Raw genomic sequence first — 57,136 nt, 5'->3', positions numbered from 1 at the left:
AGCTTAAATTTTTTCATAACAGAGTGTGGACGTCCACAACGTTCGCATCTTGTATATTCACGAACTTGGTACTTCTGAGGACGAATCTGTTTGATTTTCATTGATGTTTTAGCCATTCGTTAAGTGTCCTCCTTATTTAGCAAATGGCATACCTAATTCAGTTAATAAAGCTCTACTTTCTTCATCAGTATTAGCAGTAGTAACGAATACGATATCCATTCCTCTAATCTTACCTACCTTATCAAAATCAATTTCAGGGAAGATTAACTGTTCTTTAACACCTAAAGTATAATTTCCTCTTCCATCAAATGAATCCTTAGATACACCTCTAAAGTCTCTTACACGTGGTAATGAAATACTTATAAGTTTGTCTAAGAAATCATACATTCTCTCACCACGAAGAGTCACTTTACAGCCAATTGACTGTCCTTCTCTTACTTTAAAACCGGCAATTGATTTTTTAGCCTTTGTAATGACCGGCTTCTGACCAGAGATTAATGTTAACTCCTCAACAGCTTCATCTAATAATTTAGTATTGCTGACAGCATCACCAACACCAATATTAATAACAATCTTTTCCATTTTAGGAAGCTGCATAACTGAAGAGTAATTGAATTCTTTCATCAGATTCTTACTGATTTCGTTTTTATAACGTTCATGTAATCTATTCATATGTGCCTCCTATTATTTTCTTTTAGTTTCTTTTAGGACTTTACCAGTTAATTTATTAAATCTGACTTTTTTGCCATCTTCAAACTTATATCCTAATTTAACTGCTTTCTTTGCTTTTTCATCGTAGTAAGCTACGTTTGAAACGTGGATAGCCGCTTCCTTAGAAACAATGCCACCATCAGGATCTGACTGAGAAGGCTTAACATGTTTAGTAACTTTATTAACACCTTCCACAATAACTCTTTCCTTCTTATGATCAATAGAAAGAATTTCCCCAGTTTTTCCTTTTTCACTACCAGCGATGACGATAACTGTATCACCTACACGTAATTTCATCTACTGTCTCCTCCTATAATACTTCAGGAGCTAATGATACGATTTTCATAAAATCAGCATCTCTTAACTCTCTTGCAACAGGGCCAAAGATACGAGTTCCTCGTGGTGAATTATCATCACGAATAATTACGCATGCATTGTCATCAAATCTGATATAAGAGCCATTTGGTCTATTTAAACCGTATCTAGATCTTACAATTACAGCTTTAACAACTTCACCCTTTTTTACGCTACCACCAGGTATTGCCTGTTTAACTGTAGCGACTACAACATCACCGATGTTACTAGATTTTCTATTTGAACCACCAAGGTTTCTGATAACAAGAACTTCTTTAGCTCCAGAGTTATCAGCCACTTTTAATCTACTTTCGTTCTGGATCATTGTATGGCCTCCTTTCGAAATTATTTAATAACTTCTGCTTTCTTTACAACTTCTACTAAACGGAAACGTTTTGTCTTAGACAATGGTCTAGTTCCCATAATCTTAACAGTATCACCAGTTCTTGCTACATTTTCTTCATCATGAGCTTTAAACTTCTTAGATGATTTCATACGTTTTCCATATAATTTATGTTTTACATGAGTTTCAACAAGAACAGTTATCGTTTTATCCATTTTTGTAGAGACAACTGTTCCGGTATAAACTTTACGATTATTTCTTTCCATTACTGTCTCTCCTATTTATCTAATTCTCTTTCTCTAATAACTGTCTTAATCTTTGCGATTGATTTTCTGACTTCTTTAATGCGAGCAGTGTTTTCTAATGTTCCAGTTGCTTGCTGAAATCTTAATCCAAATAACTCTTTTTTGAACTCTTCAACTTTCTTGTTAAGTTCAACAGTTTCAATATCTCTAATATCTTGTACTTTCATGAGTTACTCACCTCTCTTAATGATTTTACATCTGATAGGTAACTTATGAGATGCCAGTCTCAATGCTTCTCTTGCAGTGTCTTCAGGAACACCGGCAACTTCAAACATTACTCGTCCCTGTTTAACTACTGCTACCCATTCTTCAGGAGCACCTTTACCAGAACCCATACGTACTTCTAATGGCTTCTTAGTCTTTGCTAAATGTGGGAAAATTCTGATCCAGACTTTACCCATACGGTTTAAGTGTCTATTAATAGCAACACGGCTTGCCTCAATCTGACGTGAAGTGATCCATGCACCTTCCAGCGCAACTAGACCATATTCACCAAAAGCAACAGTTCTGCCGCCTTTTGCTTTTCCTTCATATTTTACTCTATGAGGTCTTCTATATTTAGTTCTCTTAGGCATTAACATGGTTATTCAGCCTCCTTCTTTTTATCAGGAAGAATTTCTCCCTTACAAATCCAGACTTTGACACCAAGTTTACCATAAGTAGTTAATGCTTCTTCTTGAGCATAATCGATATCAGCTCTTAAAGTATGTAAAGGTACCACACCTTCAGAATAGCCCTCAGATCTGGCAATATCAGCACCGCCAAGTCTTCCGGAAACTTTTGTCTTAATACCTTTTGCACCAGCTCTCATGGCTGATTGAATAGCTCTCTTCTGCACTGTTCTAAATGAAGCACGATTTTCAAGCTGTTCAGCAATTCTTCTAGCAACTAATGTTGCATTTGTATCTGCATTTTTAATTTCAACTACATTAATGTAAACCTGCTTGTCGTTTACTAATTTCACTACATCTTTTCTTAAAGCATCAATAGCTTCGCCGCTTTTCCCAATAACAACACCAGGTCTTGATGTGTGTACGAAGATATTGATTCTCTTTTTAGATCTTTCGATATCAATCTTTGCAACAAATGCATTTGCAAGTTTTTTATTTAAGAACTTACGGATTTTAATATCTTCATGAAGCAAAGCAGCGTAATCTTTTTTACCGGCGTACCAGCGTGAGCTCCAGTCACGATTAACGCCTACTCGTAATCCAATTGGACTTACTTTCTGACCCATTTTTGCTCCTCCTATCTGTCTTCAACCACACAAGTAATGTGGCAAGTTCTTTTTAAAATCTGTGTGCCCTGACCTTTAGCCTTAGCACGAAATCTCTTTAAAGTAGGACCTTCGTCTACATAAATCTTTTTAATATATAAGTCTTTCTGTTCTGCACCTTCATTATGAACGGCATTAGCAGCAGCAGACTTAATCACCTTAATAATAGCAGGTGTTGCCTTCTTGTTGACAAACTGTAACATAACAAGTGCTTCATCAACACTTTTACCTCTTACTAAATCAACAACTAATCTAGCCTTCTGAGCGGCAACACGAATATTTTTAGCTTCTGCTCTTGCTTCCATGTTTTCCCTCCTCCTTAGGCTTTCTTATCGTCACCGCTGTGACCTTTGAATGTTCTTGTAGGAGCAAATTCTCCTAATTTATGGCCAACCATGTCTTCAGTAACGAAAACCGGAATATGTTCTCTACCATTATATACTGCGAAAGTATGCTCAATAAACTGAGGGAAAATAGTAGAACGTCTAGACCAAGTCTTAATAACTTCTTTTTTACCCGCCTTATCTAATGCATCTACTTTCTTAAGCAGATATTCATCAACAAAAGGCCCTTTTTTTAAACTTCTTGACATTTATTTAGTCCTCCTATTTACCATTACGATGACGTACGATTAATTTATTAGATGCTTTCTTAGAATTTCTAGTCTTAACCCCAAGAGCTTTTTTACCCCAAGGAGTTAATGGAGCCTTACGTCCGATTGAAGTTCTACCTTCACCACCACCATGAGGGTGATCGTTAGGGTTCATAACAGAACCACGAACAGTAGGTCTAACACCTTTCCATCTCATACGTCCTGCCTTACCATAATTAACTAAAGCATGGTCTTCATTACCAACTTCACCAACTGTAGCACGGCAGACTTTTAAAAGTTTTCTTACTTCCCCAGAACTTAATCTTACTAAAACATATTTGTTTTCATAACCTAAGATCTGAGCTGAAACACCGGCAGAACGAACAAGTTGCCCGCCTTTCCCCGGATGCATTTCAATATTGTGGATTAATGTACCTTCCGGCATATTACCCATAGGTAAAGCATTACCGGTAACAATATCAGCATTCTCTCCAGAGATGATCATTGATCCGACTTTTAGTCCCTTAGGAGCTAAAATATATCTCTTTTCACCATCCACATAGTTAATTAATGCAATATTTGCTGATCTGTTTGGATCATATTCAATAGTAGCAACTTTACCCGGAATATTATCCTTGTTTCTCTTAAAATCAATAATTCTGTATTTGCGTTTATGTCCTCCGCCATGATGACGTACTGTAATACGACCGGTATTGTTACGACCGCCCTTTTTAACGAATACAGAAGTTAATGACTTTTCAGGCTTTGTTGCAGTAAGCTCATCTTTAGTCAGAGCTGTCATATTACGACGACCATTAGTCGTAGGCTTATATTTTTTAATAGCCATTTTTCTTCCTCCTATAATTGTCCGGAATAGTCCGATAATCTGAAATTATTATTCTTCTTCACCGAATAAGTTAATTTCATTTCCTTCAGCTAAACTAACTATAGCTTTTTTCTTTCTAGTAGTTTTACCTTCATGACGTCCAACTCTTTTAATTTTAGGTTTAACGTTCATTGTATTTACTGAAACAACCTTTACACCAAACATCGCTTCAACAGCCTGCTTGATTTCAGTCTTGTTAGATTTAACATCTACGAAGAAAGTATACTTATTTTCTTCCTGCATTAACTTCATAGATTTTTCAGTAAGAACAGGTTTTCTTAATACATCAGTAATGTGTGCCATTATGCTAGAGCCTCCTCTACTGCTTTGACAGCTTTTTCAGTCATCATTAAATTAGTGCAGTCTAATATATCATATACATTGATTCCATTTGCTTCAATAAGCTTAAGATTAGGAATATTTCTACAAGATAATAATACGTTTTCATCAAATTCATCAACAACTAATAATACTTTTCTGGGAGAATTAAAAGCCTTTAATACTTCTACCATATTTTTAGTTTTAATTGTTTCAAATGATAATGCATCAAGAGCAGTAAATTCTTTATCAATGATTTTCTGACTTAATGCTGACTTTAATGCTAATCTAGCAACCTTTCTATTTAACTTAAAGCCATACTTTCTTTGAGTAGGACCAAATACAACGCCTCCACCAACAAACTGTGGAGCTCTTATAGTACCCTGTCTTGCTCTACCAGTACCTTTCTGTCTGTAAGGCTTTCTTCCTCCACCTCTAACAGCAGATCTATTCTTGACTTTATGAGTTCCCTGTCTTAATGAAGCTCTTTGCAGTAAGACCATATCAAAGATTGCCTGATTGTTAGGTTCAATACCAAATACAAGTTCATTTAAATCAAGATCATTGATTTTTTCACCTTTTTGGTTAAATAATGCAACTTTTAACATTGTTTTTCCTCCTTTTCGCTTCATTATTTAGCATCTTCAGCTTCAACAGTGTTATTTACTAAGCTGACTGCTTCATTTACTTTACCATTGGCTTTAATTGCCGACTTAACAATAACTAAGCCTTTCTTTGGTCCCGGAACAGAACCGGAAATTAAGATTACATTCTTTTCCGGATAAACGGCAATGACTTCCAAATTCTGTACAGTTCTTGTCGCATGTCCCATATGTCCTGGCAGTTTCTTACCCGGAGCAATTCTGTTTGGAGCGATTGGCCCCATTGAACCAGCATGTCTATGGTTAGGACCTCCACCATGAGACATTGGTGTTCTGTGGTAATTATAACGCTTAATTGTACCAGCGTATCCTTTACCTTTACTTGTACCAGTAACATCTACAACTTCACCTGCTGTGAAAGTGTCAACTGAGATCTCCTGGCCTACTTCATAACTCATCATTTCGTCATAACGAAATTCTCTGATGAAGCGCTTAGGAGCTGTGTTAGCTTTAGCAACAACGCCCATTTCCGGCTTGTTGGCTAATTTTTCTCTCTTGTCTTCAAAACCGACCTGAACCGCATTATATCCATCAGTATCCACTGTTTTCTTCTGTAAAACAACATTTGGAGTCGCTTCTACAACAGTAACCGGGATTAATTTACCTTCAGTGCTGAAAACCTGAGTCATACCGATCTTACGACCTAAGATTCCTTTCATGAGTTACACCTTTACCTTTCTTATAATTTAATTTCAATATCCACACCACTTGGCAACGCCAGTCTTGTTAATACATCAACTGTTTCCGGTGTTGGATTCACAATGTCAATAAGACGCTTGTGAGTTCTAATTTCGAACTGTTCACGAGAATCCTTATACTTATGAACTGCTCTTAAGATTGTATAGATTTCTTTTTCAGTTGGCAGTGGTACCGGTCCAACGACTTGAGCACCGCTATTCTTTGCCGCCTCTACAATCTTTGCTGCTGAATCATCTAAAATCTTATGATCAAAAGATTTTAATCTGATTCTAATCTTGTTGTTTGCCATGATTTTTCCTCCTTTGTCTATTCGTTTAGACAACACTCCGTGTGAATTCCCTGAAGCACCCTTCCGTTCATGACAACGGCTATCAGCGTTTCAGCAACCTCGCACATCTATGTGTTTTCACAACATAGCTATGATACATGAATCTACTATTAAATGCAAGTTTTATTTTATTTTTTTCCTTTATTTATAAGTAAAAAGCAGACCTTTATAAAGATCTGCTCAATACTGCTTTGTATGATCATAAATAAATTTAAGAGCATAAGAAAATACTAAAAATAGAACTGTTAAGATTCCCGTCCATTTAATAACACCTATATATCCTATTTTACTAACATCCAGAAAAAAATAAGGATATTTTACAACATATGACGGTATTGGATTATAGATAAAATCTATAATCCTGACTCTGATTATAATAAAAGTAATATAAAGATAAGGAAATACGACAGCTGATAGTGGCAGCCATTTTGATATTTCCCTTCTGGCTGAGAATAAAAGAAAATCTAATACAAATAAAATAGGTACAATCAAATGAAGTAAAGGATTATGAAGATTTTTTGTCCAATATAACGGGGTCAGCGGATTACCTAATAATATATTATAGACCAGACAGGTAATTGTAATCCATATACAAGCTAAAAACTGTATTCTGACGAACTTCTCGCTATCTCCATAATACTGATGCCTTCTTAAAGAAGAAATCGTATCTGAGAGTTGAAAAACAATAATAATAAAACAAATAATATTTGACTGGAAAGTATAATAGGCATATGTTTGAAAACCATTAAATAATGAAGTAATAAGATTACTTGCTAAACCTATTAAAAGAAGCAAAAATAAAATGAAACGATAAATTAGCTGTACTTTTCTTGAACTCATTGAGCGGCAGCCTCATCTATTTTCTTAATTTTCTCAGCGAATCTTCTAATTTCATCATTATTAAAGTTTTCAAATATTTTTTCATTATGCTCCTTAGGTATAACCGGCATCCTTGTATTCATTAATGTTAGTATCATTCTCTCATGAAGAGAAAGTTCAGGATAATAAAGTGCCCCACCCAGTCCAGCCATTGTTTTTACATTTTTAAGTATATAATAATCGAATGTCTCAGAAAGATATTTCATAAATTCACGATGTGCCAGTGCTACAACATAAATAGAATAATGCTTACTGATAAGCAGATCCTGATGATTCCTAACAAAATAAACCATCTCTTCATCTAATTTACCATAATAAACAGGAATCCCTAAAACAATAGAATCTGATTTTTCTAGAGATTCTATATTTACATCATTAAGATCCATCAGCTGACACCGGTGCTCTAAATACGTATCCAGTACTTTCCCGATTTTCCTAGTACTGCCATGCTTTGTCTTATAAAGAATAGTAATCATAAAAACACCACCTTTAATCTATTCTAACAATTCCCGACATTAAAAAAAAGGGATTTCTCCCTTCTTTTTTAAAATCAATTATTTTAAAGCATCTTTTAAAGGTTTAGCAACTTTAAATGATGGAACTTTTGCAGCAGCAATTTTGATAGTTTCTCCGGTATGTGGATTTCTACCAGTTCTTGCAGCTCTTTCTTTTACCTGAAATTTTCCTAATCCGGGTAATGCAACTTCATCATTTGCCTTTAATGCTTCTGCAACAACATTTGTTAGAGAAGCTAATACTTTATTAACATCACTTTTTGAAAGATCAGTGTTCTCTGCAATCTTAGTTACTAATTCATCTTTTTTCATAATTTTTCTCCGTTTCTAAAGTTTATGCAATCATTATACCAAAAATATATCTTATATACAACATTTACCATTATTTTTTACCATATAACAGCCCATATCTAACATAAATGACATTAAACAAAGAAACTAAGTCAACCGAACCCATCATTGAAGACTGTGTATAGTCACTCTCCATCCCTGCCAAGTAATAGAATTCATCAACATCATCATTAGTATAATTTCTATTCATTGTTACCATCAAAATCTTTGGCTGTCTTTCTTTTAACTTTTTAATCAAAGGATCCATCAGATCTCTTCTTGCTCCTACACTTACAATAATCACAAGTGCTCCCGGCACAATAGTTTCCAACTTTTGAATCTCATCACCTTTATTAATAAAAGCATAAATAAATTTCTGAAGCTTAAGCATCTTTAACTGAAAATCCGTACAGACAATCTTGGAAAACTGATAACCAACCATATGAACATCCTTTGCCTCATATATCATTTTACAGATCTTATCAATATCAGCTATATCAATATCGTTCATGCCAATATCCAAAGAATTCTTAGTATCTCGATAAATCTTAGTTACCAGTTTTTGAGGGTTTTCTTCAATCATTTTAGCATCACCGGCTGGTAAATGTATTTCATCCGAGGCTATTTCTAACCCTTCTGCAATCTCTTTTTTAAAAGATGCAAAATTAGAACAATTCATATCTTTACAGAATCTGGAAACTGTTGCCGGTGAAGTGAAACATAAATCAGCTAATTCATTAATAGACATATAAGGAACCTGATCAAGATGTGTTAAAACCTGATGAGCAATTGTATAATGCATATCCTGAGTACTGGCAACATTTATATAAGACATCAATGTATATAAAATGTCCACTTCATTATAATCTTTAACTTGCGTTTTCATTCGCATAATAAATACTCCTTCCGTCCATTAATATAGAGATCATTACCTAATGTATCTATAACTACTGTTAAAGGCATATCCTCAACCAACAGTCTTCTTACTGCTTCTGTTCCTAAATCACTATAGGCAATAATTTCAGATTTCTTTACACAAGAAGCCATTAAAGCACCTGCTCCGCCAATAGCTCCAAAATAAATACCATGATATTTCTTAATAGCTTCTTTCACTTCCTCACTGCATCTGCCCTTACCAATCATTCCTCTTAATCCATGCTTTAACATTAGAGGTGAATAGGCATCCATTCGATAAGATGTTGTAGGTCCGCAGCTGCCAATAACCCGTCCCGGCTTAGCAGGTGCAGGACCGGTAAAATAAATAATCTGATTTTGTAAATCAAAAGGCAGAGCCTGATGATTTACAAAAGCATCTTTAAATCTTTTATGAGCTGCATCTCTTCCGGTATAAATCATACCGCTTAATAATACTTGATCCCCTGCCTTTAATAAATCAGCAGCTTCTTGAGTAAGCGGTGTTCTAAGCTTAATCATAAGATAACCTCCTGATGTCTGGCAGCATGACAACAAATAGCAACCGCAACAGGCATACCGGCAATATGAGTAGGATATGTTTCAATATGCAGACTTAATGCTGTTGTACGACCGCCAAATCCTGCAGGTCCTATTCCTAATGCATTGATTTTTTCTAGCATTTCTTTTTCAATAAGAGCGTATTCTTTGTCCGGATGATATTCATCTGTTCTTTTGAGCATTGCCTTTTTAGCCAGATAGCCTACTGAATCAAAAGTTCCTCCTATTCCTACGCCAATTACCATCGGCGGACAGGGATTAGGTCCTGCTTTCTCAACAGTATCAAGAATAAAAGATTTAATGCCTTCAATACCATCACTTGGCTTCATCATCGCAATACGGCACATATTCTCACTTCCAAACCCTTTAGGAGCAACAGTAATCTTTAGCTTATCTCCTGAAACAATCTCATAATGAATAATTGCCGGTGTATTATCATCTGTATTCACTCGATGAAGTACGGGATCAGCTACAACGCTTTTTCTTAAGTAACCTTCCTGATATCCTTTTCTAACCCCTTCATTAATTGCTTCATTCAGATTACCTGAAACATGAACCTCCTGTCCTATTTCAACATAAATACAGGTCATACCGGTATCCTGGCAAATAGGTAAGTCATTATTTTTTGCCAGATCAGCATTATTCTTTAATATATTTAAAACCTCTTTTGCATTATTAAAGTTTTCTAGTTTAATAGCATCTATCAGGGATTTAAAAATATCATTGGGTAAACTATAATTTGTTTCCATGCACATTCTAGCCACTTCTTCAATAATCAATGTACTTTCAACTTCTCTCATACTTCCCTCACTACAGTATGTGTCCCTGTAATTCATCAAGGCTTGGATAATATAATGTATAATATCTTAAGCTCATTAATTCAATGACTGACAATAAGGCATGTTTTCCTGTTTTACCATCTCTAGGATACCCCAGCTTAATTCTATAATCAACCGGTATTCCTAAAGTATTCTTATCACCGGCTGATAATAAGACTATCTTACAGCCGGATTTCTTTAAATATTGTAAAGCCTTAAATCCCGAATTACGATAATTTCCCTGTACACTAATGACAATAGCTAAAGAATCTTTTGTCATTCTTTTTGCACAGTCAAGTTGTCTTTCAGAATCCATATAGGCAGTTGTATATTTTTCCAACATCAGTAAATCTGTCTGAAAATGTAAAGCAGCACTGTTAGAAAATTGAGTACCAAAAAATACAACATCTTTGGTATCATGAATCAGTCTTAATACCTGATCTATAAGATCCCAATCGAGAGTATCAGGTAAAGTATTCAGTGTTTCTTTCACCTGAGATACAAAGTCTCTAGTCGCTCCAACAGGATCATTTTTCATCTGTCCTACAGGGATGTTGATAAGATTATTAAATTTCTTATTATTAGAATGAAAACTATAGCATTCCTGTTTCAAATGAGCAAAATTCTCATAGCCTAAAGATTTACAAAAACGAGAAATAGTTGCCGGTGAAACATAACAGACGCTTGCCAATTCATTAATCCTCATAGAATATATACGATAAAAATTATTAGCCATAAATAAGGCAATATTATAATTTGTATCAGTCTCGCTCGCCGTATCAAGATAGATAATCAATCGATAGAATAAATTCTTCATTTGCTCCTCCTGTAATTACCTCTTATTTTTTCTGCATCTTTCATTTTGCCAATAATTTTTACATCAATATCCTGACTCAAATCAAAGATAATCTGTACACCTTCTTCTTCCAAATCGCAAACCAGCTGATTCTTTTTCTTTAATACATAATCCTCATAAATCATTTTTTTATCTTTAAAAATAAAATAATATGCATCTTTAGGATCATCAACCTTCTTTATAATCAGCTGAACTTTATCTTTTTCATAGCTTCCCTGAAATTGTGTATTTGTTTTCTGTAACTGAGATCTGCATCCTACAGTAAGAAACAACATCAGTATTAATAGAATTTTTCTCATAAACTTATTATATATGAAAAATAGATATTTTTAAAGTTTTTCTCTCAATTGATATAAGTCCTTCATAATGAAGGACTTATTCAAACGGAAACTTATAATTTAAATGATACATATCTCTTACAGCAATAAATTCCTTTTGAACAGATTCACCCATCGGAACACCTTTATCCTTTCTTTCATTCCAGATTATCCATTCTTTTTCACCTGCTGTATAGATTCTTTCCTGATCGGGTGCCTTTTTTGAATTTCTTAATTCTCTCAGTATTTCTCCGGTAGTATGACGGAATGATTCTTCGCCCATAAAAAAATCAGGATTAATACAAATCAAGAAATGTCCTAAATGATAAGGTTTCTTATGACCGGAAGCATCAATGTTAGTAAGAGCTTTTAAGAATGGACTAACAGAAAGTGCTGATGATAGTATTTCAACAACTGTTGCATAGCCATATCCTTTATAGCCGGCTAATGTTTCTCCAATACCTCCTAATGGAGCTAAAGCCGCTTCCCCATCAACAAGATCTTTTAATATTTGAATAGAATCTGTTTTAGCTGTTCCATCTTTTCCTACGACCATACCTTTCGGTGTTGGCTCTCCATTCCTTGCATAAAGTTCAATCTTCCCTCTTTGAACAATTGATGTAGCACAATCTAAAATAAAATCAAAAGGTTCATCTGTTGGAAAAGAAAAGGTAAGAGGATTAGTCCCAAGCATATTCTCTACTCCAAAAGTCGGTGCAATAGACGGTCTTGCATTAGTTCCGGAGATTCCAATCAATCCCTGATGGGAAGCCATAGTTGTATAGTATCCCGCAATTCCAAAATGAGAAGAATTCCTAATGACAGCCATTGCTATACCACACTTTTTAGCTTTTTCAATAATAGTATTCATCGCTTTATAACCGGCTACCATTCCCATTCCGTCATGAGCATCTACAACTAATGTTGCCGGTGTATCTTTAATCACTTCATATCTGGTAACAGGATTTAAAATACCTTCATTAATGCGATCAATATAAATGGGCTTGAACCTGTTAGATCCATGACTTTCAATTCCTCTTCGATCACTTTCCAGTAATATATCAGTACATATTTCTGCATCCTCTTGTGGTAGCCCGGCTGCCATAAAAGCATCAGTCATAAAATTCTGCATGAGTTCCCAACTCACATAGGGTCTTGTTTCTTTTGTCATATTTTTTGCTCCTCTTTTTAAAAAGACATCTTATGATGTCTTAACCTAACTGACTCATTGGCAGCATAGCAGCACCAATAGCACCACAATCTTCTAACTTCTTAAGCAGTAAAGGAATATGATTCTGCATTCCAACATGAATCTTATTATTAAATTGTTTATTGAGTTCTTCCCAAAAATAATCCTTAGATTTCATGACTCCGCCACCAATCACAAAGCAATGAGGATCAACAGTATGAGCAATATCAGCAAACAATGTAGAAAGACAGTCAATCGCATCATCAGCAATTTCTTTTGCCTGAGGATCACCATTAGCAGCTAAAGCAAATACATTACCCGCATGCTTAATTATATCTTTACCAAAGGCTTCTTGCCCTTTACGAGTAATTGCTGTCCCTGAACATTCTCCCTCAGCTGATCCCGGATTTAAAGCACCTTGCTTATAACCATTACTTCTAACAATAATATTACCTATTTCACCGGCATGTCCTCTTCCACCTGAAATAAGCTTGCCATCAACAATAAAAGCACCACCGATTCCGGTTGAAACAGTTACAAAATAACAGCTTGGATAATCTTTTCCGGCTCCTAATAAAGCTTCTGCTAGACCGGCAACATTTGCATCATTATCAAGAAATACCGGTTTTTTAAATTGGTCTTTTAATTTCTGTACAATTGGATAATTTTCAAAGCCAGGCAGATTACTTGCCATAATCATAACACCATTCACTGTGTCTACAGGTCCCGGAACACCAATTCCAATACCTCTTACATTTTCAAATCCATCACAGTCGGTGTAATCCAATGTTTGAATCATTCTGATAATCTTTAAGCATACATAATCAGGTCCATTTTCTTTTTCCGTACTTTCTTTAACTTCACTGTAAGTCTGTCCTGATTCATCAACAAGTAATGCTCTTACATTTGTTCCACCTAAATCAATACCTATATAAAATTCCATAAAATGTCCTCCTGTCATTATTATAGCTTATATATCGTTTGTTTCAAATAATGCTTTGATAATTTTCAATAATTTTTCAGGCGGTCTACAAGTGAATGTACGCCCTTTCAGATAACTGATAGATCCAAAAGGCTTAGTAAACGTAAGTGAGTAAGCATGAAGAAACTGATAATTCAATTTAAATCTTTCTTTAATCTCTTTATTCCAATTGAAATCACCATACTTACGATCCCCCATTAAAGGATGACCCGACGAAGAAAGATGAATGCGAATCTGATGTGTTCGTCCGGTAATAAGCTGAACCTCTATTAAAGAATACTCTTTTAGTGACTTTAAGCTATGAACTTCCGTTTGCATTCGCAAAGCACCTTTACTATCAGAACTGACCATATACATTTTGCCTTCTTCTTCATTCTTTTTGACATAGCCTTCTAAACTTTCATCATTCATAAAACCCTTAACAATCGTAATATACTTCTTATCAATACAATATCTTTTTTTCATCATTTCATTAAGATCCTGAAGAGCTTTCATAGTCTTTCCAAAAATAACAAGACCGCTCGTATTACGATCTAAACGATGAACAGGTGCAGGAGTAAAAGCCAGCTGACTGTGAGGATTATACTCCTTTTTCTGATATAGATAAGCTAAAACCTGTTTATCTAAAGTATTCGTATTTTCTTTAGAATCTCCCTGTACTAATAAACCCGCAGGCTTATTAACAATTAATATCTGTTCATCTTCATACACAACCTCAAACTGAATATCTAAATAATAAATTGTTTGAGCTTGATGATAATCATTAAAACGATCTTCAAAAAGATATAAAGATACTTCATCTCCTCTTTTTAAAATATAATTCTCTTTAACTTTAATTCCATTAATTCTAACATCTTTTTTACGAAGCATTTTATAAACAAATCCGGATGGTGCATTTGGTAATAGTTTTTTTAAATATTTATCAATACGTTGATTTTCATGATACTTATCTATAATGAATACTTTCATATCTCTCTCCCGCCATAATTATAGCATACATCTTTCAATTTACTATATTTAAAAAAGAAAGCCTTTACATTTTAAATAGGTATGTTATAATATTCTTGTAAGTGAGGAAACTTACACCCCCTATAAGCAAGTTTAAAAGAAGTGTGCTCCCCCGCATACTTCTTTTATGTTATAATACATATGAGGTGAAATAAATGGAAAAACAGCTAACAAGTGAAACAATTTATGATGGCAAGATTATTCATGTCGTTAAAGATAAAGTAGAAGCCTACAACGGTAATCCGGCAACCAGAGAAGTCGTTTATCATCATGGCGGTGTATGTATTCTTGCGATTGAAGAAGGATGTATTCTATTAGTTAAGCAGTATCGTTATCCCTTTAGAGAAGATACGATTGAAATACCTGCAGGTAAATTGGAAAAAGATGAAAATCCAAGTGAAGCCGCTTATCGTGAATTTGAGGAAGAAACAAACCGTCGTGCTGAAAATATGAAATTCTTATTTGATTGTTACCCTACTCCGGGCTATTGCAGTGAAGTTCTTCATATTTATCAGGCGATCAATTTTAAAGAAGTGAATGATTCTTTAGAAGCTGATCTTGATGAAGATTTACATCTTATTAAGATGCCTATTGATCAGGCCTATCAGGCAATATTTAAGGGTCAAATTAAAGATGCAAAAACTATTATTGCGATCATGTATATTTATGCAAATAAGGAGAAGCTCTTATAGAGGCTTCTCCTTATTAAATAGAAAGTAATCAATCAATCCAATGATAACCGTATTAAACAAATAAACCGGTATCAGCATACAAAACTGAGAAGAAACAATGCCATTATTTAAAAAGTCATTATATTTAGGAAATACTTTAATAACCATATGAATTGTATTGAAAATAAATGCAAAGATAAAGTTCAATACATTACTATAGATAAGATAGATGACTCTTATAAAATCTAGTACTCCTCCTTCAAAAAAATCAATAAAAGCAGTATAAACTATAATACCTATAAAAATAATCATAAATGATAAAATCAAAGCATAAACAAATGATAAAAGAAAAGAGTACTGTTTCTTTTTTTCTTCTTTCACTTCTATTACTTCTTCCTTAACTTCTTTCGGCTCCTTCATAACCTGTGATACCAACATTGATAACCGGTCTGATTCTTCCGGTTTTAAGGAGACTGTTTTTTCTTCATCAGTATCAGATATATCAGGCTCATCTAATGGTTCGCTTACAACAACAGTCTTTTCCTGAGGCATTTCGTTCTCAATAATAGGCTCTTGTTCATCAGCAAAAATAAAGCGAGGATGTTCTTTATTCATCTCATCTATCCTGCCGGCATAAGTTTTATTAACAATATCAAGTATTTCCTGATCATCCGAATAAACATCATTAAGATGCTCTTTAATATTTTTCAACTCTTTAAATGATAAATCATCCGTCAATCCAAGAACTTCTTCAAACATCTTATAGTTATTATAAGAATTAAAAAGTAACTCATTAAGAATTTCAAAAAAACTATGAACACAGCAGTAAGAAAGCTCTTTTTGGAAAAAGGATGGCTCTATCAAATCAGAAAAATAAATAGAATTCATGTTCAGCTGATAGCTGGCACTTAATAAAGCATCAACAGAAGTAATCGTGAGTGTATTTTCAGGCTTAACCTGATATCTTTCCATTAAGAATTCCAAAGCTTCTCTAGAAGGCAACGGTGAAAGTTTAGTATCACTGCCAATCACATAATCAGCTTTATCAAATAGTCCGGCAAGTTTTAAATAGTCGATTGCACGTGATGTCTTATGAGTAGAAAAAATAGCTACACGAATATTTTTTTGTCTGAAATATTCAAATAATTCTAATGTTCCATCTCTGAATGTGACACCTTTTATTTTAAGATAATTAAAAAGATCTTTTTCTACACGATTATTTAATGATGCAGAACTGATAACACGGTTTAAAGGCAATTTGTCATACATTGTATACATATTGCCTAATGATTTATAAAATTCTTCTTTTGTGATTGTGCTATGGCGCTGTTTGCATAAATTCTTATAAAAATTATAACGCAGTTTATTCAACGGTAATAAACATCCGTCAAGATCGCAAATCACTAACTTTATATCAGTAACAGACTGTTTCATAATTTCACCCTTTGTATTATTATAACAAAATTTTAATAAATGAAAAGAAGCAGATAGAGAAATACATCACTGCATAATAAAAGATCATTCTAAGTAAATCTACTTAAAATGATCCTATCTTTTATTTTCTTTTTCTCTTAACTTCTTTCAGTCTTGCTTTAGCATTTCCTTCAAAGACTGCTAAATCTCTATTCCAGGAAGCATAGTCAGGATTCTTTCTAACATCCTTGAGATGATAATTTTTAGCAATGTATTTGCCAACATAGTCTGACATCTTTTGAGCACCCCAGTAATTCATATGACTGCCATAATCCTTAAAATCAGAAGGTTGTCCATCAAGACCGGAAGTTAATCCCGCTTCTTTGATAAGCTTTTCATCATTGAAATCAAGATAATTAACACCATATTTTTTAGCAATTTTAGCTGATTCAATACTTCTCTTTTTACTCCAGTCGGCCGGTGCCCAGGCTGTCATAAAGAGTACCTGAATGCCCTTCTCTTTACATATTTTCATAATTTTATCAAGATAGTAAGCATCAATCGGATCCATTGTATCAATCGTTGCTTCATCACAATAAGATGCCGGATTAAATTTTACACGCCTTGTATGAAATTTAAACCCTTTATAGACTGTTGGTCTATTCTTTAATTTCTTTAAAGTAAAATCCTGCTTATTCAATGATTTCCATCTTGTATGATATTGAGTCATTGGCAGATATTCATTAATTTTACTTTTGATAAGTTCATTAAATTCAAATGTTCCCGGTCTTAAAAAGAATTCATTGGTCTCAATAACTACCAGCTTTGGTGATTGGGTTTTAAGAAAATCAGTAAAAAGTTTATGAGCCTTGACTGTCGTCTGTAATTCTTCACTAGCCATAAATGATGTAAAGCCTTGATCACGATACATCCATAATGGATTTAAAGCATAGAATAAATCACTATTGCCAAGTCCTAAAACCTGAATAGTATTTTTTTTCTCACCATAAAATCCTCTTGCTCTGGCAATATGCATACCGGCTTTACGAGTATTATTTTTAGGGCTGAATAGTAAGCCTCCTGAAATAATCACACAAAGAACTATAATAATAAATACGATAAGATAAACTGCACGTTTAAGTGTCATTTTATTTTCCATAAAACCTCCTAATAAGCTCCATAGAGGAAAGCAACTGAATCATATCCGCTACCATAGGCACCAAAAATAAAGATTGTAAAGAATATAACAAAATAACAAATATATCTTACATAAATTGGCTTAGTATTAAATATCTTTCTTAATTCATATCCCTTTTCATGTAATACATCCACAATAACAACAACAAGAATACCAATTAATAAAACAATCCATTCTTTACCGCCTAATTCTAATTCTATTGAGAATACACGTGGATCAAAGAGATTAAATCCATCAAAGATACCAATAGTAAAATCATAGAACTTCCTCATTGAAGAAACTCTAAATAAAAGCATACCAAAGTTAATAAGAATAAATGTACGAATTACCTGAAAAACATGATATGGTTTAGATTTAACATTAATATGAAGAACATCTATACATTTATCAAATAATGGCTTACATAATAATCCTAATGCCATAATAATATAATAATACAGTCCATAAATAATAAACTTAATACCAACGCCATGCCATATTCCCATAATAAACCATACAAAGAATGATGAAAATACAACCGGTAATGTTCTTCCAAAATAAGCATTACAGTGATCCTTAAACCATTTACTGATATTTTTAAATGGTTTAGACAAAGTAACACTAAATAAAACATATTCTTTTAACCATGCTCCTAAAGTAATATGCCATCTTCTCCAGAATTCATTAACACTGGCAGAAAAGAAAGGCTGTTTAAAGTTTTCCGGTAAAGTAATGCCAAGCATCAATGCAGAACCTCTAACAATATCCATACATCCTGAGAAATCAGTATAAAGTTGGATTGTATAAAGAATAATACCTACCAGATTGACAATACCATGATAATGAGTAAGTGTTCTAAACACTTCATGAACATATAGATTTGCTCTATCAGCAACAATAAGCTTTTTAAATAGCCCCCACATAATAAGCTGAACACCATTTTGGAAATTTGCATAATTGAATGGATGACCGGTATGAATCTGATCAGCTACTTCATCAAATTTAGCAATTGGTCCTTCAGTAATTGTGCCAAAGAAGATTAGATAATTAAAAACTTTGCCAAAATGATGATCGGCTTTATATTTACCTCTTGATATATCAACAACATAGCTAATTGCCTGTAATGTATAATATGAGATTCCTAAAGGAACAAAGAAACGCATTCCCGGAATATGTACTTTAAATATTCCTAATACTCCATTTAGAATTATAGTAAGAAAAATACTGTATTTCAATACTGCTATAAAAGCAATATTAAATAAAATCAGAAATATTTGAATTCTTTTTTTCTTCTTATCCAGTGTTTCTTTTAAAGCTTTACGATCTTGTTTTTCAAGACCTTTCTTTTTCTCTTTATACGCTTCATTAATAGAATCCAGCTTCAGCCCTCCAAAATAAACACTCAAAGCACTGATTAAAACAAAGACAATTAATTTAGGATGACTGCTTGTCAAATAAAAAATAATACTTGATACAAGAATAACTATCCATCTTTTCTTCAATGGTACTAAATAATATGTAATAAAAGTCAATATAAGGAAAATAAACAGATATGTATATGATACGTAATTCATAATTCCTCCAAAATCAGCATCGCTATGCCAAATATTTCCTATTCCCATTGGCTAAATAATATAAGCCAAGACAATTTATTTTCTTGTCTCAATTAAGATACACTGAATAGCAGGAATATGCAATATATTATTTTCTTTTTTTATCTATTAGTACTATTAACATTTTTTATTCCGGTAAATAAACCTACTATCTCTATTTAAAACATTTATTTTTCGCTATTATTAATTTTATTTCATATTCCTTAACATATTTTAATGCTTTATTCTTAAATTCTTCTTTTGAACAGTTGTTTTTTAAAAAGAGAATCTTTGATTCTACTTCTGAATCTATCTGTAAATCAAAATCATGCTCCTTATGATAAGCTTCAATAATTAAATCTGCGGTTTCATTCGTACTGATGCCAAAGAAAATAGAAATATCCTCAATAGATTTACCGAGCTTATAGCTTAATAGTACTGCCTGTCTGATAGTATCCATATTTATCCTTTCTTTTGATCCTGTTCTTTCAATCAAATATCTTTCCACTTTCCTTAAAACCTGTAGCGTCTGAAGACAGTCATATGATGCACGATGCCGCTGAGATTCTTCAATTCCAAATAATCTAATCAGATCTTTAAGCTTATAGCTTGGTGTTTTAATATATCGTTTAATAAGTTCTATTGAATCAATCATATCATTAAATAGATATTTTATTTCCTGAGTATTCATATGATATCTTTGCGCTGTTGCAAGCATTATTCTATAATCATACTGAATATTATGACCAAGAATTCTTCTTGTACCAATAACATTTTTAATAGTTTCCCATTCATCTTTAAAATAAGGCTGATTCTTTAAATATGCATTATCCATGCCTGTTATTCTGATAGCCTCTCTAGCCATCTTTTTCTGGGGATGAAACAGAGAATGATAAAGTTCATGTCCCAGCTCATCTAAAACAGATAATTCAATAACTTCATCATTCCTATAAAGTCCGGTTGTTTCAGTATCCAGTACTACAAAATGATCTATTCCTAATATCGTATAAGTCATAGGTATCATCAAAGGAGCTTTATATTCATCTATAGATGTATATTTATTTCTTAAAGCAATATGCTTAATTGCCGATAAATGCGAGCTGATAAGCTTTTCCAAGCTCTCCGGACATTCTAAGAGGTCAATATTCTCTGATTCTTTTATGTAGTTTTGCTCAAGAAGAAACTGTGTCAGTTGATCTTTAGATAAATGATATTCTTCTCTAATAGTCTTTATTGTTTTCATAATGCTATTATAAAGCAAAAAACAGGTCTTGAAAAGAAGACCTGTTTTTCTCTTATAAAAAGAGAAAATCATTAAAAGGGGAAGTTTATGAAATTTGTAGTAATTCTTACTACAGGTATTACTATAAATTATCATTATGGTTAATTAATAGGAATATAACAGAAAATTATGTGATAAAAAAGAGATCAAACGATCTCCGATTTTTCTATGGTCTCCCCTCACGGGCTCGAACCGTGGACCCTCTGATTAAGAGTCAGATGCTCTGCCAACTGAGCTAAGGAGAGATTGCATAAATTACTTTACACGTATCCTTGATAAAAGTCAACAAAAATATAAACAATTATCATGATTAATGAAAATACACGGACAATATAATGTCCGTGTATTTTAAAGAGTTAAAATTATTTTTTTAACTGGTAAAATGATTTAAGTCCTTTGAATTTAGCCTGTGCACCCAATTCATCCTCAATTCTTAACAACTGATTGTATTTAGCAATTCTGTCAGTTCTTGAAGCAGAACCAGTCTTAATCTGACCGGCATTAGTAGCTACAGCAATATCAGCAATAGTTGTATCTTCAGTTTCACCTGATCTGTGAGATACAACAGCAGTATAACCTGCTTCTTTAGCCATTTCAATAGCTTCTAAAGTTTCAGTTAAAGTACCAATCTGATTTACTTTAATTAAGATAGAGTTAGCAGCACCTCTTTCAATACCCATAGCTAATCGCTTAGTATTTGTTACGAAGAAATCATCACCAACTAATTGAACTTTCTTTCCTAATTTCTTAGTTAAGTAATCCCATCCTTCCCAGTCATCCTGATCTAAGCCATCTTCAATTGAGATAATAGGATATTTATCTACTAATGTTTCTAAGAAATCAACAAATTCAGTATTAGTGAATGATTTTCCTCCTTCACCGGCTAATGTATAAACTTTCTTTTCATTATCATAGAACTCACTTGAAGCGATATCCATAGCAATCATAACGTCAACACCTGGTTTATAGCCGGCTTTTTCAATTGCTGTTACAATAGTCTTTAAAGCTTCTTCATTAGAAGTTAAGTTTGGAGCAAATCCCCCTTCATCACCAACAGCAGTATTCAATCCCATACCATGTAATACAGCTTTTAAATTATGGAATACTTCACATCCCATACGGATAGCTTCTTTAAAAGTATCAGCACCGACAGGCATAATCATGAATTCCTGGAAATCAACATTATTATCAGCATGTTCTCCGCCATTAACGATATTCATCATTGGAGTAGGAATAACATAAGAATTAGCACCGCCAATATATTTATATAAAGGTAAGCCTACACTGTCAGCAGCAGCTCTTGCAGCTGCAAGTGAAACACCTAAAATAGCATTTGCACCGAGTCTTCCTTTATTTTCTGTACCATCTAATTCAATCATCTTAGCATCTAATGCTCTCTGATCAAATACATCCATACCAATAACAGCTGGAGCAATTTCATTATTAACATTAGCAACAGCTTTGCTGACACCTTTTCCTAAATAACGAGACTTGTCACCATCTCTTAATTCAACTGCTTCATGTACACCAGTTGATGCACCGCTTGGTACGATTGCTCTGCCGAATGCACCAAATTCAGTAGTAACTTCTGCTTCTACAGTTGGATTACCACGTGAATCAAGTACTTCTCTTGCATAAACTTTTACAATTTTATCCATTTTATTTCCTCCTATGTGTATAAAATAATCATAAACTATTAAGTAAATAATTCAAGTTTTTTTTATCTATTTCAAAAAAATATAGCTTTTTTATGCTCTCTTCTCCTATTCAAGAACTTAGCCATCCAAAAGCCTAATTTTCTATTGCATTCAGTATAAAGATATGCTAATATTAATAGGCAATCTTATGGAGGTATACTCAAGAGGCTGAAGAGGCTCCCCTGCTAAGGGAGTAGGTCGGGTTAACCGGCGCGAGAGTTCAAATCTCTCTGCCTCCGCCATTTAAAGAATCGGATTGGATTCTATCCAATCTTTTTTTCTTGAAAACATAATCCCGATAATTTAGGAATAAAGATTTCTTTTTGTTTTCCGGCAGAAATCTTTTTTTCTTTATAACTATTCTCTGATGAGATAAGAAGCTCTAAATCATGCTCACCGGTATACTGATAATAACTATCATTTAAAGAAAAGTTAAAGAAGCAGACAAGAGTTTCTTTCTCACATATTCTTTTATAAATATACAAACATCTATCCTCCTGATGGCAGTCTATCCAGCGAAAACCTTTATAATCATAATCTTCTTGAAATAAAGAAAAATGAGTTAAATACAGATGACATAATGACTTCATATAAGATGAAAACTCTTGATGAATAGGATAATCCAAAAGAATCCAATCCTGCTGCCTGTTCTCATCCCACTCTCTAAACTGTCCTAATTCATTTCCCATAAAATTTAATTTCTTTCCGGGATGTGTATACATATAAAGATAAAGAGCTTTTAATTGACTAAATTTTTGCTTGTAACTGCCATATATCTTATCAATAATAGTTTTTTTGCCATGAACGGTCTCATCATGAGAAAATGGTAAAAGGTACTGTTCATTATAAAAATAATACATAGAGAAAGTCAGCTGATGATAATGGGATGGTCTTTCTTCAAATGATTTTTTAAAGTAATCTAAAGTATCATTCATCCATCCTAAATCCCACTTATAATCAAATCCCAAACCGCCGGCAGAAACTGACTTAGTGATCCCTTGATAAGAAGAAGAATCTTCAGCTATTAATAAAACATCTTCTCTTCTTTGCTTCAAGCCCTGATTCAATGACTTAAGAAAAGAGATACCTTCAATATTTAACCCTCTTTTTTTATCTCCCTGATAATATATCAGACATAAAACAGCATCATATCTTAATCCGTCAATATGATACTCTTCTATCCAAAAGTAAGCCACACTATTTAAAAAAGAACATACATCACCTTTTGAATGCATAAAATTACAACTTCCCCACTTACTATTTCTTTCAGGATACTCATAAAGAGATGTACCATCATAGTTTCTTAATCCATAACCATCTATCGCAAAATGAACAGGTATATAATCAAGAATAACACCTATTTCATACTGATGACAATAATCAATAAATGATTTCAACTGATCAGGTGTTCCATAGCGTGAAGTTGGAGAAAAGAATCCTATTGCCTGATACCCCCATGATTTCTCATTAGGATATTCAAAAATAGGCATCAGTTCTACATAATTATATCCATTCTCTAATAAGTAAGGTACTAATAATTCACCTAACTGATCATAATTTTTTACTTCTTTTTTCCATGTTCCTAAATGTATCTCATAAATATTTATTGGCTTATGCTTATCCATTACTCTATGATTCATCCATTCCTCATCATGGAACTGATAATCAGATAAATAAAGACATGATGCACTGCCCGGTGATGTTTCACTATAATAACCATAAGGATCACAATGATCAGTATAATCGTATTCATTATAATATATACGATATTTATACATCTGGAAAGGTTTGACATGGTCATGAAGAAAATAAAAAAACTGACCATTTTCAATACGCTCCATTCTATCTTCCTGCCAATTATTAAAGTCTCCTATTAAACAGACATGATGAGCACTGGGAGCATAAGTAATGAATTCGGCTTTATGTTCATTAATAAAATGTACTCCTAAATATTTATAGGCATCAAAGCAGTTTCCATTATAAAATTCTTTTAAATCCACTATTATCACCTGAATTCTTTTCTATATTATAGCATATTCAGTTAATGAAAAAAACAAGGACTAAACCCTGTTCTTTATTATACCTATGAATTTTTAAAAGTCTTAAAAAGCTGCCAGCTTGTCAGAAACAGTTAATAATGCAATCAGCAATGATCCCATACCTAAAACAATAGTAATAGCACATAGAGCAACTAATATTACATTATAAAGTTCTACATTGACACTTATATATTCTTTGCAAAATCCCCATTAAAAGTAGTACAAATAACCCCGTTTTCATACCCCATTTTTAAATATATTATATCAGCTATTGTCATGCATTTAATACAGTCCTTAATACTTTTATGTTTTCTTTCATAATATCTACATATGTTACTCCTTTTTCAAAATCATCAGCAGTAATATTATGAGCACTATTCAACACTCGTACTTTTGCACCTGTCTCATCACTAATCGCCTTAGCCGTTTTACCTGTAGATAATTCGATTTTTAAGATATAAGATATTTTATTTCTCTTTACATAATCTACTAAATAAGAGAGCGTTTTAGTACTTGCTTCCGTATCTTCTGCACAGTCGGCAAAAGCAGCCCGATAATCTAATCCATATTCTTTAACAAAATAAAGAAATGGAAAACGATCAGCTACCACAATCGTTTTTGTTTTAGCATTCTTAACAACACTTCTTATTTCTTTATCAATAGAATCAATCTTACGAATATATTTCTGAGCATTCTTTGAAAAATCAGCTTTTTTAGAAGCATCTAAAGCAGAAATCTTTTCAGAAAGCTTACTGATAATTATTTTAGCATTAACCGGACTTGTCCAAACATGTTCATCATATTCTTTTTCTTCCTGATGATTATGATCATGATCTTCTTCCTGTATTCCTTCCTTTTTTTCTTCTTCGCTTAATTTAACAAGATCCGTTAATTTAATACTCTGATCTTTTTTCTTTTCTTTAAGCAGTTTATCTACCCATACATCAGAATCACCGCCCGTATAAATAAACAGACTGCTTTCTTTAATCGATACAATATCATCAGAAGATGGCTCATAAATATGAGGATCACTTCCCGGCTTTAATAACAGTTTCACACTAATATCCCTATTGTCGCCAATAATAGCACGCACAAAATCATAAGAAACATAATTACTAGTTACAATATTATATTTCGCTTTAATAACCTTATTTTTCGATTTCTTATAACAACCTGTTAAAGCTATCATAACTACAATTACTAATAATATCTTTTTAAACATATTTTAGTTCCTTCCTGCATTCCTCACATAACCCGGAGAGTGTAGAGTTTTCACAATCTAAAGCAAAACCATGGTCTTTCAGCAAATGATTCATAATAGTATCCATAAAATCACATTCTAAATGAATAATCTTGCCACAATGTGTACATTGCAGATGAAGATGATAGCGACAATTCTGATGAACATACTGATAATAGCTGCAATCATCTTCTGCAGTTTTAAATTTCCTTAATATACCTTCATTATGAAGTTTATCTAAATTACGATAAACTGTTGCCAGATTAATAGAAGCATTCTTTTCTTTGATTGCTTCATAGATGCTGGATGCACTAATTCTCTCTTCCTTATGAAGATCAAGATAATCCATAATAAGATCTTTATTTTTTGTATGATAACTCTTTTTCATTTACTTCTCCTTTTTTGCAGTCCAATTGCGATTTCATAATAGCACAGCTTTTTGATGTGTCAATAAAGAGATAAATAATTTCTATTTTATACTCTTAATAAGATATTCACCCATCTGTATCTGCATATTCTTAGTAAATAAATGACCTGCATTTCTAATAATATGCACTTTGATATCCGAATACGCTTTTTTAGCCTGTAAAGAATAACTGAGCGGTACAACTGTATCTTTAGAACCATGAAAAATGGTAACATGTCCCTTATAATCCATAATATCTCTATATATTAAATATTTTCTGCCATCAATAATATATCTTCTTCCTATTTTTCCTTTTAAAAAAGAAATTGTCTGTCCTTTTTCAGGAACTGGAGAAAAACGGCAAAGCATAGGAATATTATAGGCAGGTGCTCCTAAAAATAATCCCCTAATATCATTTCTTTTAGCAGCTGTCAGACTGGCTACGAGACCTCCCTGAGAATGTCCACCCAGATATATTTTACTGTTATCTATGAAATTCAATGTCTTTATTTTTTCAATAACAGCCTGAAGATCTTCTATTTCAGTTGATACAGACATATCACGCATAGATCCATCAGATTTGTTGATTGGTGATCCTCCCCTAAAATCAAAAGTATAAGCAGCAATCTGATGTTCCATCAAATAATGAGCTAAAACAGATAGATTCCTATAATTTCCTCCATATCCGTGACATAGTATAACTACAGGAACAGTTTTCTCTGTTTTAGGAATATAGGCTTCTCCATAAATTTTTTGTTTATTTATATAAATAGAAATCTGTTTAACTGTATTCTTTTTAATAGGTATAACCTGTTTAGGTATATATTCTTCTTTGATCTTTGTTTTTTTATCAGTGGATATCATATGGCATCCACAAAGGCAGAAACAAAGTATAATTATTAATAATTTTTTCATATTTTATATCCTTTGCCTTATTAATATACTAAAATAATGAATCTCTCTTTGGTCTAATACAAGGAACACCTTCTTTCATAAGCTTCTGATTATACTGATGGTGATGATACTCCTTATCTTTATAGAGAATATGTTTATCCTTCAAATTCATCATAAGATAGATACAATTTCTTAATGAAATAATATCTTCATATCTATCCAGTATTTCAAGATCATAATCATCATAAAACAAAATTAATGTTTTTACATATTTATAAGGATCTTTTACCCAGTATTTAAGTTCTAAATGATCTGTTAAAAAATAGACTTCTATATAATTAGCTGAATCATTAATCAAACGACTTAAATAATCACTGAAGTATTCCTGTTCAAATTTTTTAGTCGGCTTAACTGCTTTTAGTATCTTATCAATAAAATTCATTGGTTTCTACTCCACACATTTCTAAATCTTTTTTATTTAATGATGAAAATAATCTAACCGGAAGAGGTTTATTATGATCAGCTATAAATTTTTCCATCCATATCATATTATACCATTGATCAAACTTATAACCTATCTGATGAAATTCTCCTACTGTCTTATAACCCATAGAAACATGAAAATCAATACTACTGTTATCAAGATACTGATTAGGAACAATGGGTGAAGAAATACAGGCATTCATATTAATAATATGTATTTTTAAGCATAGAGCTTCTAATCTCTGATAAAGTGTTTTTCCTACACCGTTATGTCTAAACTTATGATTGACATAGATAGATGCTTCAACACTCCAGTTGTAAGCGTCTCTTTCTTTAAACATACCGGCATAAGCATAGCCTATAATCTTATTATCACTTACAGCAACAATATAAGGATATTTTTCTAATGTCTGTACAATTCTTTTTTCCATTTCTTTCAAGGAAGGAACATTATATTCAAATGTGATTGCAGTATACAGACAATAATAGCTGTAAATATCTCTTATTTGTGCTGTATCATTAATAGATGCTTTTCTGATAATATACTGATTCATATAATCTTCCTCCTCTAAACTTGATAATAACCCGGAACATAAAAGTAAATCAAGTAATAATAATATCTAATAAATAGATGCTTTTTTTAATTGACAGTATGAGTGGTCTATGCTATATTTTTATTCATAGTTGGTCTGGTAGTTCAGTCGGTTTAGAATGCCGCCCTGTCACGGCGGAGGTCGCGGGTTCGAGCCCCGTCCAGACCGCCAGTTATACATTAGCTCCCTTAAGGGGAGTTTTTTTATATATAAATATCTATCAAAAAAAGGTTCTTAAGAACCTAGAAAAAGTATTATAGATGTTGCAATTCCATTTAAAAGCATATGAGTTCCAATACTGCCACAGATATTATCATTATGTTCATATACATAAGCAAAGACTGCACCCATAGCACAATATGGAATCATCTTGAGAAGTTCAACTATATGCCCGGCAAAAACTGCACTCATAACATGAACAAAGCCAAACGCTAAGGCACTCACAAGATAAGCTAAGAAACGATTGTGTTTTCTAATTGCAGTAAAAATTACACCTCTAAAAACAAATTCTTCAGCAATAGGCGCTAAGATAATTGTATTAATTGCCATATAAGCAGGATAATTTTTTAAAATATTTTCTACAGCACTCTGATTAGCACTATTACCTGATGCATTCAGCATTGTTAGTAGAATATTAGATACAATATTAGCACCATAAGATAGTGCAAGACCAATCAAAGCACCTATTAGTATTTTCCCCGGATGTCTAAAGAAATCTTTAAACTGAGGACTTAAAAAATCCCAAAGCAGAATGAGACACACGGAAGCTACAATCAGATCGGCAGTCATATTAATGGATAAGGAAACCCAAATCGCAGAAACTGAAAGGTTAAATGTTAAAATAATAAATTTAGTAATAGCACTTGATATATAAGTTGTGCAATATAAAAACAAAGGCAGGATAACGAAAATTCCCAGTGCAGTTTGTGTTGATGTTAATGTTCGTGTAAATAATGTTTTTGATTTATTTGACATAATAATTCTTCTCCTTAATCCGTTTGATTATAGCACTTATCTACAAAAATTTCTATTTATTATATTACCTTTTTACCTTTATCTTTCTTTCTATTAGTGCTAAAATAGAGAAGTAAAATAGAGGTACTATTATGAACTATTCAAAAACTAAAAATCGTATGACTATATTTTTATCTATTCTATGTGTAATCAGTCTTTCTCTTTTTGGATGTAGTCAGAAAAAGCCTGTTAAAACTCAAAAAGAGACGGAGAAAAAAACAGATAGTGCGATAAAAAAGAAAGAAGAAACTCAAAAAAAGAAAACAGAAGAAACAAAAAAAACGAACACTACAAATACCGGTGAAAAAATCTGTTATATAACTATAGATGACGGTCCTACCAATGTGACACCGCATATTCTTGATGTTTTAGATAAATACAATGTTAAGGCAACTTTCTTTGTGATTGGAGCTACCAGCAAATATAGTCATTATATTAAGAATATTAAAGAACGCGGACATGCGATTGGGGCTCATAGCTATTCTCATGATTATAAATATATTTATGCTTCTAAAGAGAATTTTTATAAAGATTTTAATAAAATTCAGACTCTGATTAAGAAATATACCGGGACTGACACCAAGCTCTTTAGATTCCCCGGCGGTTCAAGCAATGCTATTTCTAAGAAATATTGTAAAGGTATTATGACTTATCTGACTAAAGATTTATTAAAGAAAGGCTATAATTATGTTGACTGGAATGTCAGTACAGGAGATGCCACTTTGAAGCCTTTATCAAAAGCTAAGCTCTTAAGAAATATTAAAACGAGTCAGAAGAATGTTGTTTTACTGATGCATGATAGACCGGAAAGTAGTGCTTATCAAAATTTGAGTTCTATTATTGAATATTATAAAAATCAAGGATATACATTTAAAACACTTGATCAGACAAACTATACATTTCATCATCAAGTTAATAATTAAGTATTTGTAAAGTAAAAAGACAAACTATTGAAATCAAAGTTTGTCTTTTTTAATCTTCAGTCTTTTCTATTATATTTACAAGATCTTGAATATTCTCATTTAATACTTTATTTGTTTGTATCAGCATCTGATGAATTGAATCATCCTTGATATCTTTATTTAAAAGATTATTTGTTGCTTCTACAAATCTAAGATAGCAGTATATTCTTTCTAAATCATTAATATTTTGCAGATGATTAAAAGATTCTATAACAATTTCCATGACTAAAACATTCCCATAAACAATAGAATAATAATCTCTTACAGGCTGTATTCCGTCATCCAGGCTTCTATCTAAAGTTTCTTTTATATCTTTTATGTCTATTATCATACCTGTAAACAGGTTTTTATCAATCATCTTCATGCCCCTTTGTATATCAATCAAAAAATATTTTCTATTTATATATATTTTAATTTTATACAAAGTGTTACTTATAGTCAACATTAACAAGACAATATCAAATAATTATTATATATATTATGTATTCTTTTTATTTTTATAATAATTTCTTGTATCCAAAAGTGTATTAATAGAATCATCAATACTATTCACTAATGTAACTAAGTAACTATATTCCTGCTTATCTGTTTCAATCAGACGTTCCATAATATCAGTTACTGACTGTAGATTTAAAATGGCACCGTCAAACGCTCCATTTACTACTGTCTCATCTATAATCTTATTCATTACAAACCCTCCTTTTCATCTCTTGCATAGAATATTTTATTATTTTTTAGGGGTTTCTACAAGAACTATCGTTCTTTCTTTAAGGTTTTTATTCTAAAAATAAAGTAATACATGTGACAGATCCATATGATAAGTAAAATTGTTCTTCCGGTTATAGTATTTTTCATTAAAAGAAAACCAATTGTCATTAAAAAAGTAACACTGCACATAATTGATATCTTTGTAGATAAAGTCATCGCTTTATCCATTTTAAAGCTTTCCAGATGCTTCTTATAAAGATTTGTATGAATAAACCAATCATGAAGTTTCTGAGACCCCTTAGCATAACAGAATAATGTAGCTAAATAAAATGGAACAGTTGGTAGAAATGGTACAACAATTCCTATACTTCCTAACATTAGACAGATACTGCCTATAATAATCCAGAATATTTTCATAAATAAACTCCTTGTTAGTGATATATAACACACACTACTATAAATAATTATATCCGTCAAACTATCTTATATTGTTAAGCTCATCCTATACAAAAACTATAGTATTAACAGAATAATAATCAATTTCCTTATTCAAGCTAGCATATACGAACATTTGAGTCAACAAGTTTAATAAATTGGTTATAGAAATACAAGACAATAAAAAAGCTTGCATAAAACAAGCTTATTTCCAGATTTTCTTAGCTATATTAAAAACAATATAATTAACACTATAAAGCAACTGCTGAAACCGCCTTAATTGTATGCATACAATTAGCCGCTTCTTTAAACACTAATGAATGACTGATTTTAAAAATCTCATCCGTTACTTCAAATGAGTTTCCATGAAATTTTTCCCCTATTTTCTTTCCAATAAAAGTTTCAAAACTATAATAAGCAGACAAACAGTACATATCAAAGACCTCACTGTTCTTTGTATGATTCATTAATTCTCTATTGACCTGATAATCTTTCATTAAAGCTAATCTTTCTTCTCACATCTTTTCAAACTCATCCATGGATACCCAAATATCTGTATAGATAACATTGACTGATACAATTAATAAAACCTCCTGTTTACTTTATAATCTACCGACATTCAGTAATAAAAGAAGTCACCTATCTTTACGTTTTCTATTATCGTATAACTTAATCTCCTTGATTTTAATTTTAAAAAATATTAATCTACTTTATTGATATTTATAAATGTATAACATAATCAGCTATCGAATTTAAAAATTCTTGGTCATGAGAAACAATGAATATTATTTTATTATCACTTTTGCAGTCATTAATTAGATGTGATATATTCATCATATTGTAATAATCCATTCCGCTGGTAGGTTCATCAAAAAGTATAAGTTTAGAATTCTTACACAATACAGATGCGATTGCCACTCTTTGTTTTTGTCCGCCTGATAAGCTCATTGGATGACGATCCTTAAATTCATACAAATCAAGTTTTCTTAGAATATATTCAACATAACTGTTTTCAATATTTTTTGTTCCAAGACTTACTTCACTTATAACAGAATCGGTAAAAAGCTGATGATTAACATCTTGCATCACAAGAGAGGATATTTTAAGCCTATCTGTTTTTGAAAGCCTTTTACCATCTAAATAAATTTCATCCTTAGATTTTCTTTCTAAGCCTATAAAACACCTCAATAAAGTAGATTTTCCAAGTCCGTTTGTTCCCACTATCCCATAAATTTTTCCCAATTCAAAAGAAATATTTTTAAAAAGCAATTTATTATTTTTGCCATTAAACTTAAATTCAATATTTTTTATCCGGAAACTTCCCTCATTTTGATTTTCAGGCACAATAAGCTCTGTTTTAGTATTATTTCTTAAACCTAATTCATTTAATTTTTCGGATGATATTTTCATAAAATCTGTTTTAGTATATTCGCTTTGTATTTTACCATCTTGAATCAAAAAGACTCTATCTATAATATCCATAAGATAGTATATTCTATGCTCTGAAATAATAAGAGTTTTTCCTTTATTTTTTAGCTTTGTAAGCATTCCTTTTATAATTATAATATTTTCTTCATCAAGATTTGATGAAGGTTCATCCAAAACAATTATTTCCGTTCCGGATATATAACTTGCAGCAATACATAAAATCTGCTTTTCTCCACCTGAAAGCTTGAAAATATCTCTATTTAAAAGGTGTTTTATCGGAAATATATCCAACATATCATTTAGTCTTTCATCCATTTGTTTTTTTGAAAGACCTATGTTTTCTAAATAAAAAAGTAATTCAAGGGTAGTATTTATATTAAAAAAGTGTGTCTTTGGATTCTGAAATACACTTGATACCAAACCGGATATTTCATACAGTCGGAGATTCCTGACATCTCTATTATCTATCCTTATAGTTCCCTCTGTAGTCGCTCCATCATATCGTACAGCTAATCCATTGATAGAATTTATAATTGAAGATTTCCCACTACCACTTTTCCCGGTAAATAATACACATTCTCCTTTCTTTACATTTAAAGAAATGTCTTTTAACACTTTAAGGGAATTTCCATAAGATAGAGATAAATTTTCAATTTCTACCATAAAATTCCTCCTATAATCATAATTAGTATTGAAATTACATAAACAAAATCGATTATTTTTATTTTGACAGATATATACCTTGTTTTTTTAACAGGGTTTTCAATACATTTTGTTTCCGCAGCCTTTGCGATATCATCAGAAATATTGGATGATATAACAAGTAAAGGTACTATTACATATTCAATGTATGAAATCGGATTTTTAAATGTAATTCCTCGTATCCTCATAGCAAGTTTTATATTCCTACTTTCCTCTCTAAACGACGGGAAAAATCTAAACATTACAGCAATTGGTATAGAAACAGAGCGAGGTAATTTAATTTTATCCATTGAAGATATCACACTTCCTACATCTGAAGTTTTTATAAAAAAACTGCCTGCACTAACTGGAATATAAAACATTCTAAATACGACAAACAACATAAAAATCATCAATAAAATCGCATTCATATTTCTAATTACATCAATATTAGGTACTATGAAAGAAAGAAAACCAAAAAACAAGATGTTTTTCAGTGCTTCTTTTTTTAGCCCATTCTTGTAAAAAAGAAGCGAAAGAAGAAATACAATCCCCCATTCAAAATAAACATTTACTTTATAAAATACGGCAAAACCAAGTAAAAAAGAAACGAAAAGCTTACTAATTGGATTGGGATTATATGGATTGTCCAAAAAGACGGGCATTATACAATACCCGCTTTTTCAAAATGCTTTTTAAGAAAAACTTTACCAATATAGGCGCCAAGTACTCCACCGACAATTGCACCAATATAGACCAATATCATACTGCGATAATTTAAAAGTGCGATGAGTTTCATTATATAATCATGTCCCATTCCCCTTGTTTCAGCCAGTTCAATAACTTTGTCTTTAGCAAGCAATATTTGCATAAGAAAGCCGCAAATCCAAGTATTGAACATAGCAAAAGAAAGCATATTATATTTGAAAGATTTATATTCCCCTTTTTTTCTTAAAAGCTCAGCAATTGCCATACTGATTACAACATGTGCCAATATTATATAAGTGTTTCCCATTGCAATAACAATCAGACCGCAGATCAGACCGATTATAAACAATCCCCACGGTTTTTGAACTTTTGCCATAAAAAGCATAATAACTATACCCGTTATGATTCCCGCCAGTGTAGGATATGCCAAGTATAAAATTGGTATCACACCTATCATTCCCGAAAGAAACATAAGCACAAAATATATTACTGTAAATACGCCTATTGTAACTAAATCCTTAATTCTTAATGTTTCAGTTTTCATATTATTCTCCTTAATTATTACTGAATGTTTGATTTTTCCAGCATCGCTCTATAAAAATCTGATGTTTTACAAAGTTCATCATCTGTACCTACCGCCTCTATTTTCCCGGCATTTAATAAAACAATTTTATTTGCATTTCTAATAGTCCTCAACCGGTGAGCAATTACCATAACCGTCTTATCTTTTATGAGTTCGGACAGAGCCTCCTGAATAAGACTCTCATTCTCAACATCAAGAGAAGCGGTAGCCTCGTCGAGAAGTATAATCGGGGCATCTTTTAAAACAGCTCTTGCTATGGATATCCTCTGACGCTCACCACCCGAAAGCCTCTGACCATTTTCACCTATAACAGTATCTATTCCATCAGGCAACTTGTCTATGAAGTCATAGCACCTCGCTATCCTTGCAGCCCTCATTATTTCCTCATCACTCGCATCTTTTTTCCCGATTCTTATGTTATCCTTTATGCTCGAATTAAAGAGGGTTACATCTTGAAATACTATTGAGAAATTTTTAAGAAGAGTTTCCGGATCAATTTTGCTTATATCCTCTCCGCCTATCAAAATCTTTCCGCTGTTTATATCCCAAAACCTTGCGGCAAGTTTAGTAAGGGTTGTTTTTCCACTTCCACTTGAACCGATTAGAGCAGTGATTTCACCCTGCTTTGCCGTAAAGCTGACACCGTTTATAACAGAGTAATCATCATAGCCGAAATGAACATTTTCAAATTCAATATCGTAATTCTTAATATTCATCTGATTTTCACCCTCTTGAATAGGCATGGTTTTAATTTCCTTTATTCTCCCGACAACCGCATCAAGCATCACTATCATGGACATAAAAGTGATTATACCTTCTATAGGAAGATAAATACTTGCTGTCAGCATTAAAAAAGCTACATAAACCAGTATGCTTACCTCACCTGTCATAAGCATATTTACACCGATAATTGCAACACTTATAATACCAAGCTTTAAAATTGCAGTAGCTATTCCTATGAGTATTCCCGCAACAATTTCGCCTTTCGTTTTCTGTTTTGTGGATTTGTTTAATTTTTCAAAAAAATCATTCAGCATCCTGTCTTCTAAATTGTAAGATTTTATTTGTTCAATCTGCTCTATCTTTTCCTGTAAATCATCAAATACTCTGCGATTATCATCTATCCATTCCTGTACTATTTTTTTCTGACTTTTCTTTGATAAAAATATTATTAGAAGTGAAATTGGAATTACCCACAATGCCGCAAGAGCAAGTTTCCAATTGTAGATAATGAGCATTAAAGCAATAACACTTGTAGAGATAGCCGTTGCGTATATGTGAGGAACAGCATGAGAAAAAATTGTTTCATATAAGTTCATGTCATTCATCATCGTTTCTGCAAGATCTGCCAAATCTCTTTTACCAAAATAGGAAAGAGGTAATTTCTTTAATCTTTCTGCTAAATCAATTCTTGAATTGGCACTCTCGTTATACACATTGGTATAGAGTCTTACATAATCCCATCTTGCTATTAAAAACATCATAATCATCATTATTACAATTAATGCAATATAATGAATAGTGGTAAAATTATAACTCTTAATGCCCTTTAAAACACCTATATACTGAAACAAAAACATAAAGGCAATCATTGGCGCAAACAATTTTGTTAAATTGACAAATGTATGAGAAATGATGGCTTTTTTTAAATTTATCGCTCCTTTTTCAGACATAGCGTATCTTTTCATAAAATAAGAAATCATATTTTAACCTCCTATCTTCCAATTTACAGATTTTTGATATTCTTCCCAAAGCCTTTTATAATGTCCGTCCATATCTATTAAATCCGTGTGCCTGCCTTCTTCTACGATTTTACCCTCATCAATAACGAGAATCTTGTCCGCATCTATTACAGTAGACAGTCTGTGAGCAATCATTAACGTTGTCTTGTTTTTTGACAATTTCTTAAAAGACTCTTGAATCAAATGTTCATTTTCAGGATCCGCAAAGGCTGTGGCTTCATCTAAAATAATAATATCTGCATCTTTAAGAAAAGCTCTTGCTATAGAAAGTCTTTGAGCTTCTCCTCCTGAAAAATAGGTTCCCTTTGTTCCGTAAACAGTATCCAGTCCGTTTTCTAATTTTTCTATGATCTCTTTAGAACCCGAATTTTTTAACGCACTATCTATCTCCTCATCTTTTGCATCAGGTTTTCCAATCAAAAGATTTTCTCTTAAACTCATCTTAAATAACTTGGAATTTTGAAAAACAAATGCTATTTTTTTCATTAAAGCCTCTTTTTCAAAGTCTTTTATATTTATTCCACCGATTAAAATTTCACCCGATTTAATATCATAAAATCTTGCAGCAAGCCTTGCTATAGTAGTTTTACCGCTACCGGATGAACCGACTAATGCTACTCTTTCTCCCTTGCTTACTTTAAATGAAATATTATCTAAAACATTTTCACCGCCATAAGAAAAGCTTACATTTTTAAACTCAATCCCAACATCAGAGCTTTTCTTATCTCCATAAACAAAGTCGTCAAAATCAAGTATCTTTTCAATTTTATCTAAAGCTAGCTCTGCAAAATAACTAAATTGTGTAATCGTAGCCGTTCTCATAATAAAAATAGCAAATGTCGGTCCTATCAGAAAATAAATCACAGAATTTGCAACCACATTAGATAAGTTACCATTAAATTTTATTAACAATAAAGCTACAGGTACTAAGAAAAATGCTGTTGATGTAGAAACAGTCTCAAACCATGACATTTTATTTGTATAGCTCATAGTCAGCTTCAGTACATCATCTTTTATTTTTATGATTAATGAATATAACTTATCAAAACTATCGACACTTTGTGCAAACGTTTTTACCACAGGAATTCCTCTGACATATTCCACGGTCTGAGAAGACAAATCGGAAAGTTCTGCATAATACTCATCTTTCATTTTCTTGGTTTCGGATGTCATCATTGCCGACATTAGTATCATGCCGATAATCATCGGTATCATACTTGCAAGACCTAACTTCCAGTCAAACATAAAGAAAAATACAAGTAGTATTATCGGCGATATAACTGTCATCGCCATATCGGGAAGTTGATGTGCTAAAAATGAATGAGTTTCAGATGCGCCAGATACAATTACATTCCTGATTCTTCCACTTTCTTTATTATCAAAATATCCAAGTGGTTTATTCATTAGTTTCTTTACTGAGGTCTTAATAATATTATCTTCCACTTCAAATGCGAAAATATGAGATAAAATAAGACCTATTAAATATATAAATAAACCAAGTCCGGCAAATATCGCCGCATAAATTGAGTTTTCTTTTACATAATCAAAATCCACTATCCCATTTACAATTAAGTTATTCACAATCCTATGAATATAAACCATAGGCATCAAGACCATGATGCCTGATACAGCAGACATAACCATAGCAATATAAAGCAAAAACCTTTTTTTACCGGCATAAGGCATTAACCTTTTTAGTATTGATTTTTTCTTATTCTTCAAAGAATAGCTCCTCCTTTTTGAAATTCAATAAGTCCTAAAAATAGCCTATTCAGACTAATTACAGTGACTTTTTTCAGATCATTTTTTATAAAAACAGATTTTCCCTTGTTTTTATCTTTTATTTATTATATAATGGGCAGAAATTCCAATCAATTAGATATAGCTAACTATGTCTTTTTGGGATAATGTCTATTCGGGATAAAATACAAAAAAGGAGGAATTTATGAGCGTTTTCTATGACTTTGTTAAAAACTTTTTTTCTACAAATGAATGTGTAGGTAATACAAAATACTCTACTGTAGGGCATACATTCCATTTTAATACGGATGATGCAGAAGGCATATTTTGGTTTTATGAAGGAGAAAATTTTACAATCGATATCCATGATGTATTCATAAAAAAAGAAATTATCCATACAAGTTTTTCAGGGTTAGATAATTTTTATTTCCTCTACTCATCTTATTTAGTTACAGCAAACGGTGAATCCTTTAATCCTTATCAAAATCTTTCTTCAAATTCACTTTATGTTATAAATACAAAAAACTCTAAAGACTATAGATTTATACTGCACAAAAACTCTCCCTATTTAGGAATAGGTATAAATTTCAAACAGTCTATGATAGACGAATATCTATCGTCTTGCAAAAATAAAGTTCATAACTATGAAGATTTATTTTTCAATACCAGCACTATTACAAACAAACCATTAGAAAAAATAGCAAGAGATATACTGAATTGTAAAATGGTATCTCCTGCTGCTGAAATTTTTTTTGAATCAAAAGCAAAGGAATGGCTAAGTATAACTATGGACTCATTTTTAAACAAATATAATGATCCAATACCTCTTGCCGATGATGTTGCTCTAAAAAACGTTGTGAATTACATAGATGATCATTATGCAACCTCAATCCCACAAAAAACTTTAGAAAAAATATCTGCTATGAGCGGTACTAAACTCAAAAAATTATTTAAGCAAAAATATCAATGCACCATTACAGAGTATACTCAAAGACGACGAATGAATATGGCAGAAATTCTTCTGTTAAACTCTTCTCTTAAAATTCAGGATATAGCCGAAGCTGTGGGATATTCGTCTCACAGTAAATTTAGTACCTGTTTTAAAAAATACAAAGGATTTTACCCTAAAGATATAAAAAAATATGCGAAAAAATATTCCGGTTCTTCACAACAATGAAAAAGAGATTGATTAATTTCAATCTCTTTTTCTAACTTTATATACCTGCTCTTTTCAGAACCCTTAGTTCTTTCTACTCTCACCTTGCCTTATACCTTTTCTCATATTCCTGTTGTTTCCCAATTTACTTTACGCCTCAAATAATTTTGATAAAATTTGTCTTTTTCTCTCATTGATCTTTCATTCTTCTTCGATCAGTTCTTCCTTTGGCGGTTCATAATCAAATATATTTCTATCTTTTGCTTTGCGATTTGACTGCTTTTTCTATCCCTCTTATAAACGATTATCTTCTCTACAAACTCATTGATCATTGTGGTTGTAAGTTCATCAAAGTTTTCATAGCGATTATTCGATATTTTATTCAGAATCATATCTCCGTAAATTATGCACATCAATTGTCCGAATTCCTGGAGCTTGTTTTTGTAACACTATTTCTTTTAGTATTTCTTGGCTAAGGCTTAACACTACTTCCACAATCAGCACAATACATCAGCCCTGTTAGTGAATGGTATTCTCTCCAATCATCAGAATACCTTTTTACATTTCCCCATATTCTTTGGACATTATCAAAGACTTCGTGGATATTTTCAAATATCAGCCGGTTATCTTCAGATACATATTTACTTTTCTTATCTTTGAAATGTTTTCTTGTTTTGAAATTTACGGTATGACCTAAATATTCCTGTTTCTTTTATTCTTTTAAATAGCCTGCTAAATCCAGAAGATATTCTATTTCAGATGATTTATAATCAAACAATGTTAAAAGATCTCTTTCCTTAAGATTTAGCATCTTATCCTCCTAGCTCAAGACCTTCTGTTTCTTTAATACCTAAAACAATATTCATATTCTGAATGGCCGCTCCGCTAGCTCCCTTACCAAGATTATCAAAGCATGCTATAAGCATTATGCGATCACTGTTGCCTGCTACGGTAATATGCATATCATCAAAGCCTCTTCTACTTGTAGCACTAATATACCCATAATCATCAATATGATCAAAATATTTGATGATCGGTCCTTGATAAATCTGCTGATATATTTTTTTAATATCCTCTATTGAGCCATTCAAATCTTTTTTAAATAATGGGATAATCGTTTCCATTCCACTATAATAATTAGAAACAATCGGCATAAAAGATGGCAAATATTTTAAACTACATATTTTTTTCATTTCTAAGAGATGCTTATGAGAAGCATCCAGACTATAAAGTCTAGGTGCCGGATAATGATGATTTTCTTCATAATCATCTATCATCCTTTTTCCTCCTCCGGAATAGCCTGTAATACTTGTCATGCTTAAATGAAGATCTTTATTTATTAATCCTGATTCTATCAAAGGAGCAATTAAAGCAATAAATCCTGTTGCATGACAGCCCGGATTACTAATTCTCTTAGCACATCTGATCTGCTCTCTATATCCTGATAGTTCAGCCATCCCATAAACCCAGCTTGAATGTGTACGATGAGCAGTAGATGTATCAATCACAACCGTATTCTTATTAGTAATAAGGCTAACAGCTTCTTTAGACGCATCATCAGGAAGACATAAGAAAACAATATCTGCACTATTTAATGCTTCTTTTCGCTTATTTAAATCATGCCTATTAACATAAGGGATTTGAATAAGTTCTATATCTTTTCTTTGTGAGAGTCGGTCATGTATTTTTAATCCTGTTGTTCCATGACCGCCATCTATATATACTTTTTTCATAATTTTTTTCTAATCCATTGTATTTGTGTATCTATCGAAGAAATTGATGTTCCTCCTTCAGATATTCTCTTTATTACACAATTTCTAAGGCTGATTGCTTCATAAATATCTTCTTTAATAAGTGCTGAATAAGACTGATACTCCGATAATGATAGTTCTTCTAAGATACAGTCTTTGCTTATACATAAGGCAACCAGCTGTCCGCTTATTTTATAAGCATCTCTAAATGGAACTCCTTTCTTTGTTAGATAATCGGCGACATCTGTCGCATTAATAAAACCTTTTTGAGCTGCATAATGCATATTCTTTTTATTAACTTTCATTGTTTTAATCATAGGAATAAATACTTTTAAACACATCTTGACTGTATCACAGCTATCGAAGATAGGTTCTTTATCTTCCTGCATATCTTTATTATATGCAAGCGGAAGACCCTTCAGGACCGTTAGCAAACTCATCAAATCACCATAAACTCTGCCTGTTTTACCCCTAATTAATTCAGCCATGTCAGGATTTTTCTTTTGTGGCATAATGCTTGAACCTGTCGTATACTGATCATCTGCTTCAATAAACTGAAACTCCCATGATGACCATAGAATAAACTCTTCTGCAAATCTGGAAAGGTGAGTCATGATTAATGATAAGTCACTAAGCATTTCTACCGCAAAATCACGATCACTGACTCCATCCAATGAATTCATAGAAATATCATCAAATCCTAATAAAGCAGCTTCAAAATAACGATCTATATGATAAGTAGTGCCGGCCAAAGCACAGCTTCCAATAGGTGAAACATTCATCCTTTTTTTACTATCTTCGAGCCTTGAAACATCTCTTAAAAGCATCTGAGCATATGCCAGTAAATGGTGAGCAAAGAGAATCGGCTGTGCTCTTTGCAGATGTGTATATCCCGGCATGATTATTTCTTTATGCGCTTCTGATTTATCAGCTAAAACACCAATAAACTCTTTAAGCAGGCTTATAATCTGATCACATTCTTCTTTAAGATACATACGTAAATCTAATGCAACCTGATCATTACGGCTTCTTGCAGTATGAAGCATTTTCCCTTCTTCGCCAATCCGTGAAGTCAGAAGCTGTTCAATAAACATATGAATATCTTCACAGTATTCATCAAATTCTAACTCTCCTAAATCAAGTTCTGATAATATATTTCTTAATTCTTTTTGTATTTTTATACCTGATTCTTTAGGAATAATTTTCTGTTTCATTAGCATAGCTGCATGAGCAATTGAACCTTCTATATCCTGTCTATACATTCTTTTATCAAAATACAGAGATGAATTAAAATCATCCGCTAATGGATCAGTCCGTCCAGTTGTTCTGCCTGTCCACAGTTTTGTCATAATATCTTCCTCTTACTTTTTTGATTGTATCTGTGCATTAATTTTAATTGGCAAGCCATAAAGATTTATAAAGCCTGCACTATCTGTCTGATTATAGTCAGATTCACCAAATGTAGCCAATTCATCTGAATATAATGAGTACTTACTCCAGACACCGGCCTTAATAATATTTCCTTTATAAAGCTTTAGTCTGACTTTACCGGTTACTGTTTCCTGAGTCTTATCGACAAAAGCACTTAATGCTTCTCTTAATGGTGTAAACCATTGCCCATTATAGACAAGTTCACCAAAAGTAATCGCCAGTTCCGCTTTTTTATGGGCTATCATTTTATCTAAGGTAATAGTTTCAAGATATTCATGTGCTTTATAAAGAATCGTTCCACCCGGCGTTTCATAAACTCCTCTACTTTTCATTCCTATCAATCTATTTTCCACAATATCCAAAAGTCCAATGCCATTCTTCCCGCCTAACTCATTAAGCTTTAAAATAATCTCTTTTGCACTCATTGTCTGATTATTTAATGAAACAGGAATACCTTTTATAAATTCCATCTCAATATACTCAGCTATATCCGGAGCCTGTAAAGGAGAAACTCCCATCTCTAGAAAACCTTTTTCCTCATAAAGAGGTTCATTCCCTATGTCTTCCAGATCTAATCCTTCATGTGATAAATGCCATAAATTCTTATCCTTTGAAAAATTTGTTTTTTCATTAATCTTTAATGGGATATGGTGATTTTTCGCATATTCTATTTCTTCTTCTCTTGACTGTATACTCCATTCTCTCCATGGAGCAATAATTAGCATATGTGGAGCAAAATGCTTAATTGCAAGCTCAAATCTTACCTGATCATTTCCTTTTCCTGTACATCCATGACATATCGCATCTGCACCCTCTTTTAATGCAATCTCTACTAATCCTTTAGCAATTAAAGGTCTGGCATGAGCAGTACCTAACAGATATTCTTCATAATAAGCACCCGCTTTCATAGTCGGTATAATATAATCATTTACATATTCTTCAGTCTGATCCAGAATATAAAGCTTTGAAGCACCTGTCTTTAAAGCCTTTTCTTCCAGTCCTTCTAATTCATCATCCTGTCCAACATTGCCACTAACTGCAATAACCTCACAATTATTATATTCTTCTTTAAGCCATGAAATAATAATAGAAGTATCTAGTCCGCCACTATAGGCTAATACTACTTTTTTAATATCCACTTTTTTCATACCATTTCCTCCTTATAAGCAAAAAAGTCGCCTCTATCCAGAGACGACATCACATCGCGGTACCACACTGGTTGTCTTACGACCCCTCTAGTCTTTAACGCAGACATACGATCATCCTACTTAATTTCAGATTCATTTCTCCCAGATGCGTTTCTTCATATTCATTGCCATCGAACTTTCACCATATTCCGACTCGCTACAGGTTAAATATGAATACTCTTCTGTTCTTTGAACTGAATACCAGTTTAATTGATTAAAAAAGAATTGTCAAGTTATTTTTATTAGAATTAGAAATTCATTAAATATTTTTATGATTATTACAAAAAATAAAACTGTGATTGAATCAAATTCTTAAATCTATCTAAAAGCTAATCATTCGCAATAATAATCAGATAAGTATCTTTATTGATAGCAGGTATACTCTTAACCTTTAGATTCAAACAGTATTTACCATCTTCTCTCTGCCTGTAGTCAAGCAAAATACCACAATTAACGCTTTCATTAACTGCTTTTTGAACAGTATAGAAAGAAACACCTTCTTCAAGTTTTAAGAATTCAGAAGCTCCTCCCATATAGAACTCTGATTCTCTATCATTAAGTAGCTCCTGAAAGATCACCCCCTCAATTCTCTAATCTGAGTAAGAATCAGGTTGATTAGATTACTGCACATCACAAAATTATCTATATCAGAGATTTTGGCATGCTACTGATTCTGAATAGTTTCCCTCTCTGAAGTAATCTTATACTCATCTATAATCTGGTAGAATAGAAATATTTCCTAAATATAGTAATAAAAGCAAAGTCTGTGAATCATCATCTTCCTTACTAAGTGTTTCATCGCTTAAAACAATAATAATATCAGGTTAGATTTCATGAACAAATCTAGCAATAATATTTTTTATTACTCTAACTTATATATCTCCATAGTCTTAATCTTCTGTTAGAAGCATTATAAACTAATATAATTAGGAAATGGCTCTTCTTTGAGAATACTCCACATTTTATCTATATAAGATAAAGTATAAAAATTCTCATAATAATGATAATAAAAAGCACCTTTTAATGTCATTTTGTAAACATTATTTTCTTTTGTAAGTAAGTTCATTTTTTTTGCCAGATAAAATTCCAGTCCATATACTTTTTTTAATGAAACATTGAAGATTTCTTCAAAAGACTGACTATCTATTTCAGTACTATATAATGTCCAGAAAAGATAATAGATCATTCTTTGTCTTTTTGTAAAATACATAGTAAGTGAGGTAGGAATAGTCTGTTTGTTTATTCTTTGAATATAAGAAGGTATATCAAAAGTATTAATTTTAAAACTATCTTTTAAAAGAGTAGCTGCTGATACACCAAATCCAAGAAAATAATCTCTTGTCATTGAAGAATAAGATGCTTTCTCTTTTGAGAATGTCCAGATAGACTGTCTTTGATATCCTTTATTCTGGCAATAATGAGTAATATCATCCAATAATTTTCTTTTCTCTTTTTTACGCATAACAGGGATACTGCTTTTAGTAAAAGTAAAGTCTATAAAAGGATAAATTGCGATATGATTCGCTCCTATTGAAAAAGCTTTTTCTATATCATTAACTAAATCATCAAAAGTCTGATGAGGCAAAGCAAAGATAAAATCCATTGATACTGTTTCAAAAGAAACAGTATCTAAAGCTTTTTTCATTGCTTGATCTAATATATTTCTTCTTCCTAAAATATGCTGAAACTTACTTTGAAAAGACTGGATCCCAATACTGATCTTAGTAACTCCGGCTTCTTTAAGTCTAGCTAGTGTTTCAATTGTCACATTATCAGGATGCAATTCGAGTCCTATGCCTTGAGTAATAATAAAATATGAATTTACTACTTCCATAATTCTTTTTAAATCTTTATCTGCTAAAGCAGGAGTTCCTCCGCCAAAATAAAGACTGGTTACCTCTTTTTTATCAGGATACTGTGATCCTATCATATGAATTTCTTTGATAAGTGCTTCTATGTAATCCTGATAGACATCTTCTTTATAAAGAACCTTACAGTAAGGACAGAAACTGCATATCTGTTTACAGAACGGAATATGTATATAGAGTCCTAACTGATCACATTCCTGATAAGAAAGAAAAGTATCATAATGCTTTGTAAAGGTAAATGACTTAAAAGAACGAGTCACCCACATTCTAGTAAGAGTTGTTAGTAAGCTCATAGAAAGACCCTCCTTTTATAAGATTATTTTAATAATTCAAAATGACTAAAGTAATTTCATATAATCCTCATAACCTTCTTCTTTCATTTTTTCATAAGGAATAAAGCGTAATGCTGCACTATTCATGCAATACCTCAATCCTCCTTTATCTTTCGGTCCATCATTAAAAACATGTCCTAAATGACTATCTCCGATACTGCTTCTTACTTCTATTCTATTCATATGATAACTCTTATCTTCTTTATAAACTACTGACTTATCTATTGGCTTAGAGAAACTAGGCCATCCACATCCTGAAGCAAATTTATCATGTGAAAGAAATAATGGTTCTCCGGTTGTAATATCAACATATATGCCTTTTTCAAAGAAATCATTATATCTATTATCAAATGGCTTTTCTGTTTTATTATTTTGAGTCACTTGATAAGATAAATCAGAAAGTTCTTCTTTAAGCTCTTTTTTGCTTTTTTTATAATATTTATTCATCTAATGGTTCTCTTACTCTCGTTAAATCAATATGACAATACCCTTGAGGATTCTTTTCCAAATAATTTTGATGATATTCTTCTGCAGTTATATAATTCTTTAATGGTTTTACCTCAATCACAATTGGCTTACTATAAAGTAAAGATTCTTTATCTAATCTTTCATTAATAATATTTTCATCATCCTGATCAATAAAATAAATACCTGTTCGATATTGTCTTCCTTTATCCGCTCCCTGCTTATTAATACTTGTTGGATCAACAACTCTTAAGTAATAGCCTAATAAGTCTTTTAATGAAACTAGGGAATCATCATAAATAACTTTAACTGTTTCTGCATGATCTGTTTCTTTAACATGACTATAATCTGTAAAATCAGTCTTTCCATTCGCATATCCGCTTTCTGTATATAAAACACCTTTTATCTGTCTTAAATAAGCATCAAGACCCCAAAAGCAGCCTCCTGCCATATATATTATTTTTTCTTTCATCCTATTCTCCTTTTTATTAAATCATATCAGTTTTCATATTGGTTGAATATTATGTATAAACTAATCTTTATAGTAATGATCCGGATCACATTCTTCAAATTCAAATATCTGTTTATCTACATTATAGTTTAAAGCATAATAATGTCCTGAATAAACCTGTATTTCTATCTTTAACGGATGTTTAAAAGATACTTCCTTTCTATTCTCCCTCCAGTAAGCATTCACTTCCAATATATGATTACCGGCATCTACATAATAAGCAGGCATTCCTATTTTATATAGCTTATGACGACATTTTTTGCCATCAATTGTCTTAATTCCATTCATATAAGAATATCCTGAAGCATGCCGGTTTTTAATGAAAATAATCGCTTGTATTTCTTCACTTCCTGATTTCTTTTTAAATAACCCCATAGCTATCTCCTTTCCTGCTCATCTTTTCTCTAAAAATCAATGTCTATACTAACATTCCATATCCTAATGTAATCTAGTGTTACAAATAAAACAATCAGCTCTTCTTTAATATTAACTTTAAAATCATGATCCTGAAAGTTTCCTCTTAGATACAATAAATAGAAATCTGAATAGATCTCTATACTTTTTTTAAAGAAAACTTCGCATTAATATATATAATTCTGCCATCATCAAAAGTAACTGTAAACTTAAGAAGAAATGAAATTATTTTCTTATTTATAGTAAAAAAAATGAGTGCTATTGATTTTTGAAACATGAACTGTATTCCCTATAAGTTTAAAATCTTAATCCACTTGATAATGCGGTATTCCATTATTATCTATAATTTGATAATGATCAGTTATTTTAAAAACTTTTTGTTTTATATAATTGATACATAAGCTTTCCTTTCATTAATAATTTTATTTATTATAAAATAAATTCGTCTTTTTTCCATAACTTAAAACTATGATAAATATAAGTATAAACTATTAGGCCTTTTAAAAACATCTTTTATACTTTTAGTGTAAGGAGGAAATATATATAGAGTGTTTTATATTTCTATCAGCTTGATGTCTCCTGATCTTAATAGTAAAGGCTGATGATAAAATACGGTAAAGGATATATTTAAAGAATGTTTACCAATATTAAGAAGATAAACTTTACCGTAGTTATTATCCCATTCATAAAACTGTACAGCATATAATGTAGGAATAAAAGCAAATTCAGTTTGAGTACCAATATGTAATGCATCGTCAAACATCCCTAATGAAACATTAGATTCTCTTGTATAAAAAATATAATCATGATCTTTATATATAAAAGAATTAAAATGATACTGTGTATCATCAAAGACTAATATACAAGCTTTTTCTTCATCTTTGATATATTGTAATAAATATTGTGTTCTTTCTTCTTTGTAAGTATTAATAGCTTCTTTTATTTTCTGATAAAGTATCTGATTATCTAAAAGATCTTTAAGATCTTCTCGATGATCTTTATAAGAACATTTATATTGAGAATTCTTAGTATAAGCAATCAGATAATCTTGATATTCTTCTATTTTATCCAGTTTACTTGTATGAATAAGATGCCCCTGATTAAATCTGGGATTATTATAAACATCTCCATAAGCTATTAGATATCCCTTATAATGAGAGATATACCAGTTTTTTAAATGATACATATAAATTCCCTTAAATCATATTATTTTAATGGACGATAAATACGTACATCTGTTCCTCTGATTGTTTTAGAAGAGCTTGTTCCAGGTTCAAGCTCTTGCTGTGCCTGCTTGAACATATACATTTTTGCATCAATATTATCAATATAAGATAAAAGCATGGCTTCAGGTATTTTAGGAAGAACAATAGCTCCATATTCTAGCTTACCATGGTGTGAAGCAATCATATGTTTTAATAATTCTACTCTTTCTTCATCATAAGTGTGATTATGTTTCCAGTTTTCTTCTTCTACCATCATCATACCAACAGAGAGATGTGTTTCCAAATTTCCTGTTCTTGTATATTCAATTTCACATAACGATGTTGTATTCATTTCTTTCAATTTACCAATATCATGTAAAGCAGTACCGGTGATTAAAAGCTCAGCATCTAAATCATAAATATCAAGATAGGAAACTGCTGCCTTTAGCATAGTAAGAGTATGATATAATAATCCTCCTATAATATTATGATGCATAGAATAAGCTGCAGCCGCAATTAAAAGATCATCCTTATAATTCCGGTAAATAGAAAGAGCAATCTCACTGATACTATTTTCAATAGGATTAGGTGCATATTTTTTTATAATACTGATAATTTCATCATACATCTGAATACTTTCAAAAGGTGCATGAGGAATAAAATCAGATACTTTTGCCTCTTTTGATGACGATAGATGTTGAAGATTTAAATAGCCTTTTTTAGTTTTATAAAGTGTAACTCTTTTTACAGTTACATTAAGACTGCGATATTTATCATCAGCAAGAAGAAGATTAAAAACATTTTCATTTGTTTTATCTTTAAATAAATTAACATCTGTTTCTTTTTCTCCATCCATTAGTGTAAACTTTAAATAAGTACCATTAACACCATTTTGAGCTTCTACATTTCTAATGAGACAGTCCATCTGAACTGTCTCATATTCCTTTATTTCTTTAAAATACTTTACTTGTCTTATTTCATCCATAATAATAACCTCTTCTTAACTTTATCAAATTATTGATACAAAAGCAAAAAAGACTGCTTAAAGAACAAACAAAAAAACCTCCTTACAATAAAGTAAAGAGGTCATATATTCTATTTTGGTAAGAAAACAAAGTAAACTGTAAATAATATAACTAAAGACCATACAATTGGTCCAATATCTTTTCTTCTTCCTGAAGCAACCATAGTAATTGCATAAGCCATAAATCCTAATGCAATACCATTAGAAATAGAGTAGCCAAGAATCATAAAGATAATAGTAACAAAAGCACTTGTTGCATAAACAATATTATCCCAGTCAATACCTCTCATCTGCTGTGCCATCATGATTCCCACAACAACCAAAGCAGGAGCTGTAACTGCATAAGTAATAGACGTTAATAATGGTGAGAAGAAAGCTGATAATAAGAATAGTACACCTGTTGTAACTGCTGTTAAGCCAGTTCTTCCACCTACGCCAACACCTGAAGCAGATTCAACAAATGAAGTAATTGTAGATGTTCCTATCATTGAGCCAAAGACAGTTCCTCCGGCATCTGCCAGCAAGGCTTTTTCTACATCCTTTAATTCTCCATTTTCATTCATTAACTTTGTTTTGCCGGCAACTGCCACTAAAGTACCTGCTGTATCAAAGAAATCAACAAACAATAGTGAGAATATCGCAAGCCAACAATTTGGATGTGAAAATAATTCTCCAAATCCGGAAGCAAAAGCTCCAAATAATGACGTATCAAACTGAGTTGAAATAATAGCAGCCGGAAGTTGTGGTAATTCTTTATTACCGGTTATAATACCGGCAATAATACCTACAACAGCAGTAATTAATAAGCCAAAAAAGACAGCTGCCGGAACTTTTTTAGCCCATAGGATTAAAGTAACTGCAATTCCAAATAAAGCAAGTATAACTACCGGATTAGTAAATTTTCCAATTGTTACTAAAGTAGCTTCACTGGCTACAATGATTCCTGCATTCTTTAAGCCAACTAAAGCTACAAAGAAGCCAATCCCTGCACCGATTGCAAGTTTTAACTGAGATGGAATAGCATTAATAATCATCTTACGAATGTTTGTAACTGTAATAAGAATAAAAATCATACCGGAAACAAACACACATGCTAATGCTCCCTGATAGCTTAAACCCATCTGTCCACAGATTGTATATGCGAATAAAGCATTAACACCCATACCGGCAGATAAGGCAATAGGATAATTAGCAAGCACACCCATTAAAATTGAAGTCAGACCGGAAGCAATTGCTGTTGCCAGAAAGACTCCGGATTTTGGCATTTTAGCAGCACTTAAAATCAATGGATTGAGTGCTAAAATATAAGCCATTGCTAAGAAAGTTGTAAGACCGGCAAGTAATTCAGTCTTTACTGTAGTCTCATTCTCCTTAAGCTTAAACAAGTTTTCTAACATTTAAATTTTCCCCCTTATTTAAATATGAAAAACAAGGTTATTATACACAATAGAATTTACAAAAACAACTAGTAGATAAACAAAAAAGACCCATATAACAGGTCTTTTTTCTATTTAGTAAGATTATCCCATTTTTCTACATCTTCAGTACGTGCAGCAACAACAAAATGATCATCAATACTGACTACATAATCCGCAGAAAAATTCATATTCATCTTATTACTTGATTCACGACTTATTCCAATAACATTCATACCATAACGTCTTCTTAAATCTAAGTCCTTTAAGCTTCTGGACACCCATGAAGCTTTTGCTTTTATTTCAACAATTGAATATTCATCATCTAGTTCAACCAAATCAACAATATTTCTTCTTAGCAGACTCTTAGAAACTTTATAAGCCATCTCTTTTTCAACATTAATGACCCTTGTTGCTCCAACCTTTTCTAAAATCATCTTCTTACGTTTTGTACGTGCTTCTACCAGTACATTCTCAACACCTGCTTCTTTAAGAATCATCGTTGCGAGTACTGACTCTTCAAATTTTTTTGAAATAGCAACAACGGCCGTATCGAAATCATTGATTCCAAGTTCTAATAGCTGATCTTTATCTGTCACATCAGCAACAACAGCTCTTGTAACATTATCAGCTACCCTTTCTACACATACCGGATCAATATCAATCGCTAATACTTCCACTCCATAATTCTCCAATGTTTCAGCTAATGTTGAGCCAAATACACTTAGTCCTAAAATAGCTATCTGCTTGCTTGCCATAATTTATCCCACAATGACATCCTCATCAGGATATCTAATTCCTTTCTCTTTTATATGTGCCTGTCTTGTAAACAGGATCATCAATGTAACAGGTCCAATTCTTCCTGCATACATCAGAATAATATCAATAACTTTTCCGAAAAAATTCAAGGCTGGTGTAACATCAGCACTTAGTCCTACCGTTCCAAAAGCCGAAAATACCTCTAACATAATATTTAATACATCAAGTTTAGGTTCTATCGCAACTAATATCATAATAGATATCAAACACAAAATCAGACCTATTGAAACAATAGAAAAAGCTTTCAAGAATATCCTCTTTTTGATACGTCTTCTAAAAACACTTGTCTCTTCCTGTCCTTTAAAAACACTCTTTAACATTAATATCACTAAAGCAATCGTTACAGTTTTTACACCGCCGGCTGTAGATGCCGGTGAACCGCCGATAAACATAAAAATACACATGACCGTTTTTGTAATCCTGTTAAGATTAAACATCGAGACAGTTGCAAAGCCGGCAGTCCTGGTTGTGACCGATTGGAAAAACGACACTGCTAATTTATTCGGTATACTCAGCGCTCCTATAGTTTTCACATTATTAAATTCCAAAGCAATAAATAATATCGTTCCGCTGGCTAACAGGATTGCCGTCATACTCAAGGCAAGTTTAGAATGTACTGCTAAAGATTTAATATACCTTTTTAAATGAAAGTCATCATGTCTGCTCTTTTCTTTTTTAAACTTATCATACATATCCAATATGACAATAAAACCAATACCACCTGTGATAATTAAAAAGGGAATAATAAAATTAATAATCGGATGAGTAGCATAATCAATAAAACTGTTTCCGCCAATTAAATCAAAGCCCGCATTACAAAAGCCGCTAATTGAGTGCCACAAGCCATAATAAATTCCCTTTACAAAGCCATACTTAGGAACAAAAAAGAATGAAAGAACAATCATTCCGAAAGATTCAATAAATGCGGTATAATAAAATATAGTTTTTAACAGCCTTGGCAGATTAGATAAGCTGTCCTGATTCAATGCTTCTGTAAATACCAGTTTTGTCTGTAACTTGATTGTCCTTCGGGCAGCATTTAAAAATAAATACAGAAAAGATAAAAAACCAAGACCGCCAAACTGAATCAGAACCATCATTATTAATTGACCAAAAAGATTATATTGATCAACGACAGTAAATGGTGTTAAGCCGGTAACACAGACACAGCTTGTAGCAATAAATAAATTATCTATATATGTCCTTGGCACTGTCTTATTTGCAATGGGCAGGCTCAATAAAATACTCCCTACAAAAATCATCATTGCAAAAGATAGTGCTATCTTCTGAGTAGCCGATAAATGAATTTTTCTCTTATGTCTAATTAACTGATTATCCATAACATCATATTTCCTCTTTGAAGTATTATACCATTACTTCCTAAAGGTGCAATATTCTTTTGAGAATTTTATCAAACGTGTTAAACTATATAATAGTGAGGTATCCATTATGAACAAATACGAGCAGCATGGTATTAACTATCAGGAAGCAATGAATCGTTTTTTTCAGGATGAAGATTTATATGTTTCATTCTTAAAAAAATTTCCTAATGATCCATCTTATAATGAATTAATTCATGCATTAAACAAGCATGATTTTGTTCATGCTTTTGAAGCAGCTCATAAATTAAAAGGAGTGACAGGCAATTTATCACTAAAAACACTTTACTCTAATGTCTGCATTCTTGTTGAAGAATTACGTTGTCAAAACAATACTGATTATGACCGGCTAATGAAACCTATCACATCCTCTTATCTAAAAATAATAGATTTTATTCACACCCTTTAATGCTCCAGTCTTCTAATACATAAAAGACTAAACAATACCAGTATACCCATAGACATCATTTCCAATGAAAGCCTATCACCGGTTTGCACTGGTGTTTTTTTCTTATTAATTATATCTATAGATTGCTGTTTAAACTGATCATTAATAACTATCTTCCTCACATCCTTACTGATTTGATAACCTTCCGGTGCTTTTAGTTCCTTAATATAGTATGTTCCATATTTCAGTTTTTTAAAAATAACTTCACCGGTTTTAAGATTGCCATGCGCAAAAGCCAACAGATGACGACAATCTTTGTCAGTATATAGTCCAAAAATAAAATCTTTGTTTAAGATAGTCCGATGATGACTGTCCTTTTTAACAAGGATAATATCTTTATATGCGTAATCATCTATCATATCTATCCGGATATTCTTATCTTTTAATGTAAAAACAATGTCCTCAGCTTTCTTATATCCGAACGGTGCATATTCTTCATGAAGAATATAATCAGCCTTCTCTAAACCCTCTAACACCTGTTCTCTTCCTGTAGAAATCCATTCTTTTACTTTAAGATCGTAACGATCTAGAACATGATTATGATTCTGATCCTTATAAAGAATCATTTTCGCTCCTTTTATCCCTTGTCCTCCGGTATCTTTTTTAGATATTCTCAAGACTGTAGGATAATTTACAAGAGTTTTTGAGACATCATAAATATGTTTTTGGTGGGAAAATGATACTGTTATATCCTGACTATTTACTTTCAAATGACTATCTGTACTAATCTCCTTTAAAATATATTCTCCTACCCAAAGATTATCTACATCAGCCTGATACTGCTTGTTTAAAGTAAAATAATCTTTTCCTTCTAATGAAGGTCGGTTATCTTTAAAGCGAATCCTCTCTCCTTTATGATAAACAATTGAGCCATCTTGTCTGATAATATCCTTTGCAGCTATCAGCTGGAAATGAATCTGCCTATAATCAATATATATATTATCTATCAAAGGAATACTTTTTTTAATATGAAGATGTCCTTTTCGCGGCTTGTTTGCTGTCTGTTGAGAATCAAGATAAGTTACCTTGTCGGCTTCTATGAACACTTTCATAATATCACTTTTCAACATATATCCTAATGGAGCCTCTAACTCCTTTACATAGTAAACACCGGCTTTTAGTTCCTGCGACTTTCCATACCCGTGCTGATCAGTCTTTATTTCTCCTATCTTTCCGGTACATTTGCTGTCCTGATAAATTCCCCATCGGCTGGGAGAAGAAATTATTTTATGTGTCTCGCTATCTTTTTTGGTAATTGCTAAAAAACCTTTAGAAGCTGTAAATTCAGCCTGTAAAAAAGCTGAATGCTTATGATCCTCAATCCATCCCTTACTATAAGCAAAATTCTGCTGCTTCTTATCCCTATTAACAAATAAAAGACTTTGATAAGTCCTGCCGGTCTTAATATCCTTTAAATGCACCTTCCCTTCATAATCAAGAGGAGCATTTAATGTAAACTTATCTCCGCCTTTTATTAAAACCTGCTGTCCTCTCTCCTTTGATGTCAAATTATTAATAGTAATGTTTCTTGGCACACTTAACGTATAATGAATATCAGAAGATCCGGTAACCGTAATAACCTCTGTTATCTGCTGATTATTCTTTTTAACAGTCTTAGGATAATGCTTATCAAAATCTAAAAAAGCATCATTAATATCCGGCTGTTTCAAAATCCAGCTGTAAAAATCCTTAGTCAGATACCATGAACGATAATTCTTTCCCTGATGATTAAAAACATTATCTAAAGCTAAAGATGTTATATTTCTCCTAACATCATTATTAGTCACATTCTTTTCTTTCCAGTACTTATCACTCACTCCATCATATCCATAATATAAGATTTTTCTTACTATGGCATTATCATAAACACTTGCTGAACCATCGCCGGTTTTAGGTATTCCTTTCTCATGATCAACACAAAAAGCAGTTCGTCCATTAATAGTGACAATAGGTGTCCTGGAAATAACACCTGTTTTTGGATTCTTAGCTTCAGAAACACCATGAACAACATATCCTGATGATGCAAAAGCATTTAGACAACTCTGGCAAGCAATCATTCCAAAAATAAAAAAGCATACTTTTATTTTGTTTAACAAATTTCTCTTTAACACTTTCATCCCTCTCTTTCTTATCTATTTTATAAAAGACTGCCGGCGGAGACCTGCCGGATTTTCTTTTATGTTTTTTAGACATTACTTATCTCTCCATAAAAGGGAATAATCAAACTTATTTTTTCATTCTTCCCATACTTTCTGATTTCACATTTCAAACAATTATGAATATCTAATAGAAAATATTCATGTTTCTCATTAATAATATTTATAAATATTATATTTAATCTTCCTATTATTTCATTCATCTGATGATTGTCTGATAATGATGAATCAAAACCGATCATAAATAGTGATAGCAGTAACATAATAATAACTTTTTTCATATACACTCCTTTATTTTTATCCTCTACTATACTATTCTCAAAAAAACAAATAATTTCTCACGTAAAATAAAAAAAGAAGGGTTTCCCCTTCTTCTTTCTTAGCCAATTTTACTGGCAGTATAATTATTATTTGTTAGTGCCTTTTCAATCTGTGAGGCATCAGTGATTGACTGATATGTAGAACTATCATAAAGTCTTATAACTGATGCATACTTTGAAGCTGTCTTGTAGCCTGAATTTACCCCATTAAACGTAACAGAATAGTAATAATTAAAAACCGTATTTGTTGTTTTTGAAGTTACTGCAACTTTATAGACATAAACCACTCTATCTTGATAAATAGATGAAGCTGAAGCTGTGGACCTTTGGAACCATACTGATTCAAATGTAGACTTGTAATCAAAAACTGTACCGCTTGTAAATGTACCATTGATTTTCTGATCAGCTATTGTTCTATAACTTGTAACCAAATCCTGTGGAACATCTTTAGCACTTGCAAAACGAGTTAGAAGATCTTTTACTTCAACAGTTTTTTCAGAGCTTGTTATTTTTAATCCTAATTTGTTAGCCTGATCTTTATCATAAATAACAGTTACTTTAATCTTGTCACCATTACTCAGACCGCTTTGCTTATCATAAGTATACCTTAATGAACTTACAAATGAATATAATTTTGAATCACTCTTATCATAATCAATGTTGTTAGTAATACCAATTATTCTGCCTTGACCGGATTCACCGAAAAATTTCAATGTTATATTCTTAGCTAAATCAATTTTAGTACCACCAAAGAAATAACCATATGCTTTATATGCTCCAAACAGTAATGCTGCAACAAGCAACACAATTACAACAACTTTAACTGTCTTGTTATTCTTATGACCGACAGCTAGACTGTTAGTACCGCTGTTAAAGCTTCCTTGAGATGAAGCATTAAAACCGCCTGCATTCGCATTGAAGTCTCC

At 32.1% G+C, this 57,136-nt stretch carries 67 protein-coding genes, 3 tRNA genes, 1 pseudogene and 1 other annotated feature (1 of these 72 only partly in view); of the genes and pseudogenes, 6 read left to right on the top strand and 65 right to left on the bottom strand.

Translation table 11 applies throughout. From position 1 onward, the window contains the following. The 26 genes from HMPREF9943_RS02845 to HMPREF9943_RS02720 all read right to left on the bottom strand — a co-directional run. Positions 1-116, bottom strand: the 5' portion of a protein-coding gene (locus HMPREF9943_RS02845; RefSeq protein ID WP_004801817.1) for a type Z 30S ribosomal protein S14. 70 nt of this gene lie to the left of the window's left edge; 116 of the gene's 186 nt are visible here — the first part of the coding sequence; its start codon is at positions 114-116; its stop codon lies beyond the left edge, outside the window. Positions 117-132: 16 nt separating this feature from the next. Next, on the bottom strand, positions 133-672 hold the full coding sequence (gene rplE / locus HMPREF9943_RS02840; RefSeq protein ID WP_004801816.1) for a 50S ribosomal protein L5: 540 nt from the start codon (positions 670-672) through the stop codon (positions 133-135). A gap of 12 nt (positions 673-684) precedes the next feature. Further along, positions 685-1,008, bottom strand: coding sequence for a 50S ribosomal protein L24 (rplX, locus tag HMPREF9943_RS02835; protein WP_004801815.1), 324 nt, complete (start codon positions 1,006-1,008; stop codon positions 685-687). A gap of 13 nt (positions 1,009-1,021) precedes the next feature. Beyond that, a complete protein-coding gene (gene rplN / locus HMPREF9943_RS02830; RefSeq protein ID WP_004801813.1) occupies positions 1,022-1,390 on the bottom strand; it encodes a 50S ribosomal protein L14 in 369 nt (122 codons plus the stop codon). A gap of 20 nt (positions 1,391-1,410) precedes the next feature. After that, on the bottom strand, positions 1,411-1,674 hold the full coding sequence (rpsQ, locus tag HMPREF9943_RS02825) for a 30S ribosomal protein S17 (protein ID WP_004801811.1): 264 nt from the start codon (positions 1,672-1,674) through the stop codon (positions 1,411-1,413). A gap of 11 nt (positions 1,675-1,685) precedes the next feature. Further along, a complete protein-coding gene (gene rpmC, locus HMPREF9943_RS02820) occupies positions 1,686-1,880 on the bottom strand; it encodes a 50S ribosomal protein L29 (RefSeq protein WP_004801809.1) in 195 nt (64 codons plus the stop codon). A 3-nt stretch (positions 1,881-1,883) separates the two neighbouring features. Continuing rightward, complete coding sequence (gene rplP, locus HMPREF9943_RS02815) at positions 1,884-2,294, bottom strand: 50S ribosomal protein L16 (RefSeq protein ID WP_004801806.1); 411 nt, start codon at positions 2,292-2,294, stop codon at positions 1,884-1,886. 2 nt (positions 2,295-2,296) lie between these two features. Beyond that, the gene (gene rpsC / locus HMPREF9943_RS02810; RefSeq protein WP_004801804.1) at positions 2,297-2,950 is read right to left on the bottom strand and encodes a 30S ribosomal protein S3; all 654 of its coding nucleotides are present in this window, start codon (positions 2,948-2,950) and stop codon (positions 2,297-2,299) included. Between the two features lie 11 nt (positions 2,951-2,961). Then, entirely contained in the window at positions 2,962-3,294 is a 333-nt protein-coding gene (gene rplV, locus HMPREF9943_RS02805; RefSeq protein ID WP_004801802.1) for a 50S ribosomal protein L22, read from the bottom strand. Between the two features lie 14 nt (positions 3,295-3,308). After that, a complete protein-coding gene (gene rpsS, locus HMPREF9943_RS02800; protein ID WP_004801800.1) occupies positions 3,309-3,581 on the bottom strand; it encodes a 30S ribosomal protein S19 in 273 nt (90 codons plus the stop codon). Positions 3,582-3,594: 13 nt separating this feature from the next. Next, positions 3,595-4,428: a 50S ribosomal protein L2 gene (gene rplB / locus HMPREF9943_RS02795; RefSeq protein ID WP_004801798.1), complete on the bottom strand. Its 834-nt coding sequence runs from the start codon at positions 4,426-4,428 to the stop codon at positions 3,595-3,597. A 48-nt stretch (positions 4,429-4,476) separates the two neighbouring features. Next, positions 4,477-4,770 carry a 50S ribosomal protein L23 gene (gene rplW / locus HMPREF9943_RS02790; protein ID WP_004801789.1) on the bottom strand — a complete coding sequence of 98 codons (294 nt, stop codon included), beginning with the start codon at positions 4,768-4,770 and terminating at the stop codon, positions 4,477-4,479. Continuing rightward, positions 4,770-5,393 carry a 50S ribosomal protein L4 gene (rplD, locus tag HMPREF9943_RS02785; RefSeq protein WP_004801787.1) on the bottom strand — a complete coding sequence of 208 codons (624 nt, stop codon included), beginning with the start codon at positions 5,391-5,393 and terminating at the stop codon, positions 4,770-4,772. The genes rplW and rplD overlap by 1 nt, the downstream gene beginning before the upstream one ends. A 23-nt stretch (positions 5,394-5,416) precedes the next feature. Next, positions 5,417-6,106 carry a 50S ribosomal protein L3 gene (rplC, locus tag HMPREF9943_RS02780; protein ID WP_004801785.1) on the bottom strand — a complete coding sequence of 230 codons (690 nt, stop codon included), beginning with the start codon at positions 6,104-6,106 and terminating at the stop codon, positions 5,417-5,419. Between the two features lie 20 nt (positions 6,107-6,126). After that, entirely contained in the window at positions 6,127-6,435 is a 309-nt protein-coding gene (rpsJ, locus tag HMPREF9943_RS02775; protein ID WP_004801783.1) for a 30S ribosomal protein S10, read from the bottom strand. A 219-nt stretch (positions 6,436-6,654) separates the two neighbouring features. After that, positions 6,655-7,314, bottom strand: a complete 660-nt coding sequence (locus tag HMPREF9943_RS02770; protein WP_004801781.1) for a Pr6Pr family membrane protein — start codon at positions 7,312-7,314, stop codon at positions 6,655-6,657. Next, a complete protein-coding gene (locus tag HMPREF9943_RS02765; protein ID WP_004801780.1) occupies positions 7,311-7,829 on the bottom strand; it encodes a flavodoxin domain-containing protein in 519 nt (172 codons plus the stop codon). The genes HMPREF9943_RS02770 and HMPREF9943_RS02765 overlap by 4 nt, the downstream gene beginning before the upstream one ends. A 78-nt stretch (positions 7,830-7,907) precedes the next feature. Next, positions 7,908-8,180, bottom strand: a complete 273-nt coding sequence (locus tag HMPREF9943_RS02760) for an HU family DNA-binding protein (protein ID WP_004801779.1) — start codon at positions 8,178-8,180, stop codon at positions 7,908-7,910. A gap of 70 nt (positions 8,181-8,250) precedes the next feature. Continuing rightward, entirely contained in the window at positions 8,251-9,090 is an 840-nt protein-coding gene (locus HMPREF9943_RS02755; protein WP_004801778.1) for a MurR/RpiR family transcriptional regulator, read from the bottom strand. Beyond that, positions 9,081-9,632: a Fe-S-containing hydro-lyase gene (locus HMPREF9943_RS02750; protein WP_004801777.1), complete on the bottom strand. Its 552-nt coding sequence runs from the start codon at positions 9,630-9,632 to the stop codon at positions 9,081-9,083. Before HMPREF9943_RS02750 ends, HMPREF9943_RS02755 begins: the two co-directional genes overlap by 10 nt. Then, positions 9,629-10,471, bottom strand: a complete 843-nt coding sequence (locus HMPREF9943_RS02745; RefSeq protein ID WP_004801776.1) for a fumarate hydratase — start codon at positions 10,469-10,471, stop codon at positions 9,629-9,631. The genes HMPREF9943_RS02750 and HMPREF9943_RS02745 overlap by 4 nt, the downstream gene beginning before the upstream one ends. Before the next feature lie 10 nt (positions 10,472-10,481). Beyond that, the gene (locus HMPREF9943_RS02740; RefSeq protein ID WP_004801775.1) at positions 10,482-11,306 is read right to left on the bottom strand and encodes a MurR/RpiR family transcriptional regulator; all 825 of its coding nucleotides are present in this window, start codon (positions 11,304-11,306) and stop codon (positions 10,482-10,484) included. Beyond that, the gene (locus tag HMPREF9943_RS02735; RefSeq protein WP_154647518.1) at positions 11,303-11,644 is read right to left on the bottom strand and encodes a hypothetical protein; all 342 of its coding nucleotides are present in this window, start codon (positions 11,642-11,644) and stop codon (positions 11,303-11,305) included. The genes HMPREF9943_RS02740 and HMPREF9943_RS02735 overlap by 4 nt, the downstream gene beginning before the upstream one ends. A gap of 76 nt (positions 11,645-11,720) precedes the next feature. Continuing rightward, positions 11,721-12,833: an Ldh family oxidoreductase gene (locus HMPREF9943_RS02730; RefSeq protein WP_004801771.1), complete on the bottom strand. Its 1,113-nt coding sequence runs from the start codon at positions 12,831-12,833 to the stop codon at positions 11,721-11,723. A gap of 40 nt (positions 12,834-12,873) precedes the next feature. Continuing rightward, entirely contained in the window at positions 12,874-13,794 is a 921-nt protein-coding gene (locus tag HMPREF9943_RS02725) for an ROK family protein (protein ID WP_004801769.1), read from the bottom strand. 27 nt (positions 13,795-13,821) lie between these two features. Continuing rightward, positions 13,822-14,802: an RluA family pseudouridine synthase gene (locus HMPREF9943_RS02720; protein ID WP_004801767.1), complete on the bottom strand. Its 981-nt coding sequence runs from the start codon at positions 14,800-14,802 to the stop codon at positions 13,822-13,824. 194 nt (positions 14,803-14,996) lie between these two features. On the opposite strand from HMPREF9943_RS02720, the gene HMPREF9943_RS02715 reads away from it, so the two are divergent. Further along, complete coding sequence (locus tag HMPREF9943_RS02715) at positions 14,997-15,533, top strand: NUDIX hydrolase (protein WP_004801765.1); 537 nt, start codon at positions 14,997-14,999, stop codon at positions 15,531-15,533. On the opposite strand, the gene HMPREF9943_RS02710 is transcribed toward HMPREF9943_RS02715, so the two are convergent. The 6 genes from HMPREF9943_RS02710 to eno form a co-directional block, all read right to left on the bottom strand. Then, positions 15,528-16,946, bottom strand: coding sequence for an HAD hydrolase-like protein (locus HMPREF9943_RS02710; RefSeq protein WP_004801758.1), 1,419 nt, complete (start codon positions 16,944-16,946; stop codon positions 15,528-15,530). The genes HMPREF9943_RS02715 and HMPREF9943_RS02710 overlap by 6 nt on opposite strands. A 121-nt stretch (positions 16,947-17,067) precedes the next feature. Beyond that, positions 17,068-18,084, bottom strand: coding sequence for a hypothetical protein (locus tag HMPREF9943_RS02705; protein WP_004801756.1), 1,017 nt, complete (start codon positions 18,082-18,084; stop codon positions 17,068-17,070). Positions 18,085-18,092: 8 nt separating this feature from the next. Next, entirely contained in the window at positions 18,093-19,676 is a 1,584-nt protein-coding gene (locus HMPREF9943_RS02700; protein ID WP_004801754.1) for an MBOAT family O-acyltransferase, read from the bottom strand. Between the two features lie 193 nt (positions 19,677-19,869). Next, positions 19,870-20,937 carry a 3'-5' exonuclease gene (locus HMPREF9943_RS02695; protein ID WP_196793786.1) on the bottom strand — a complete coding sequence of 356 codons (1,068 nt, stop codon included), beginning with the start codon at positions 20,935-20,937 and terminating at the stop codon, positions 19,870-19,872. Between the two features lie 208 nt (positions 20,938-21,145). Next, a tRNA-Lys gene (locus HMPREF9943_RS02690) sits at positions 21,146-21,221 on the bottom strand. A 117-nt stretch (positions 21,222-21,338) separates the two neighbouring features. Then, entirely contained in the window at positions 21,339-22,634 is a 1,296-nt protein-coding gene (gene eno, locus HMPREF9943_RS02685) for a phosphopyruvate hydratase (protein ID WP_004801747.1), read from the bottom strand. Between the two features lie 189 nt (positions 22,635-22,823). Here eno and HMPREF9943_RS02680 point away from each other — a divergent pair. Then, a tRNA-Ser gene (locus HMPREF9943_RS02680) sits at positions 22,824-22,915 on the top strand. Positions 22,916-22,936: 21 nt separating this feature from the next. Here the strand turns inward: HMPREF9943_RS02680 and glgB are convergent. The 6 genes from glgB to HMPREF9943_RS02650 form a co-directional block, all read right to left on the bottom strand. Then, positions 22,937-24,673 (bottom strand): 1,4-alpha-glucan branching protein GlgB, encoded by a 1,737-nt coding sequence (gene glgB / locus HMPREF9943_RS02675; RefSeq protein WP_004801745.1) that lies wholly within the window; start codon positions 24,671-24,673, stop codon positions 22,937-22,939. A 313-nt stretch (positions 24,674-24,986) separates the two neighbouring features. Continuing rightward, positions 24,987-25,934, bottom strand: coding sequence for a metal ABC transporter substrate-binding protein (locus HMPREF9943_RS02670; RefSeq protein WP_004801742.1), 948 nt, complete (start codon positions 25,932-25,934; stop codon positions 24,987-24,989). Further along, complete coding sequence (locus HMPREF9943_RS02665) at positions 25,927-26,340, bottom strand: Fur family transcriptional regulator (RefSeq protein ID WP_004801741.1); 414 nt, start codon at positions 26,338-26,340, stop codon at positions 25,927-25,929. Before HMPREF9943_RS02665 ends, HMPREF9943_RS02670 begins: the two co-directional genes overlap by 8 nt. Positions 26,341-26,421: 81 nt before the next feature. Continuing rightward, on the bottom strand, positions 26,422-27,273 hold the full coding sequence (locus tag HMPREF9943_RS02660) for an alpha/beta hydrolase (RefSeq protein WP_004801740.1): 852 nt from the start codon (positions 27,271-27,273) through the stop codon (positions 26,422-26,424). 28 nt (positions 27,274-27,301) lie between these two features. Further along, on the bottom strand, positions 27,302-27,694 hold the full coding sequence (locus tag HMPREF9943_RS02655) for a hypothetical protein (RefSeq protein WP_004801739.1): 393 nt from the start codon (positions 27,692-27,694) through the stop codon (positions 27,302-27,304). Continuing rightward, a complete protein-coding gene (locus tag HMPREF9943_RS02650) occupies positions 27,681-28,289 on the bottom strand; it encodes a GNAT family N-acetyltransferase (protein ID WP_004801730.1) in 609 nt (202 codons plus the stop codon). The genes HMPREF9943_RS02655 and HMPREF9943_RS02650 overlap by 14 nt, the downstream gene beginning before the upstream one ends. Positions 28,290-28,421: 132 nt before the next feature. Here HMPREF9943_RS02650 and HMPREF9943_RS02645 point away from each other — a divergent pair. Then, a tRNA-Asp gene (locus HMPREF9943_RS02645) sits at positions 28,422-28,499 on the top strand. A 63-nt stretch (positions 28,500-28,562) separates the two neighbouring features. Here the strand turns inward: HMPREF9943_RS02645 and HMPREF9943_RS02640 are convergent. After that, positions 28,563-29,303: a CPBP family intramembrane glutamic endopeptidase gene (locus tag HMPREF9943_RS02640; protein WP_004801728.1), complete on the bottom strand. Its 741-nt coding sequence runs from the start codon at positions 29,301-29,303 to the stop codon at positions 28,563-28,565. Between the two features lie 131 nt (positions 29,304-29,434). Between HMPREF9943_RS02640 and HMPREF9943_RS02635 the strand changes: the two genes are divergently transcribed. After that, complete coding sequence (locus tag HMPREF9943_RS02635) at positions 29,435-30,265, top strand: polysaccharide deacetylase family protein (protein WP_004801727.1); 831 nt, start codon at positions 29,435-29,437, stop codon at positions 30,263-30,265. 49 nt (positions 30,266-30,314) lie between these two features. Here the strand turns inward: HMPREF9943_RS02635 and HMPREF9943_RS02630 are convergent, their stop codons facing one another. From HMPREF9943_RS02630 to HMPREF9943_RS02590, 9 genes and pseudogenes are all read right to left on the bottom strand, one after another. Next, a complete protein-coding gene (locus HMPREF9943_RS02630) occupies positions 30,315-30,662 on the bottom strand; it encodes a hypothetical protein (protein WP_004801725.1) in 348 nt (115 codons plus the stop codon). Between the two features lie 120 nt (positions 30,663-30,782). Then, positions 30,783-30,992 (bottom strand): hypothetical protein, encoded by a 210-nt coding sequence (locus HMPREF9943_RS02625; RefSeq protein ID WP_004801724.1) that lies wholly within the window; start codon positions 30,990-30,992, stop codon positions 30,783-30,785. 65 nt (positions 30,993-31,057) lie between these two features. After that, positions 31,058-31,429, bottom strand: a complete 372-nt coding sequence (locus HMPREF9943_RS02620; RefSeq protein ID WP_004801723.1) for a YbaN family protein — start codon at positions 31,427-31,429, stop codon at positions 31,058-31,060. A gap of 269 nt (positions 31,430-31,698) precedes the next feature. Continuing rightward, a pseudogene (locus HMPREF9943_RS02615) lies at positions 31,699-31,950 on the bottom strand (ornithine carbamoyltransferase); the annotation flags it as partial. Between the two features lie 217 nt (positions 31,951-32,167). Continuing rightward, on the bottom strand, positions 32,168-33,538 hold the full coding sequence (locus HMPREF9943_RS02610; protein ID WP_004801721.1) for an ABC transporter ATP-binding protein: 1,371 nt from the start codon (positions 33,536-33,538) through the stop codon (positions 32,168-32,170). Next, complete coding sequence (locus tag HMPREF9943_RS02605; RefSeq protein WP_196793785.1) at positions 33,532-34,209, bottom strand: energy-coupling factor transporter transmembrane component T; 678 nt, start codon at positions 34,207-34,209, stop codon at positions 33,532-33,534. The genes HMPREF9943_RS02610 and HMPREF9943_RS02605 overlap by 7 nt, the downstream gene beginning before the upstream one ends. A gap of 11 nt (positions 34,210-34,220) precedes the next feature. Then, positions 34,221-34,808, bottom strand: coding sequence for an MptD family putative ECF transporter S component (locus HMPREF9943_RS02600; protein WP_004801719.1), 588 nt, complete (start codon positions 34,806-34,808; stop codon positions 34,221-34,223). Positions 34,809-34,825: 17 nt separating this feature from the next. Next, a complete protein-coding gene (locus HMPREF9943_RS02595) occupies positions 34,826-36,550 on the bottom strand; it encodes an ABC transporter ATP-binding protein (RefSeq protein ID WP_004801718.1) in 1,725 nt (574 codons plus the stop codon). 3 nt (positions 36,551-36,553) lie between these two features. Beyond that, complete coding sequence (locus tag HMPREF9943_RS02590; protein WP_004801717.1) at positions 36,554-38,311, bottom strand: ABC transporter ATP-binding protein; 1,758 nt, start codon at positions 38,309-38,311, stop codon at positions 36,554-36,556. A 223-nt stretch (positions 38,312-38,534) separates the two neighbouring features. Between HMPREF9943_RS02590 and HMPREF9943_RS02585 the strand changes: the two genes are divergently transcribed. After that, on the top strand, positions 38,535-39,506 hold the full coding sequence (locus HMPREF9943_RS02585; RefSeq protein WP_004801716.1) for a helix-turn-helix domain-containing protein: 972 nt from the start codon (positions 38,535-38,537) through the stop codon (positions 39,504-39,506). A gap of 194 nt (positions 39,507-39,700) precedes the next feature. Here HMPREF9943_RS02585 and HMPREF9943_RS10475 read toward each other — a convergent pair whose 3' ends face one another. The 14 genes from HMPREF9943_RS10475 to HMPREF9943_RS02520 all read right to left on the bottom strand — a co-directional run bounded on the left by HMPREF9943_RS10475 (position 39,701) and on the right by HMPREF9943_RS02520 (position 53,247). Then, positions 39,701-39,817 (bottom strand): DUF4368 domain-containing protein, encoded by a 117-nt coding sequence (locus tag HMPREF9943_RS10475; RefSeq protein ID WP_241431580.1) that lies wholly within the window; start codon positions 39,815-39,817, stop codon positions 39,701-39,703. Between the two features lie 480 nt (positions 39,818-40,297). Beyond that, a complete protein-coding gene (gene argC, locus HMPREF9943_RS02580; protein ID WP_004801714.1) occupies positions 40,298-41,218 on the bottom strand; it encodes an N-acetyl-gamma-glutamyl-phosphate reductase in 921 nt (306 codons plus the stop codon). Beyond that, entirely contained in the window at positions 41,215-42,585 is a 1,371-nt protein-coding gene (gene argH / locus HMPREF9943_RS02575) for an argininosuccinate lyase (RefSeq protein WP_004801713.1), read from the bottom strand. Before argH ends, argC begins: the two co-directional genes overlap by 4 nt. A gap of 12 nt (positions 42,586-42,597) precedes the next feature. Then, a complete protein-coding gene (locus tag HMPREF9943_RS02570) occupies positions 42,598-43,815 on the bottom strand; it encodes an argininosuccinate synthase (RefSeq protein ID WP_004801712.1) in 1,218 nt (405 codons plus the stop codon). 36 nt (positions 43,816-43,851) lie between these two features. Next, positions 43,852-44,053: a binding site (T-box leader), on the bottom strand. Between the two features lie 130 nt (positions 44,054-44,183). Continuing rightward, positions 44,184-44,432 (bottom strand): hypothetical protein, encoded by a 249-nt coding sequence (locus HMPREF9943_RS02565; RefSeq protein WP_155957270.1) that lies wholly within the window; start codon positions 44,430-44,432, stop codon positions 44,184-44,186. A 332-nt stretch (positions 44,433-44,764) separates the two neighbouring features. Next, positions 44,765-46,015: a coproporphyrinogen-III oxidase family protein gene (locus tag HMPREF9943_RS02560; RefSeq protein ID WP_004801710.1), complete on the bottom strand. Its 1,251-nt coding sequence runs from the start codon at positions 46,013-46,015 to the stop codon at positions 44,765-44,767. Between the two features lie 45 nt (positions 46,016-46,060). Next, complete coding sequence (gene msrB, locus HMPREF9943_RS02555; RefSeq protein WP_004801709.1) at positions 46,061-46,501, bottom strand: peptide-methionine (R)-S-oxide reductase MsrB; 441 nt, start codon at positions 46,499-46,501, stop codon at positions 46,061-46,063. Further along, entirely contained in the window at positions 46,494-46,991 is a 498-nt protein-coding gene (msrA, locus tag HMPREF9943_RS02550) for a peptide-methionine (S)-S-oxide reductase MsrA (protein WP_004801708.1), read from the bottom strand. Before msrA ends, msrB begins: the two co-directional genes overlap by 8 nt. Positions 46,992-47,051: 60 nt before the next feature. Next, a complete protein-coding gene (locus HMPREF9943_RS02545) occupies positions 47,052-47,405 on the bottom strand; it encodes a hypothetical protein (RefSeq protein ID WP_004801707.1) in 354 nt (117 codons plus the stop codon). A 592-nt stretch (positions 47,406-47,997) separates the two neighbouring features. Beyond that, entirely contained in the window at positions 47,998-48,630 is a 633-nt protein-coding gene (locus HMPREF9943_RS02540) for a hypothetical protein (protein ID WP_004801706.1), read from the bottom strand. A 20-nt stretch (positions 48,631-48,650) separates the two neighbouring features. Next, a complete protein-coding gene (locus HMPREF9943_RS09660; RefSeq protein ID WP_004801705.1) occupies positions 48,651-49,634 on the bottom strand; it encodes an HD domain-containing protein in 984 nt (327 codons plus the stop codon). Between the two features lie 110 nt (positions 49,635-49,744). Further along, positions 49,745-51,070 (bottom strand): NCS2 family permease, encoded by a 1,326-nt coding sequence (locus HMPREF9943_RS02530; protein WP_004801704.1) that lies wholly within the window; start codon positions 51,068-51,070, stop codon positions 49,745-49,747. Positions 51,071-51,180: 110 nt separating this feature from the next. Beyond that, positions 51,181-51,846 carry a potassium channel family protein gene (locus tag HMPREF9943_RS02525; RefSeq protein ID WP_004801703.1) on the bottom strand — a complete coding sequence of 222 codons (666 nt, stop codon included), beginning with the start codon at positions 51,844-51,846 and terminating at the stop codon, positions 51,181-51,183. A 3-nt stretch (positions 51,847-51,849) separates the two neighbouring features. Then, a complete protein-coding gene (locus tag HMPREF9943_RS02520) occupies positions 51,850-53,247 on the bottom strand; it encodes a TrkH family potassium uptake protein (RefSeq protein ID WP_004801702.1) in 1,398 nt (465 codons plus the stop codon). 109 nt (positions 53,248-53,356) lie between these two features. On the opposite strand from HMPREF9943_RS02520, the gene HMPREF9943_RS02515 reads away from it, so the two are divergent. Continuing rightward, positions 53,357-53,695, top strand: coding sequence for an Hpt domain-containing protein (locus HMPREF9943_RS02515; RefSeq protein ID WP_004801701.1), 339 nt, complete (start codon positions 53,357-53,359; stop codon positions 53,693-53,695). Here HMPREF9943_RS02515 and HMPREF9943_RS02510 read toward each other — a convergent pair. From HMPREF9943_RS02510 to HMPREF9943_RS10170, 3 genes are all read right to left on the bottom strand, one after another. Beyond that, positions 53,692-55,845 (bottom strand): MSCRAMM family protein, encoded by a 2,154-nt coding sequence (locus HMPREF9943_RS02510; protein ID WP_004801700.1) that lies wholly within the window; start codon positions 55,843-55,845, stop codon positions 53,692-53,694. The two genes, HMPREF9943_RS02515 and HMPREF9943_RS02510, sit on opposite strands and share 4 nt — an antisense overlap. 74 nt (positions 55,846-55,919) lie before the next feature. Beyond that, a complete protein-coding gene (locus tag HMPREF9943_RS02505; RefSeq protein WP_004801699.1) occupies positions 55,920-56,171 on the bottom strand; it encodes a hypothetical protein in 252 nt (83 codons plus the stop codon). A gap of 98 nt (positions 56,172-56,269) precedes the next feature. Beyond that, positions 56,270-57,136, bottom strand: an 867-nt coding sequence (locus tag HMPREF9943_RS10170) for a hypothetical protein (protein WP_004801698.1), incomplete at its 5' end; no start/stop codon positions are given.

Source organism: Eggerthia catenaformis OT 569 = DSM 20559 (genome assembly GCF_000340375.1).
GTDB classification, from domain to species: Bacteria; Bacillota_I; Bacilli_A; order Erysipelotrichales; family Coprobacillaceae; genus Eggerthia; species Eggerthia catenaformis.
The sequence above is the reverse complement of the archived record's forward strand: the minus strand, read 5'-3'. Positions and strand labels throughout refer to the sequence as shown.

Coding starts and splice junctions, on each gene's coding strand:
- rplE (WP_004801816.1), bottom strand. CDS start 672: ATGAATAGATTACATGAACGTTATAAAAACGAAATCAGTAAGAATCTG.
- rplX (WP_004801815.1), bottom strand. CDS start 1,008: ATGAAATTACGTGTAGGTGATACAGTTATCGTCATCGCTGGTAGTGAA.
- rplN (WP_004801813.1), bottom strand. CDS start 1,390: ATGATCCAGAACGAAAGTAGATTAAAAGTGGCTGATAACTCTGGAGCT.
- rpsQ (WP_004801811.1), bottom strand. CDS start 1,674: ATGGAAAGAAATAATCGTAAAGTTTATACCGGAACAGTTGTCTCTACA.
- rpmC (WP_004801809.1), bottom strand. CDS start 1,880: ATGAAAGTACAAGATATTAGAGATATTGAAACTGTTGAACTTAACAAG.
- rplP (WP_004801806.1), bottom strand. CDS start 2,294: ATGTTAATGCCTAAGAGAACTAAATATAGAAGACCTCATAGAGTAAAA.
- rpsC (WP_004801804.1), bottom strand. CDS start 2,950: ATGGGTCAGAAAGTAAGTCCAATTGGATTACGAGTAGGCGTTAATCGT.
- rplV (WP_004801802.1), bottom strand. CDS start 3,294: ATGGAAGCAAGAGCAGAAGCTAAAAATATTCGTGTTGCCGCTCAGAAG.
- rpsS (WP_004801800.1), bottom strand. CDS start 3,581: ATGTCAAGAAGTTTAAAAAAAGGGCCTTTTGTTGATGAATATCTGCTT.
- rplB (WP_004801798.1), bottom strand. CDS start 4,428: ATGGCTATTAAAAAATATAAGCCTACGACTAATGGTCGTCGTAATATG.
- rplW (WP_004801789.1), bottom strand. CDS start 4,770: ATGGCACACATTACTGATGTATTAAGAAAACCTGTTCTTACTGAAAAA.
- rplD (WP_004801787.1), bottom strand. CDS start 5,393: ATGTTAAAAGTTGCATTATTTAACCAAAAAGGTGAAAAAATCAATGAT.
- rplC (WP_004801785.1), bottom strand. CDS start 6,106: ATGAAAGGAATCTTAGGTCGTAAGATCGGTATGACTCAGGTTTTCAGC.
- rpsJ (WP_004801783.1), bottom strand. CDS start 6,435: ATGGCAAACAACAAGATTAGAATCAGATTAAAATCTTTTGATCATAAG.
- HMPREF9943_RS02770 (WP_004801781.1), bottom strand. CDS start 7,314: ATGAGTTCAAGAAAAGTACAGCTAATTTATCGTTTCATTTTATTTTTG.
- HMPREF9943_RS02765 (WP_004801780.1), bottom strand. CDS start 7,829: ATGATTACTATTCTTTATAAGACAAAGCATGGCAGTACTAGGAAAATC.
- HMPREF9943_RS02760 (WP_004801779.1), bottom strand. CDS start 8,180: ATGAAAAAAGATGAATTAGTAACTAAGATTGCAGAGAACACTGATCTT.
- HMPREF9943_RS02755 (WP_004801778.1), bottom strand. CDS start 9,090: ATGCGAATGAAAACGCAAGTTAAAGATTATAATGAAGTGGACATTTTA.
- HMPREF9943_RS02750 (WP_004801777.1), bottom strand. CDS start 9,632: ATGATTAAGCTTAGAACACCGCTTACTCAAGAAGCTGCTGATTTATTA.
- HMPREF9943_RS02745 (WP_004801776.1), bottom strand. CDS start 10,471: ATGAGAGAAGTTGAAAGTACATTGATTATTGAAGAAGTGGCTAGAATG.
- HMPREF9943_RS02740 (WP_004801775.1), bottom strand. CDS start 11,306: ATGAAGAATTTATTCTATCGATTGATTATCTATCTTGATACGGCGAGC.
- HMPREF9943_RS02735 (WP_154647518.1), bottom strand. CDS start 11,644: ATGAGAAAAATTCTATTAATACTGATGTTGTTTCTTACTGTAGGATGC.
- HMPREF9943_RS02730 (WP_004801771.1), bottom strand. CDS start 12,833: ATGACAAAAGAAACAAGACCCTATGTGAGTTGGGAACTCATGCAGAAT.
- HMPREF9943_RS02725 (WP_004801769.1), bottom strand. CDS start 13,794: ATGGAATTTTATATAGGTATTGATTTAGGTGGAACAAATGTAAGAGCA.
- HMPREF9943_RS02720 (WP_004801767.1), bottom strand. CDS start 14,802: ATGAAAGTATTCATTATAGATAAGTATCATGAAAATCAACGTATTGAT.
- HMPREF9943_RS02715 (WP_004801765.1), top strand. CDS start 14,997: ATGGAAAAACAGCTAACAAGTGAAACAATTTATGATGGCAAGATTATT.
- HMPREF9943_RS02710 (WP_004801758.1), bottom strand. CDS start 16,946: ATGAAACAGTCTGTTACTGATATAAAGTTAGTGATTTGCGATCTTGAC.
- HMPREF9943_RS02705 (WP_004801756.1), bottom strand. CDS start 18,084: ATGGAAAATAAAATGACACTTAAACGTGCAGTTTATCTTATCGTATTT.
- HMPREF9943_RS02700 (WP_004801754.1), bottom strand. CDS start 19,676: ATGAATTACGTATCATATACATATCTGTTTATTTTCCTTATATTGACT.
- HMPREF9943_RS02695 (WP_196793786.1), bottom strand. CDS start 20,937: ATGAAAACAATAAAGACTATTAGAGAAGAATATCATTTATCTAAAGAT.
- eno (WP_004801747.1), bottom strand. CDS start 22,634: ATGGATAAAATTGTAAAAGTTTATGCAAGAGAAGTACTTGATTCACGT.
- HMPREF9943_RS02670 (WP_004801742.1), bottom strand. CDS start 25,934: ATGTTTAAAAAGATATTATTAGTAATTGTAGTTATGATAGCTTTAACA.
- HMPREF9943_RS02665 (WP_004801741.1), bottom strand. CDS start 26,340: ATGAAAAAGAGTTATCATACAAAAAATAAAGATCTTATTATGGATTAT.
- HMPREF9943_RS02660 (WP_004801740.1), bottom strand. CDS start 27,273: ATGAAAAAATTATTAATAATTATACTTTGTTTCTGCCTTTGTGGATGC.
- HMPREF9943_RS02655 (WP_004801739.1), bottom strand. CDS start 27,694: ATGAATTTTATTGATAAGATACTAAAAGCAGTTAAGCCGACTAAAAAA.
- HMPREF9943_RS02650 (WP_004801730.1), bottom strand. CDS start 28,289: ATGAATCAGTATATTATCAGAAAAGCATCTATTAATGATACAGCACAA.
- HMPREF9943_RS02640 (WP_004801728.1), bottom strand. CDS start 29,303: ATGTCAAATAAATCAAAAACATTATTTACACGAACATTAACATCAACA.
- HMPREF9943_RS02635 (WP_004801727.1), top strand. CDS start 29,435: ATGAACTATTCAAAAACTAAAAATCGTATGACTATATTTTTATCTATT.
- HMPREF9943_RS02630 (WP_004801725.1), bottom strand. CDS start 30,662: ATGATTGATAAAAACCTGTTTACAGGTATGATAATAGACATAAAAGAT.
- HMPREF9943_RS02625 (WP_004801724.1), bottom strand. CDS start 30,992: ATGAATAAGATTATAGATGAGACAGTAGTAAATGGAGCGTTTGACGGT.
- HMPREF9943_RS02620 (WP_004801723.1), bottom strand. CDS start 31,429: ATGAAAATATTCTGGATTATTATAGGCAGTATCTGTCTAATGTTAGGA.
- HMPREF9943_RS02610 (WP_004801721.1), bottom strand. CDS start 33,538: ATGGTAGAAATTGAAAATTTATCTCTATCTTATGGAAATTCCCTTAAA.
- HMPREF9943_RS02600 (WP_004801719.1), bottom strand. CDS start 34,808: ATGAAAACTGAAACATTAAGAATTAAGGATTTAGTTACAATAGGCGTA.
- HMPREF9943_RS02595 (WP_004801718.1), bottom strand. CDS start 36,550: ATGATTTCTTATTTTATGAAAAGATACGCTATGTCTGAAAAAGGAGCG.
- HMPREF9943_RS02585 (WP_004801716.1), top strand. CDS start 38,535: ATGAGCGTTTTCTATGACTTTGTTAAAAACTTTTTTTCTACAAATGAA.
- HMPREF9943_RS10475 (WP_241431580.1), bottom strand. CDS start 39,817: ATGATCAATGAGTTTGTAGAGAAGATAATCGTTTATAAGAGGGATAGA.
- argC (WP_004801714.1), bottom strand. CDS start 41,218: ATGAAAAAAGTATATATAGATGGCGGTCATGGAACAACAGGATTAAAA.
- argH (WP_004801713.1), bottom strand. CDS start 42,585: ATGACAAAACTGTGGACAGGCAGAACAACTGGACGGACTGATCCATTA.
- HMPREF9943_RS02570 (WP_004801712.1), bottom strand. CDS start 43,815: ATGAAAAAAGTGGATATTAAAAAAGTAGTATTAGCCTATAGTGGCGGA.
- HMPREF9943_RS02560 (WP_004801710.1), bottom strand. CDS start 46,015: ATGAGCTTACTAACAACTCTTACTAGAATGTGGGTGACTCGTTCTTTT.
- msrB (WP_004801709.1), bottom strand. CDS start 46,501: ATGAATAAATATTATAAAAAAAGCAAAAAAGAGCTTAAAGAAGAACTT.
- msrA (WP_004801708.1), bottom strand. CDS start 46,991: ATGAAAGAAAAAATAATATATATGGCAGGAGGCTGCTTTTGGGGTCTT.
- HMPREF9943_RS02545 (WP_004801707.1), bottom strand. CDS start 47,405: ATGGGGTTATTTAAAAAGAAATCAGGAAGTGAAGAAATACAAGCGATT.
- HMPREF9943_RS02540 (WP_004801706.1), bottom strand. CDS start 48,630: ATGTATCATTTAAAAAACTGGTATATCTCTCATTATAAGGGATATCTA.
- HMPREF9943_RS09660 (WP_004801705.1), bottom strand. CDS start 49,634: ATGGATGAAATAAGACAAGTAAAGTATTTTAAAGAAATAAAGGAATAT.
- HMPREF9943_RS02530 (WP_004801704.1), bottom strand. CDS start 51,070: ATGTTAGAAAACTTGTTTAAGCTTAAGGAGAATGAGACTACAGTAAAG.
- HMPREF9943_RS02525 (WP_004801703.1), bottom strand. CDS start 51,846: ATGGCAAGCAAGCAGATAGCTATTTTAGGACTAAGTGTATTTGGCTCA.
- HMPREF9943_RS02520 (WP_004801702.1), bottom strand. CDS start 53,247: ATGGATAATCAGTTAATTAGACATAAGAGAAAAATTCATTTATCGGCT.
- HMPREF9943_RS02515 (WP_004801701.1), top strand. CDS start 53,357: ATGAACAAATACGAGCAGCATGGTATTAACTATCAGGAAGCAATGAAT.
- HMPREF9943_RS02505 (WP_004801699.1), bottom strand. CDS start 56,171: ATGAAAAAAGTTATTATTATGTTACTGCTATCACTATTTATGATCGGT.